Origin of the sequence: Arthrobacter sp. cf158 (genome assembly GCF_900106835.1) — a bacterium.
In the GTDB taxonomy this organism is placed as follows: domain Bacteria; phylum Actinomycetota; class Actinomycetes; order Actinomycetales; family Micrococcaceae; genus Arthrobacter.
Genome location: NZ_FNNR01000001.1, coordinates 437,796 through 495,466, shown reverse-complemented (window position 1 = coordinate 495,466; position 57,671 = coordinate 437,796). Strand labels below are relative to the sequence as shown.

Below are 57,671 nucleotides of genomic sequence, written 5' to 3'. Positions count from 1 at the left end.
TCCGCTGACGTCTTCATCGCCTCCGACGGTCCCCGCCTTAACGCCCATACTCCAACGATCTTCCTTGGCGCCCGGGGCGGCGCAAGCTTCGAGTTGACCGCCGCCCTTCGGCCTAGCTCCTATCACTCGGGAAATTGGGGCGGACTCATCAGGAACCCCGCGACCACCCTGGCCGCAGCCATTGGCACACTGGTGGACGGCCATGGGCGGATTCAGCTCCCCGGGCTACTCCCGGAGTCCCTGCCGGACTCGGTGAGGCGCGCCTTGGCCGACGTCCGGATTGTGCCCGGCCGGGAAGATCCACCCGTTGATGAGGGCTGGGGCGATGCCAGCCTTAGCCCCGCTGAGCGCGTCTACGGCTGGAACACTTTGGAAGTCCTGGCCCTCGGAGCCGCAGACGTGGACAACCCCGTCAACGCCATTCCCGGAACCGCGCGGGCAATCCTGCAACTTCGATTCGTCACCGGGACAGACACCAACAACTTGGAGAGCCGGCTTCAGGACCATTTGGATGCCATGGGATTTGGCATGGTCACAGCCCGCCTCACCACGGTTTTTCCTGCCAGCAGGTTGGATCCGGACAATCCCTGGGTTGCGTGGGCCAGCAACTCCATCGCGGAGACCACGGGCACAGCACCGGCGATCCTGCCCAACATCGGCGGCTCCCTGCCCAACCACGTGTTCGAGGACATTCTGGGGCTGCCTACCCTCTGGGTCCCGCACTCCTACCCCGGCTGCCTGCAGCACGCTCCCAACGAACACATGCTCGAATCCATCGCACGCGAAGGCTTGAAGATCGCGTGCGGGCTCTTCCACGATCTAGGCCGAGCCCAGGTTCCGGTCCCCGCACACACTCTCACAGCTGCCCACGCCTGAATGGCACTACTTACCTTAGAGGGAACACCATGACAACAACGCCCAACGCCGATCCTGCCCAGCAGCCGGCACCTGGTGCCGTCAACAACGATGTTGACCGGCAGCAGTCCAGAAAATCCACCACGAGAGGGATCGCTGCCGCGACGGTAGGCAACGCCCTGGAGTGGTTCGACATGGGTATCTATGCGCTGCTTGCCATCTACATTGGCCGCAATTTCTTTCCGGCTGACAACCCGGCAGTGGAACTGATCCAAGCCTTTGCCGTCTTTGGAGCCTCCTACCTGATCCGCCCCCTCGGCGGCCTGATCCTGGGTTCCTACGCCGACAGGAAGGGGCTGAAGAAGGGACTCATGCTGACCATCCGCCTGATGGTGATCGGCACCGCGATGATCGCCTTCATGCCCGGCTATGACCAGATCGGCATGCTCGCCCCGATCGGCATCATCCTTGCCCGCCTGGTCCAGGGTTTCTCAGCCGGCGGGGAGTTTGGGGCCGCGACATCGTTCCTCATCGCCCAGGACTCCAAGCGCAAGGGCTTTCTGGGGAGTTTCCAATTCGCCAGCCAAGGTTTGGGGTCGCTCATGGCGGCCATCTTCGTCGCCGTCCTCACCTCGTTGCTGTCCGCATCAGACATGAGTGACTGGGGCTGGCGCATCCCGTTCATTTTCGGGCTGTTGGTAGGCCCCGCAGGCTACTTCATCCGGAAACATGTGGATGAAGCACCAATCGTCCGGAGCGAGGATACCGAGGCCACAACGTCCCCCATCCTGGATGTTTTCAAGACTCAAAAGCTGGGCATCTTCATTGCCGGCGGCGCCCTTGCCATCTCCACGGCCGTGAACTTCATCCTGCAATACATGCCCACCTACGGCATCAAGCAGCTGGGGCTCGACCCGTCGGCTTCCTTCAGCTGCCTCGTCATCACAGGCGTGATCCTCACTTTCGGCACCCCCGTAGTGGGACACCTCTCGGACAAGTTTGGACGCCTGCGAATCATGATCCCCACGGTGATATTGACCGCGCTGATGGTGATACCGCTGTTCCTGTGGCTCACTGCCGGGAGGTCGTTCCTGGTGCTCGCCACCACCATGACCATCCTTGGGTGCCTGAAGGCGGCCTACTTTGGGGCGCTGCCCTCGGTCATGTCGGATGCCTTCGATGCCCGGTCCCGGGCAACGGGACTGTCCTTCAGCTACAACGCTTCCGTGGCAGCCTTCGGTGGTTTCACTCCCATGATCGCGGCCTACCTGATCGAGATCACAGGGCAGGACGTAGCCCCTGCCTACTACCTGGCCATCCTGGCTTGCCTGAGCCTGGCGGCGCTGGGAGCGGGGCTCAGGTTCAGGGGCATCCGCTAAGTCCTGGACGCAGAAACGCCCGCTTCGATGGATCGCTGCGCACCGTGCCGGGCGAACGGCATGGTGCGCAGCGAAGCCTCGAAACGGGCGTCCGTGCTGGATGGGGAAGCTACATGTGCACGTGCAGGCGCCGGGCAGCTTCGGAGATGGATCCGGTGAGCGACGGGTACACCGTGAATGCGCTGGCGACATCGTCCACGTGAAGCTTCTGGGTCACGGCCACGGAGATCGGGAAGATGAGCTCGGAGGCGTTAGGGCCAACCACCACGCCACCAATCACAGTGCCGGATCCCTTGCGGGCGATGATCTTGACGAAGCCGTCCTTGGTGTTGCGCATCTTGGCACGGGCATTGCTGAGCAGGGACAACATCACCACGTCACCCTGGTACTTGCCGGAAGCGAGATCGGCTTCGGAAACACCCACCGAGGCAATTTCCGGTGAAGTGAAGATGTTGGACGCCACCTGGTTGAGCTTGAGCGGCTTCACGCCGTCACCCATGAAGTGCGCAATCGCGATCCGTCCCTGCATGGCAGCAACGGATGCCAGGGCGAACACACCCGTGCAGTCACCTGCCGCATAGATGTTGGGGGCAGTGGTGCGCGAGACGCCGTCCACCTTGATGTGCCCGGACTCGGTGAGGGTCACGCCGGCTTCTTCGAGGCCGATGCCCGCGGTGTTGGGAATGGACCCGACACACACCAGGCAGTGCGAACCTGTCACCACCGATCCATCACCCAAGGTGACCTTGACGCTGTCGTCCGTTCGCTCGACGGCGTTGGCGCGTGACTTCGACAAGACGCGCACGCCGCGGCGTTCGAAGACGCCTTCCAGCAGCTTGGCAGCGTCCGTGTCCTCGCCGGGCAGGACTTGGTCGCGGCTGGAGATCAAGGTGACCTTGGAGCCCAGGCCGTTGTAGGCGGAGGCGAACTCGGCTCCGGTAACACCGGAACCCACCACGATCAGTTCTTCGGGAAGCTCGTCCAGGTTGTAGATCTGGGCCCAGTTGAGGATGCGTTCGCCGTCCGGCTTGGCCGTGGGCAGTTCCCGCGGGTGGGCGCCGACAGCCAGCAATATGGCATCGGCATCGATGGTGCGCGTGCCGTCGATGGTGAGGACTTCGATGGTGTTGTTGTCCAGCAGCTTGCCGGAGCCAATGACGATCTCCACGCCCAGGCGCTCAAGGCCCGCACGGATGTCCTCGGACTGTCCGTGGGCGAGGTTCAGGACGCGATCGTTGATGTGCTTGAGGTCGGCCCGGGGCTTTGACGCCGTGCCGTCGCCGTCGAACTTCACGCCCAGCTCGTCCGCCTCACCGACGCGGGTCATGAGATCGGCGGTGGCAATAAGGGTTTTGGAAGGCACGACGTCGGTCAGCACAGCTGAGCCGCCAAGGCCTGCCCGCTCGACGATGGTGACGTGCGCGCCGAGTGAGGCGGCCACCATGGCAGCTTCATATCCGCCGGGACCACCTCCCAGGATCGCGATACGGGGGGCACTGAAGTCAACTTGGGTGGTCACAATCCTCAATTCTCGCTCATTGCCACGCCGGCTGCCACTCAGCCCACCCTCACCACGCCCGGGTCCCTACCAAAGTCCGGTGGGCGCAAGGTAGCTTGTACCAGTGAGTAACACTGAGCTGATGAACACTGACCCTTTCGAAGCCGCACAGGCCGCCGCAGACTTCATTGCCGCGGAAACCGGCGTCGAGTCCCATGATGTAGCTTTGGTGCTCGGTTCCGGCTGGGCCGAGGCAGCGGACCTCATCGGAGAAACCACCGCCACGCTCAATGCGTCAGAGGTCCCCGGCTTCCACAAACCGGCAGTGGTGGGCCATGTAGGCACCATTCGCTCCGTCCTGACCAAAGAGGGCAAGCGGGCTTTGGTCCTGGGCGCCAGGACCCACTACTACGAGGGCCGCGGAGTCCGTTCGGTCGTCCACGGAGTGCGCACCGCTGCGGCCGCCGGTTGCAAGACACTGGTTCTCACCAATGGCTGCGGCGGACTCAACGAGGATTGGACCCCGGGCACTCCTGTCCTCATCAGCGACCATATTAACCTCACCGCTACCTCGCCTCTGGAAGGCGCCACGTTCGTTGACCTCACGGACCTCTACTCCTCACGGATCCGCGACCTTGCCCGCGACGTCGATTCCTCGCTGCAGGAGGGCGTGTACGCGCAGTTCACGGGCCCTCACTACGAGACGCCCGCCGAAGTCCAGTACGCCAAGCGCATAGGGGCCGACCTTGTTGGCATGTCCACTGCCTTGGAAGCGATCGCGGGCCGCCACGCGGGCATGGAAGTTTTCGGCATCTCGCTGGTGACCAACCTCGCGGCCGGCATCAGCCCGGTTCCCCTGAGCCACGCGGAGGTCCTGGAAGCCGGCCAGGCGGCGGGCAAGCGCATCTCCAAGCTCCTTGCGGAGATCATCGCCAAGCTCTAGGACATATCGCCAAACAATGCGTGGTGACCCGAGGGGGTGGCCACGCATTGTCGTTTAAGGGCACGCCTGCGGGCCCCAGGGGCACGTCAGCGTGTGCGCTAACAATCCCCAGGGAAAGTAAACGCACAGTAAATTCTCAGGATAAATCTGATTTATGGCGCAACATTTGACCCGCAGCCCCCGGAAATGCCACGCGCGCACGTTGGAAATGTAAGCGCTTGCGCATCTACCGAAGAGTAGCCCCGCAAGCCCCCGAAATGCCCTTTGATTTGCGACCTAACACGTGTCTAGCGTGGAGAGCGTTCCGGTAAGTCGACGTGCCGGAGCGCAGTGCGGTGAGTGCCTTTCCAGGACTGACCGCCACCTCGAAACGATGGCGTCCCTCGATGACGCCCCCAGCGGATCGAGCGGACGCTTGAGCAGCGAGCCCTTACCAGGGATCAGGGCATGCGCCCCACTCCACGAAGTCCAACACTCCGCGAGAAGAGCAAGCATGAACACGCACTCAACCCCTCAACGGCCACGCCGCCGTCTGCGACGGGCAGTAGCCGTCGCAGCGGCAGCCAGCGTGGCAGGCAGCATCCTGCTGGTCACGCCGGCCGCGCAGGCGAACCTGCCGGCCGACCCGCCGTCGAGCACCATGCCGGCGCCCACGCCCGGCTTCCCGCTGCCAACTACCCACACGCAGCAGGCATATGATCCCGCAGCAGATTTCACGTCCAAGTGGACGCGAGCCGATGCCAAGCAGATCATGGCCCAGAGCAACCCCAACGTTGCCCCCGGCCAGAACTCCATGAGCCCCAACGTCACCATGCCGGAAATCCCCAAGGACTTCCCGGCCATGAACGACGACGTCTGGGTCTGGGACACATGGTCACTGACCGACGAGAATGCGAACCAGATCAGCTACAAGGGCTGGGACGTCATCTTCGCCCTGGTTGCTGACCGCCACGCCGGCTACGGCTTCGACCAGCGCCACTGGAACGCCAGGATCGGCTACTTCTTCCGGAAGACCAACGCCGATCCTGCCAAAGACAAGTGGAACTACGGCGGACACCTGTTCCTGCCGAATACGTCCATCGGCAACACGGAATGGTCCGGCTCCACGCGCCTCATGCAGGGCAACAAGATCAACGTCTTCTACACGGCCACCACGTTCTACGACGTCGCCGAGCGCAACGCCGGTGGGGGTGGCATTGCCCCGGATGCAGTGATTGCCAAGGCACTGGGCACTATCCATGCCAACCAAAACGGTGTGACCTTTGACGGGTTCCAGCACACCAAACTGCTGGAGCCGGACGGAAAGCTGTACCAGAACAAGGCCCAGAACCCCGGCTTCGCGTTCCGTGACCCGTACACCTTCGCGGACCCTGCACACCCGGGCAAGACCTTCATGGTGTTCGAAGGCAACACCGGCGGCACCCGTGGTTCCTACAAGTGCAAGCAGGAAGACCTCGGCTACCAGCCGGGCGACCCCAACGCCGAAACCGTGGCCCAGGTCAACAGCACCGGCGCTTGGTACCAGACCGCCAACGTTGGCCTGGCAGTGGCGGACAACAAGGACCTCACCAAGTGGAGCTTCCTTCCGCCGATCCTGTCCGCCAACTGCGTCAATGACCAGACTGAGCGTCCGCAAATCTACATCCAGAACGAGAACGGCAAGAACAAGTACTACCTGTTCACCATCAGCCACCAGTTCACCTACGCGGACGGCATGCGCGGCCCGGACGGCGTGTACGGCTTTGTTGGCAACGGCGTCCGTTCGGACTACCAGCCGGTCAACAACAGTGGGTTGGCCCTCGGTTCCCCCACGGACCTGAACATGCCGGCCAACGCACCGGAGGGTCCGGACCCGCGCCAGAACGGCCGCCAGTTCCAGGCCTACTCGCACTACGTGCAGCCCGGCGGCCTGGTCCAGTCGTTCATCGACAACGTGGATGGCGTCCGGGGCGGCTCCCTGTCACCCACCGTGAAGATGAACTTCAAGGGCGGCGTGACCCAGGTTGACCGCAGCTTCGGCCAGAACGGCCTTGGCCCCTTCGGCTACCTGCCCACCAACGTCCGCGTTGGCGGCGAAGGCCACTACAAGTAGGCCGCAACACCCCCGGCTGTAAGGCCACGGCAAGGGTGCCGGCCCCACAAGGACCGGCACCCTTGCCACCCCCAACCCCTTCAGGATTTATCCCATGACTTTTCCCAGCCCCCATCTGTCCCGCCGCCATTTACTGGCGGCAAGTGCCGCCGTCCTGGTCGCTTTTTCTGCCGCGTCCTGCACGCCACAACCGGAAAGCCCGACGCCGGTCCCCACCCCGGGCGGCCACCGGCCGTCCCCATCGGATCCTTGGCGGCCCTCCGCACACCTGACAGCTGAGAAGAACTGGCTCAACGATCCCAACGGGCTCATCTATCACGACGGCACCTACCACGCGTTTTACCAATACAACCCGCGCGGAAACTCGTGGGGCAACATGTCCTGGGGCCATTCCACCAGCAAGGACCTGATCAACTGGGAGCAGCAGCCCGTTGCCATGGAAGCAAGCCCCGAAGAAGAGATCTTCTCCGGCTGCATCGTGATGGACAAGAACAACGCCTCCGGACTCGGTTCAGCAGAGAACCCACCCATGGTGGCCCTGTACACCAGCGCGTACGGCAAGAATGGCGCACTCCCCCAGGGCGCGCAGGCCCAGTCAGTGGCGTTCAGCCTGGACAGTGGCACCACGTGGCAGAAGTACCAAGGCAATCCCGTGCTGAACCTCGCCCCGGCCAACAACAACTTCCGCGACCCCAAGATCACCTGGTACGAGCCCGGCCGCTATTGGGTGATGACCACGGTGGTGGCGGACGCCCAGGTGGTCAAGATGTTCAAGTCCACCGACCTGCTCCGCTGGGACTACCTGAGTGATTTCTCCGGGGTCGGTGCCCAGGGAGGGCTGTGGGAAGTACCCGAACTACTCCAGATGAAGGTTGAGGGTTCCACCGCGAAGAAGTGGATCATGCTGCTGAGCATCAACCCGGGCGGCATTGCGGGCGGCTCTGGCATGCAGTATTTCGTAGGTGAATTCGACGGAACACGATTCGCCCCCGAGAATGCTGCCGCACCGGATGCACCGCTCAACGAGTCCCAGTGGCTGGATCACGGCGCCGACTACTACGCGGCGAACTCCATCTCCGGCGCGCCCGGGGATAGGCCCGTTCTGCTCGGGTGGATGGGCAACTGGGACTACGCCCAGCACGCTCCCACCACTCCGTGGCGCGGCTCCATGGCTATTCCCCGCGAACTAACGTTGGTTCGAGGTGAAAAACGGCTGGAGCTGCGATCCGGCATTGCGGGCGCGGTACGGGAGAGCTATGGACGCGCTGCCGGTGACGTCAAGGGCAAAAACCTCACCGTCAGCTCCTCAGCACAGGACCTTGGCCAGGACTTCAGCGGGCGCACGCAACTGATCGAACTGGACATGGACCTGACGTCGGCGCGCGAAGCAGGCGTTGTCCTGCGGCAGTCGTCCGGCTCCGGGCCGGGTCTGCGGATCTCCTACACCAGGGACACACACACGGTGAAGGTTGACCGGTCCCTTGCCGGGACCAACAACTTTTCGGAGAAATTCAGCCCATTCCACCAGGTCACCCTCCCTTCGTCCGGCAACGACAACACCGTCCGTCTGCACATCCTCCTGGATTCCTCGTCCGTGGAAGTCTTTGTCCAGGACGGGACGGCCGTCATCTCGGATACCTTCTTCCCTGATTGGGACGCCACGGGTTCTTCGGTGTTCAGCATGGACGGCGACACGGAGTTCCAGGTACGAAGCCAGACGTTATAGAGCCCGGCGAGGGGCGGGATCCCACCCTTTACAACCAGTCAAAAGGGCAGGATCTCACCTCTCGTTGCCCCTCGCGGGCCCAATGAGGATAGTTTTGTCCCTATGACATCCAGCGATGCCGCCTTTGAACAACTGATCACCGACGCCCGCGAGTGGGCCTCCCAAGACCCGGACCCGGTGACGTCGGCTGCCCTGCGTGAGCTCGCCGAGCTTGCCAGCGGCGGTGATGCGGGAGCAGCCCAGGAATTGGGAGACAGCTTCAACGGCACGCTGCAGTTTGGCACCGCCGGACTCCGCGCAGCCCTGGGACCCGGGCCGAACCGTATGAACCGGGTGGTGGTCCGCCGTGCGGCCGCAGGTCTGGCGGCCTTCCTCACCGAAGCCGTAGCCGCTGCTGCGCCGGGGACCCGGCCACGCGCCGTCGTCGGCTTTGATGCGCGCTACAACTCGGACATCTTTGCCGAGGAAACCGCTGCCATCTTCACGGCGGCCGGCATCGAGACGTTCCTCATGCCGGCGGCACTTCCGACGCCGTTGCTCGCCTACGCGGTCAGGTCACTGGATTGCGACGGCGGCGTGATGGTCACTGCCAGCCACAACCCGCCGCAGGACAACGGTTACAAGGTCTACCTGGGGCGGCACGCGGTGTCCGAGAGCGGCCGGGGCTCGCAGATCGTGGCCCCTTATGACGCGGAAATCGCTGCGAAGATCCAGGCTGTGGGTGCGTTGGACGCGATTCAGTTGGCCGCGGACGGATGGACGGTACTGCCACGCTCCATCGCTGCAGAGTACCAAGCTGCCATGGCCGGGCTGGTTGATCGGGAGCACTTCCCTGCACGTGACCTGAAGATCGTTTTGACCCCCATGCATGGGGTTGGCGGCGAAACGGCCGTCTCCGTCCTGAACGCTGCAGGGTTTACGGACGTCACTTTGGTTGCTGAACAGGCTCAGCCGGACCCTGACTTCCCCACCGTCGCTTTCCCCAACCCGGAAGAGCCTGGCGCGCTGGACCTGGCCCTTGCAGCCGCCGCGGACTCGGATGCGGACATCGTTCTGGCAAATGATCCCGACGCCGATCGCGCTGCGGTTGCCGCCTTGGATCCCGCAACGGGAGCCTGGCGGATGCTGCGCGGCGATGAAGTGGGAGCATTGCTGGGCGCACATGTGGTTGCCCGTTTGGCGGCCGCCGCCGGTGACGACCCACAGACCGGAGTCTTCGCCAATTCCATCGTTTCCTCACGACTGCTCTCCAGGATCGCAGCAGCAGCAGGATACTCGCATGAGGAAACGCTCACGGGCTTCAAATGGATTTCGCGCGTCCCCAACCTCACCTACGGGTACGAGGAAGCACTGGGTTACTGTGTTGCGCCGGAACTGGTGCGTGACAAGGACGGCATCTCGGCAGCCGTGCTGATTGCTGAATTGGCAGCGGCTGCCAAGGCCGAGGGCAAGACGATCTTTGACACCCTCGACGATCTGTACCTGGTGCACGGCCTGCATGCGAGCGACCAATTGAGCATCCGGGTTGCTGATCTTGGCCTGCTGGACGCCATGATGAACCGCCTGCGGGTCAACCCGCCGGAAGCGTTCGGAGGCTCCGCCGTCGAGGTCTTCACTGACCTGGCGGAAGGAAGCGAAGCCCTGCCACCCACGGACGGCCTGCTGTATTTGACCCGGGACCTCACCCGCGTGATCATCCGCCCCAGTGGCACGGAACCCAAGCTGAAGTGTTACCTGGAAGTCATCCAGGCTGTGGAGTCCGCGGCTGAACTTCCCACCGCACGACAGGCAGCGCGGACTTCCCTGGACGATGTTCTCAGGGACGTCCGCGAAGCATTGGGCTTGTAGGACTCCTTAGAGCTCAACCTCGATGAAGCCGTCCACCAAGCGGGTTGGGAAGGCTTCGAGCGTGAGTTCCGGATTGGTGAAGCATTCACCGGTTTCGAGGTCGTAGACCTCTTTGTGCAGCGGCGATGCGATGGTGGGCCGGCTTCCGCGGGATCCGATGATGCCGCGTGCCATGACGTTGGCGAGGGTCGCCGGGTCTTGCTGTGCCACAGCAAAGACCTCGGTGGGCGCGGTGCGGAAAAGCGCAACCTGACGGCCGGCGATCAGCGCAGCTTCGCCCCAGGCCACTTCAAGTTCTTCCACCGGGCAAACACGCTGCCAGGTGGCCGCGGTGGTCAAGTTCCCGGCCCCGTCAAGAATCTCCGCAGCATCCAGAATTACGGTCATTTCAGCCCCTCTCACTGTGTCCGGGTGCTGGCATTTTCGCCGTCACTCTCCCGGACCGGGCCACGCTTGCGGCCACTCCTCCACGCTAGGGCTGGGGTGTTTCAACAGGGGTGCGTGATTGTGTCCAACGCGTAAAAGAGACCTCACGCACCCGGAAATGCGTTCGTGATGCAGAAGTTAAGATCACGAAACAAAAGGGAAACTGAAGCGAAACTGCCCGTCCCTAGGCTGGAACCACAAGTTGCGGAGATCCGTCTGCAACATCTGCGAAAGGCCCACCAGTGACCGGACACACTTCAAGTACAGAGAACCCGCGCCGCATCGTCGTCGTCGGCGGCGGCCCCGCTGCCCACCGTTTCGCCGATGCCATGGTCAACCGCGGACTTGAAGGTTGGCAGGTTACGGTCCTCACTGAAGAGGCCCATCTCCCCTACGACCGCGTGGCGCTGAGCAAGGCACTCACGGAAACCGGCGTTGACCTCACTTTGGGCGAGGCTTCCATGTGGGACCACAAGGCACTCACCCTCAAGACCGGCGAGCGCGCCGTCAAAATCGATTCCGTGGCCAAGAGCGTGATCACAGCGGCCGGCAACAAGTACGAGTACGATCACTTGGTGGTTGCTTCCGGTTCGGATGCAGCCCGCCTCCCCATCCCGGGCGCCGAGCACACCCACGTTTACCGGACGCTCGAAGACGTATGGGCCATCAACAAGGCCATCGCCGAGCTGACAGAGAAGCTGGGACGCAAGGTCAACGCCGTCACCATCGGTGGTGGCCTGCTGGGGCTTGAGTCCGCAGCCGGTACCGAGCAGCTGGGCGCCACCCCGATCGTCATCAACGGCTCCCCCTGGCTCATGAACACCCAGCTGGACGAAGGCGCAGGCCAGGCCCTTGGCCGGCTGATCGAAGCCAAGGGCTTCGAAGTCCACGGTGGTGTCTTCCCGTCCGAGGTTGTTACTGACGACGACGGCAACGTCACCGGGGTCTTGATGGCTGATGGCCGCACCATCGACGCCGACCTCGTGATCGTTGCCATCGGCGTCAAGCCCCGCGACGATCTCTTCCGCGCAGCCGACGGCGAAGAGCAGCTCTTCAGCTTGGGCCAGCGTGGCGGCGTGGTCATCAACGATTTCTGCGCCACCGAAGTGGACGGCATCTGGGCCATCGGCGAGGTAGCCAACTTCGGGGGCATGTGCCTGGGCCTCGTTGCACCGGCCAACACGATGGCCGAGATCGTTGCCGATCGCCTGCACGGCGGAGCGGCAACCTTCCCCGGTTTCGATACCGCGACCAAGCTCAAGTTGTCCGGCGTGGACGTGGCCAGCTTCGGTGACGCCTTCGCCAGGACTGAGCACTCCCTCGAGATCGTCTACGCCGACCCCGCGCGCGGCGTCTACCAAAAGATTGTCACCACCGACGATGCCAAGACCCTCCTGGGCGGCATCTTCGTCGGTGATGCCTCCCCGTACATGAGTCTCCGCCCGCTCCTTGGCCGCGAGCTTTCGGCTGAGCCCGGCGCCTACCTGAGCGCTGCCGGCGGTGGCGAAGCCCCGGAGACCGAACTCCCTGATGACGCCATCCTCTGCTCCTGCAACAACGTGGCCGCCGGAACCATCCGCGACGCCATCAATGGTTGCGGCGCCTGCGAAGGCAGCGCTCCTGTACAGGAACTCGGTGAGCTGAAGGGCTGCACCCGCGCCGGTACCCAGTGTGGATCCTGCGTTCCCATGCTGAAGAAGCTGCTTGAAGGCGAACTGACCAAGTCCGGCATCGAGGTCTCCAAGGCACTTTGCGAACACATCAGCCTGTCCCGCCAGGAACTCTTCGATGCCATCCGTGTCCTGGAACTGACCTCCTTTGAGGAGATCATGGCCAAGTACGGCACGGGCGCGGGCTGCGATATCTGCAAGCCGACCATTGCCTCCATCCTTGCCAGCCAGCACTCGGCCTACGTCCTGGACGCCGGACGTGGCTCGTTGCAGGACACCAATGACCGCGCCTTGGCGAATATGCAGAAGGACGGAACGTACTCGGTGGTCCCCCGCATCGCCGGTGGCGAGATTACGCCCAAGGGTTTGGGTGTCATCGCAGCCGTTGCCGAGAAGTACAACCTGTACACCAAGATCACTGGTGGCCAGCGCATCGATATGTTCGGCGCCCGCCTTGAGCAGCTCCCGGATATTTGGAAGGAACTGGTGGATGCCGGTTTCGAGTCCGGGCAGGCCTACGGCAAGAGCCTGCGTACGGTGAAGTCCTGCGTTGGATCCACATGGTGCCGCTTTGGCGTCCAGGATTCCGTGGCCATGGCCATCGCCCTGGAGCTGCGCTACCGCGGCCTCCGCAGCCCGCACAAGTTGAAGATGGGTGTGTCCGGTTGCGCCCGTGAGTGTGCCGAGGCACGTGGCAAGGACGTGGGCGTGATTGCGACGGCCGACGGCTGGAACCTGTACGTGGGCGGTAACGGTGGCGCTACCCCTGCGCACGCCAAGCTCCTCGCCAAGGACCTGGATGACGAAACCTTGCTCAAGTACATCGACCGCTACCTGATGTACTACATCCGCACTGCTGACCGCCTGCAGCGCACCGCGCGGTGGCAGGAAGAACTCGACGGCGACATCAAGCACGTCGAGGATGTGGTGGTCCACGACTCCTTGGGCATCGCCGATGAGCTGGAAGCCGCCATGGCCAAGCACATCGACACCTACGAGGACGAGTGGGCCGAGACCCTGAAGGACCCGGAGCGCCTCCGCCGGTTCCGTTCCTTCGTCAACGCCCCCGACCAGAAGGACGAGTCCATCTCCTTCGTTCCGGAGCGTGGCCAGATCCGCCCCGCCACGAACGAAGAAAAGGGCGGCGTGCTCATTGCCTCCACCATCCCGGTCCGCAGCGAAACCGTCGACGTAGAAAACTAGGGGTTCACCATGCAGCTCACCATTGATCTGACCGGCCGCGACGTCCTTGTCACGGGATCCGAAAAGTCTGCCCGCCAAGCAGTCCGCCGTTATCAGCAAGCCGGCGCCAAGGTGTACCGGCTCAGCACCCCGGAAGGAGTACCGGGCGACGGCCAGCTGCCCGATCGTCCTTTCCTGGTAGCTGTGGTGGATGACGGCGAGGCTGGCTGGCTGCCACTGGTGGATCGCTGCCGCGAGGCCGGAATCCCGGTGGCGTTCGAGCCTGCACCAGGTGCCGACGGCCACGTGACGCTGGTGGGTGGAGGGCCAGGGGCCCTGGACCTGCTGACCGTTGGCGCCGCCGACGCCTTGCGGGATGCCGACGTCGTGTTCTATGACCGCCTGGCTCCCTACCAGGAGCTGGCCGATCTGACCTCTGCCGAGCTGGTGGATGTTGGCAAGCAGCCCGGCCTCCACAAGGTTACGCAGCGGGACATCGAAAAGCTGATGGTGGAAGCCGCGTTGCTGGGCAAGAACGTGGTCCGGCTCAAGGGCGGCGATCCTTACGTGTTTGGGCGCGGCGGCGAAGAAGTGGCTGCCTGCGTTGCTGCCGGGGTGCCGGTACGGGTCATTTCCGGTGTCACCAGCGCGATTTCTGTTCCTGCCGCGGCCGGTATCCCGGTGACGCACCGCGAAGTGAGCCACATGTTCACCGTGGTCTCCGGCCACGCGCCATTGACGGAGAAAGAACACACCCACCTTGCCGGCCTTGGCGGGACGATCGTGGTCCTCATGGGCATCGGGACCCTGCCCCAGCTGGCCGCTGGCCTGCGTAGGGCGGGGATGAAGCCGGACATGCCGATGGCTGTGGTGGAGCGGGGATACCGCCCCGGACAGCGCACCACCATCGCGGACCTCGGTACCATCGAAACTGCGGCCACCGGCTGCAGCAACCCTGCGGTGCTGGTCATCGGCGAGGTGGTGAGGGTGGCTGAAGCCAACCGGAATCACGCCGAAGCATCCGCCGAACTGAGCCGACTCGCGGCTTCGCTCCTTGAAGCCTGAAGGTAAAAACACATGACTGTTGCACGTGCCATCGAAATCCAGGACCCTACGGCCGCTCCCGAGGTATCCGAAACCGCCGAAGCGCCGCTGGACGGATTCCGCATAGGCGTCACCTCGCACCGCCGTTCCCGTGACCTCATTGAGGCACTGGAACGCCGCGGTGCAAGCGTGTTGCACGCCCCCGCCTTGAAGATCGCCCCTGTGCAGGAGGACATGGTCCTCATCGAGGACACGCGGACCATCATTGCTGCCCAGCCGGATATCTGCATTGCCACCACGGCCTACGGCATGCGCCGCTGGTGCGAAGCCGCTGATTCCTTCGGCATCGGCGAGCAGCTTCTGGAAACCCTGTCTGCCTGCCGCATGTTCGTCCGCGGCCCCAAGGCCCGCGGAGCCGTGCGCGCGGCTGGGCTTGCCGACGTCGGAATCAGCAGTGACGAAACCACCGCAACCCTGGTGGATATGCTGCTGGCTGAGGGTGTCCGAGGCAAGACCGTAGCTGTCCAGCTGCATGGGTACACCGATGTCCGCCAGCTTGAACGGCTGCGCATGTCCGGGGCCACCGTGCTCACCGTGACCCCGTACCGCTGGGTCAAGCCCGACGGCGAAGACAAGCTTCCTCGCCTGATCGAGGCTGTGGTGGGCGGAAACCTCGATGTGCTGACGTTCACCAGTGCCCCCGCGGTGGACGCCATGTGGAGCACCGCGCACGAAATGGGCTTGTACCGCCAACTCATCGAAGCACTCAAGGGACCGGTGACTGTTGCCGCCGTTGGGCCTGTTACCGCACAACCACTGGTCGACGCCGGGCTGACGCCCCTTATCCCCGACCGCTACCGGATGGGGGCCCTGATCCGTTTGGTGACGGAGCACCTCTCCCTGAACCATGTGCGACGCCTGGAGACCAAGAGCGCCACGATCGAGCTTCGGGGCCGCTGCTTGCGGATCAACGGTGAAGTGGTGGAGCTTGCGCCGGCTCCGCTGCTGCTCCTGCGTGCGCTGCTCGGCGCGGGTGGAGCTGTCCTGTCCCGCGAAGCGCTCTCTGACCTGTTGGATCTGCGCGGCTCCGTGCACGCCTTGGACATGACGGTCAGCAGGCTGCGTTCCTCGCTCCCGGACGGCAGGCTGGTGGAAACCGTGGTGAAGCGCGGTTACAGACTGCGGGCCTAGCTGCCGCGGTGCGCCATGACCCGACGCTCCGTCCTCCGCCACGCTACGCCGCCTTCACCAGGGGAAGTTCGTCCCAGTTGGTGGTGTAGCGGGGGCTGAGCATGTCACGTTTCATGGTCCAGTCCGGGCCGCCTTTGATGCCTGCGTGGCCAAGCCCGATGGAGCCGCGGCCATATCTTTTGCTGACTTGCTCCAGCAGTGGGCCAATCCCGCGCTCCTCGTGCCGGTTCTCGAAGATCTCCAGCGGTTTCTGGTTGCCGCTGGGACGGAGGTCCGTGACCATGATCCCTGCTTTGGCGTATTTCACGCCTTCCTGGATTTTGGGCACCAGTGCGTGTGCGGCTTTGGTCAGGAGCACGGGGTCCGCAGTGGGCATGGGCAGCCTGACGGTGACCGTGGGGAAGGATTTGTCATGGGGGTTGTAGACCGATGTGGCCGCAAAGGCCGTCAGCAGTTTGGCTTGAAGGCCATGCTTTGCCAGCCTGGCACTGGCCATCTGGCCATAGACGCTGAGCACCTGCCGCAACTGCTCCGTGGTGGTAATCGGCGTGGAAAACGAACGGGAGAAAATCAGCTGGTCCCGGCCGATCCTTTCTTCTTCCATGGGGATGCACGGTGTGCCCTGGAGCTCCAGGACCGTTCGCATCATGACGATGGAGAATTTGTCCCGCAAAGCGATGGGGTCGGCGCGGACCAGGTCCAGGATCGAGAAGATCCCCATGGCATTCAGCCGCTTGGTGAGCCGGGTTGCCACACCCCAGATTTCAATAACGGACAGCCGTGCCATGAGGGCTTGGCGTTCCTCTGCGGGAATGGAGTCCCAGCGGCACACACCATTGAAAACCGGGTTGTGCTTGGCCCATTTGTTGGCGAGCTTGGCCAAGGTTTTGGTGGGCGCGATTCCGACGCAGACAGGGACCCCCACATGCCGTTGGCAGGCAACCTTGATGGTGCGCCCCAGCTCCAACAGGTCTTCGGGTTTCCCTTTCACCCCAAGAAACGCTTCGTCGATGGAATACACCTCCTGCCACGCTGAGTACCGGGCCAGAAGCTCCATGACCCGGGAGCTGATATCGCCGTACAGCTCGTAGTTGCTGGAGAGCGCAATCAGCCCCCATTCCTTGGCTCGTGGAGCAAGCTTGAACCACGGCTCTCCCAACCCGATGCCCAACTTCTTGGCTTCCGGCGACCTGGTCACGGCGCAACCGTCATTGTTTGACAGCACGATAAGTGGCTTACCCTCCAGCGCAGGGTTGAAAGCCCTCTCCGCCGATGCATAGAAACAGTTGATATCCACATGGGCGATCTCCTGCATGTGATGCATGAGGGCTGGCTTGGACATCATTCTCCCTGAGTTCGTTGCTAGCACGCACACCCGCATACTCCGCGCAGGACACGCCGCTGATTCGAACATATATTCGAATGGTTCAACTGTATCGCCTACCTCCGACAACAAAGCGCCCCGTCCGCCGGAATGTGGAAAAGTCCGGAGGACGGGGCGCAGTATCGACAGAAAAGCTAGGAAACTCCAGACGATTCCTTCTTGTGCACCAGGTAGATGGCGCCCGTAGTGACATCTTCCTCAAGCGCTTCCAGGGTGCGTCCGCGGGTTTCGGGAACCTGGGTGTAGATGAAGATCAGGGCCGCGATTCCCACCACCCCGAAGAGGAAGAACGTACCGGTGATTCCCACACCGGCAACCAGCGTCGGGAAGAAGAGACCGAGCAGCGCGTTGGCGATCCAGAGGCAGAACACTGATAATCCGATGGCGAAGCCACGCACGTGCAACGGGAAAATCTCGGACAGCATCACCCACACAGCGATGTTCAGGAACGTCTGCATGGAGCCGACGAACGCGACCACCAGGAACAGGATGACGAACGGGCGCGCAGCGTTGCCCACAGGCAGGACGATCGAGGCGATGCCGATCAGGAAATGGCAAACAGTTGTCAGGGTGAACCCAAGGAGCAATGTGGTCCTGCGGTTGACCCGTTGCATGAGCGTCAGGGCAATCACGCCGCCAACCACCGCAATGACGCCGGGGGCAATATTGGCGATCAGGGCCGCGTTGGAGTCAAAACCAGCTTCGACCAGCACGGACTGGCCGTAGTACATGATCGAGTTGATACCCGTCAGCTGCTGGGCAACCCCCAGGCCGATACCCACCAGAATGATGCGCAGGATCCACTTGTCCTTCAGGGCACCCCACGAGGTGGCCTTGGAAGCGCGTTCTTCGTCGGCAAGGTGTTTTACATCAGCCATTTCAGCTTCGGCACGCTCCTCGGAACGGATGGTCTTGAGGACTACCAGCGCTTCTTCCCAACGTCCCTTGGAGATCAGCCAGCGCGGCGACTCCGGCATCCGCAGCATTCCGAAGAACAGTGCAATTGCAGGCAATGCAGCGACGGCAAGCATAATGCGCCACACTCCGCCGAACTCGCCCCAGACGTTGCCGATGATGGCATTGACCACGAACGCCGCCAGTTGGCCAATGACGATCATGAGCTCGTTCCGCCCGGCCAGTGAGCCGCGGATCTCGTAGGGTGCAAGCTCTGCAAGGAAGACGGGCACCACTGTGGCAGCTCCACCCACGGCAAGACCCAGGATGACCCGGCCCAAAACCATTACCTCAAAGTTCGGCGCAAAGACGCAGGCAAGGGTTCCGGCCAGGAACAGGACAGCGAGCAGGATGATGGTCTTCCGCCGGCCCCAGCCGTCGGACAAGCGCCCTCCCCCAACCGCCCCGGCAGCAGCTCCAAACAAGAGTGAGCTGGTGACGACTCCTTCCGTCAGGGGTGTCAGGGCGAGATCGACCGTCATGGGCCTCAGTGCGCCGTTGATGACACCAGTGTCATAACCGAACAGCAGGCCTCCAAATGTGGCCACCAGGGCAACGAGCCCCAGGCGCTTTCTGTGCGGGCCATTGGTCAGCGGAGGGAGCGAAACGCCGGGGGCGCCTCCCCGCTGCGTTTGCGTCGAAGACATCAGGACTCCTTTGTCAGTGTGGTGCGGGTCATACCCACCCGCTCTCCATAGAGACTAACGCGCGAAAGGCTTAAATGTAAGGTCAAACTGACAAATGACTTAATTTCATGATTCACCACCATGGGAAGATGAGGACATGGTTTCCGACCACCGCCATCGTTCCGCCACGCAAAGCGACGTCGCCCGCGAAGTCGGCGTCTCCCGAACACTTGTCTCTTTTGCCTTCCGCGGCGCGCCTGGGGTCAGCGGTGAAACCAAACAGGCCATCTTCGACGCCGCCAAGCGTCTGGGCTACCGACCCAACGCAGTAGCTGCCGATTTGGCTCGCAAGCACCGCTCCGCCGTCGGCCTCTACCTCATGGATATCCGCAACGAGGTCTACGCCGACATCCTCAGCGGCGTCCGCACGGCACTGCCGCAGGACCGCAACAGGCTCATCCTCAGCGTCTCGCGATCCAGCGACGGTGAGGACCAGGGCGCCCTCGAGTCGCTGATAGAGGCCCGCGTGGGAATCATCATCGCCGCGACCCTGCTGGACACCGATCATCGGGTGCAGGAGTTGGCCAGGATCGTTCCGCTGGTCAGCGTCACCCGCCCGATGGAGGGGGTGGACAGCGTCTACTCCGATGACGACGCCGGCGCCCGCGCCGCCACCGAGCACCTCATTGGCCTGGGCCACACAAGGATCGCCCACTTGGCGGGCCCGGTGTACGACGGCCACACCGCCCGCAGGCAAAGTTATGCAAAAACCATGCGCGACGCCGGACTGAAGCCGCTCACGCTGGCCGCTGCGGACTTCACCCAAGACGCCGGCAGGCGCGCGGCCGACGAACTCCTGGGCATGACCCACCGACCGACCGCGATCTTCACCCATAACGACCAACTCGCCTTGGGGGCGCGCGAGGCCGCGTACGCCAGGGGCCTCGCGGTCCCTTCCGATCTGTCGCTGGTGGGCTACGACAATTCGCGAACCTCGGGGCTCCACGGCATCGACCTCACCTCCGTTGACCTTCACGCTGTCGAGTTGGGGCAGATCGCCGGAACAGTGGCCCTGGAGCGGCTCAGCAACCCGGAAGCACCCATCGCCGACAGGCGGCTCACACCGCAACTGGTGGTCCGCAACTCGACGGCACCACCGCCGGCCAGCAGCTAAATGTGATGCAGGCACGTGGTAGCCACGCCCCAGATGGTCAGCTCTGACAGGGCGGGCACCCGAATGTCCGGATAGTTGGGATTGTCTGCCTGAAGCACCACGCCCGACGGAGTGACGCGGAGCCTCTTGATGGTCAGCTCGCCATCCAGGACGGCTACGACGACGGACCCGTCCTTGGGCTCCAGAGCCCGGTTAACGATCAACTCGTCACCGTCACTGATCCCGGCACCCTCCATGGATTGACCCGTCACCCGCACCACGAAAGTGCTGGTGACATCCTTGATCAGGTGCTCATTGAGATCGATCCGGCCATCAAAGTAATCCTGCGCGGGCGATGGGTACCCTGCCGCCACCGGAATGGGAGCCAGCAGTACCGACATCAGGGAAAAGCCCGCATCTATCACGCGGGGGCCGACGATCACGCCCACAACACACCTTTATTCGAATATATGTTCGATACTTGAGTGTACAGTGCGTGACCGACAATGTTCCTGCCCGCTGTGGACCGACCAGGACCGAATTGGGACAGTCCTGCTAGCGCAACACCCGATACCGTACGTGCGTCACCAGGCCGGTACCGCCCACGTCCGCAGGTTCAAGGCGCACACCCCTGACGCCGTCCAGCAGCCGCTCGCCGCCGCCAAGAATGATCGGTGAGATGTGGAGCCGGAGCTCGTCCATCAGCCCCGTCGAGAGGAACTGCCGCGCAGTCTCCGCTCCGCCCGCGATGGCTACGTTCTTGCTGCCGGCAGCGTCGCGGGCACGGTCCAGTGCAGCCTCGATTCCGTCCGTGACGAAATGGAACGTGGTTCCGCCTTTCATCTCCAAGGGCTCCCGAGCATGATGAGTCAGCACGAAAACCGGTGCGTGATATGGCGGCTCCTCGCCCCACCATCCACGCCAATCCGGGTCCCAAGCGTCAGGGCCCGGGCCGGCATACATATTCCTGCCCATGATGTACGCGCCGGCTTCCAAGATGCCGGCCACCTCAGTGGCATTCGCCTCAGCTTCCTCGAACTGCCAGCGGTGCAGGCTTTCGCCGCCTTCCCCCAAGGGCTGCTCAAGGGACTGGTTGGGTCCGGCAACAAAACCATCAAGGGACACGGTGAGATCGCAGGTGACCAGGCTCATGCGCCAATCCTGCCACCGGCCTTCCGGCGTGCCTAGGTGCCGACGCAACAAGCTCGACGGCGGCCCCAACGAGCGGCGCCCTCCCAACACCTGACCACAGCAACTTTCGATCGATTCTCCAAGCTCATGCTTTGCCCCTATGCTCCGGAACCGAGCAGCCCTACGCTGATCGTGTTCACATCCGCGAAGACGCGAAGAGAGGGCCGCCATGGCACAGGATCCAAGACCCACGTTGGAGCAGTTGAACATCCTCGTCGGTGAATGGGAAACGTCCATCGAGGGCCTCGAAGCCCCTGGCCGGACCACGTTCGAATGGCTGGAAAGCGGAGGCTTCCTCATCCAACGTTCCACGGTCCGACGGCCCGAGTATCCCAACGCGGTGAGCATCATCGGTGCCACCGGCTCGGACGGCACTTTCCAGCAGCACTACTTCGATTCGCGCGGCGTCGCACGGATCTATGACATGACCTTGAGAAACCGTGTGTGGACCCTTTTCCGGGACGGACCTGACTGGCCCCAGCGCTTTGTTGGCCGCTTCAGTGAGGACGGGAACACCATCAACGCCCGTCTGGAACGCGGAACCTACCCCGGCGGCCCGCTGGAACACGACTTTGACATGGTGTATACCCGCATCACCACCCACTAAGCGCCGGGCAAACCGGGTTACTCCACCTCATTTACAGATCCCCTGCCCGGTGGGAACATAAGGCCCATAGTCCGCGGAGGCATCGCCCGGCCACGCCCGGCGCCGTCGATCGCAGCTATGTTGTCAGCTCTCCTCTGAGAGGAACGGCCATGGGTCGTCTGGGGACCGGGAACAGTGGGGATGCGGGGATTGAACCCGCTCCTGATCCACTACGCCACCTGGCCGGTGGCATCGAAAAAGTAGACGCCGTGGTGGTGGGCTCGGGTTTCGGAGGATCGGTGGCTGCCCTTCGCCTGGCCGAGGCGGGACAATCCGTGGTCCTCATGGAGCGAGGCAAACCGTACCCGCCTGGCAGCTTCGCGCGCTCGCCGTCAGAGATGGGCAGGAACTTCTGGGATCCAGACCGTGGCTTGTATGGGCTCTTCGACGCCTGGACGTTCCGTGGCACTGAGGGGCTGGTGTCCAGTGGCCTCGGTGGCGGCTCCCTGATCTATGCCAACGTGCTGCTTCGCAAAGACGAAAAATGGTTCGTCAACGAGTCACCTGTCCCGGGCGGTGGTTACGAAAACTGGCCGTTCACCCGGGCCGACCTTGACCCTTTCTATGATGCCGCCGAAGCGATGCTCCAGCCGGTGCCTTACCCCTATAAGGACACCGCCAAGACCATGGCCATGGAAAAGTCCGCCGCCAACCTTGGACTCTCCATCTCCCGGCCGCCCATCGCCGTCACGTTCGCGGCGGGCCCTGGCCAGGAACCGCGCACCAACCAGGCGCTCCCCCTGCCCAGCTACGGCAGCGTCCACGGCCCCAATACCGTACGGACCACCTGCACCCTCAGCGGTGAATGCGACATCGGCTGCAACGCGGGCGCAAAGAACACCCTGGACCACAATTACGTCTCCGCCGCCGCTTTCAAAGGCGCCGATGTCCGCACCTACCATGACGTACGCGGCATCCGACCTCTCGCCAACGGGACGGACGGTGGCGGTACGGGCGGTGCAGGCTACGAGGTCCGGTATGTGGTGCACCACCCCGATAAACATGGCGAGCTGCTCACCGAGCGCATCATCCACTGCCGCACGCTCATCCTGGGCGCCGGCACATTTGGCACCAACTTCCTCCTGCTCCGCAACCGCGGCTCGCTCCCCGCCCTCAGCAATGCTCTGGGCACCCGTTTCAGCGGCAACGGCGACCTCCTGACCTTCATCATGGGCGCCAAGACTCCCCCCACCAATGGCTCACGCCCCGGCATCCGCACGCTGGCCGGCAGCAAGGGCCCGGTGATCACCACGGCGGTCCGGGTTCCGGATTCGAACGACGACGACGGCGACGGTCGCGGCTACTACGTGGAGGACGCCGGGTATCCGGCCTTCATGAACTGGCTCATCGAAACCGCCCAGCTGCGGACCACCATCAAGCGCACCGCCAAGGTCGCGGGGCAGCTCTTCAAGGACAGGCTGTTCGACGCCGGCCGGTCCAACGTCTCCGCCGACCTTGCCGCGGCCTTGGGGGACGGGCGATTGTCGTCCAGTTCAGTGCCTTTGCTCGGCATGGGCAGGGACATTCCCGACGGCGTCATGACACTTCGCGACGGACGGCTCGCCATCGCCTGGACCATGGCCACCTCAAAGGAGTATTTCGGCCGCGTCCGCGAAACCATGGAATCGATCTCCAAGGACCTGGACGGCGACTTCATCGACAACCCGCTTTGGTGGGCAAAGCGCGTCATCACCGTCCACCCGATCGGCGGGGCCCCCTCCGGCCGGCACCCCGGCGAAGCGGTCTGCGATTCGTACGGCGAGGTATTTGGATACCCGGGCATGTACGTGGTTGACGGGGCTGCGATGCCGGGGCCGGTGGGCGCAAACCCTTCACTGACCATCGCCGCTTTCGCCGAGCGCACCTGCGCGCACATCCTTGAGGCGGGCGTGCGTACCGGCCACCGGGACAACAGGCCGGAAGGAAACGCGCACAGGGAAATCAGCCCCAGCGACACGGTGACCGTTGAGCACGAGGCTGCGGGCGCCGTCGTCGACGTCGGTGCCTTGGCTCCGCGGGCACTGGCGCCGGACGCGACCAAGGGCAAAGGCGCACAGGAGGAGCAGCCTGCGAGCGCTGTGGCTGGAAGACCGTCGACGGCGAGCCGCGGCTTGGGGGCGCCCGGCGACGCAACGGGCGGTAGTGACGCCACCTCGGTGCGTTTCACCGAACAGATGCACGGTTGGTTCAGCCCCGGGGTCACTGATCCGGAGAAGGGTCGAAGCCTGGGCCGTGACCGTAGCCGGAAGATCATGTTCGAGTTGACCATCACCGCGGAGGACATTGACGCGTTCGTGGCCGATCCCAACCATCCCGCCAGGGCTGAAGGTTATGTGTTGGCGGACTACTTCGGCGGGCGGATGCCGGTGGAACGTGGCTGGTTCAACCTGTTTGTTGAGGACTCAGCCACTGCCGGCGCCCCGGCCAGACGCATGCTCTACCGGCTGTGGTTGCGGGACCCCGGGGGAACGCCCTTCACGTTCACCGGCCACAAGCTCATCCATAACGAGGCGGGCTTCGACGTCTGGCCGGATACCACTACGCTGTACGCCACGATCCTGCGCGGGCATGTGCCACCGGGTGCCGGCGGGGCGTCGGGTACCGGCGGGGCGTCGGGTGCCGGCGAAGCGTCGGGGGCCGGCGGGGAAGGCATTTTCGGAGCGGGAATCCTCTTCATCCGACCACTGGACTTCGCCAAGCAACTCACCACCTTCTGGGCAGAAGGCCCTGCACCGGCAGCCGGCCTGGCGGCGTTTGGCAAACTGTTTGCCGGCGAGCTGTGGCGGGTCTATGGCCATGCACCCAGGCATGTCCCCTTCCCACTCACGCACAAGCGATGAAAAGCCGGGAGCTCGCGCAACACCACGCCGTCCTGGGTTTCACTCCCCAGGGAGCCGTCCGTTGGCTCTCGCCGATGTCGTTGGCCAGGACTGCGTTGAAAGTTGCCGCGGCCACTGTGTTCGCCGATTTCGGCGACAAACGTGAACTTGAGGGCAGTTTCCCGGCGGACCCCTTGCGCCTGGACAAACTCCCTGTTCCGGGCCAACCGGCGCAACCCCCGGTCAGCAACCGGGGCCTTCCCTCCCCCGCTGAACTGGAGGCGGAGCGTGAACTGGAGGCGGAGCGTGAGCTGGAGGATGACCGCGCCGCCGGCGGCCCTGCCGCGGCTGAACTCTGGCTGGACTACACAGCAGACCTGGGCGATGGCTTCGACTCCACGTACACGGTGGCGTCCCTGCTGGCACAGGAGTCCCTGGCCGTGGAAGGGCATGAACTCCCCCGTGGCAAGGTACTGGTCCTGGGCGGGGACGAGGTGTACCCGGTGGCGTCACCTGCGGCGTATGAGAATCGGATGGCCGGCCCCTACCGAATGGCACTGCCCCAGGGGATCAACCCCCCTGCCATCATGCTCGCCTTACCAGGGAACCACGACTGGTACGACGGCCTTACCTCGTTCATCCGGTTGTTTACCCGGCAACGGAACATCGGCGGATGGCGGACCATCCAGACCCGCAGCTACTTCGCAGTCCGGCTCACGGGTGAATCCCCGGGTGCGGGCAGGAAGGGCACACCCGGGTGGTGGCTGCTGGGGCTGGACAGCCAGCTTGGCCAGTACATCGACGAACCACAGCTGGATTACTTCTACCGGAATGTCACCCTCCAGCTGCAACCCGGAGATGCCATTATTCTGTGCGTCGCCGCGCCCTTCTGGGTTGACGCGGCCAAGCCCGGGATCAACGAGTTCCGGCAAGTGAACTTCTTCGAGCAGGACTACCTGCGCCGTCGTTTCGATCCGCAGACCGGCCTCTTCCAAGCCACCGGAGCCAGCGTCCGGCTGTGGCTCACCGGCGATCTGCACCACTACTCCCGCTACGAACAGCGGGCGCCCGGCGAGGCCCGGAACATGCCCCCGGACCCCACCAGAACACAGATGATCACCTGCGGACTGGGCGGGGCGTACCTTTCCGATGCCCACTGGCTGCCCGAGGACCTGGTGCTGCCCGCGCCATCGGCTGCTCCTGGAGAATCTGCCGGGGTACGGGACGCCCAACAAACGCCGGCGGCGCGCCGCTTCACCCGCATGCCCGCCATCTACCCCGGCCCCTCCGACTCCCGGCTGTTGGGCCCCCGCCTGGCCAATCCCCTGTCCCCGCACTGGCTACCCGTCCGCAACCCTGGCTTCGGATTGTCGTTGGGCATCGTGCACGTCATCGCCGCTCTGACACTGTGGACAGTTTTCAGCGCCTTCCGCGGAGAATCGTTCATTGACAGTGTGCGGAGCCTGACGCACGGGAACACACCGTTGTTGCTGGGCGCCTTGGTGCTGGCCATGCCCCTGCTGCTCGCCGTCCTTGCCCTTCTTGCACGTGTGCTGGGCCTGACCACAGCAGGCATTGTGGTCTTTGCCCGCGGCGCGCTCTATCAACTGTCGGCGCTGGCGGTGAGTGCCGCCGTCGTGATCCTGATTCCATGGCCGGACGGCTGGCCGGACTTCGTGATCCTGTTCCTGGCCCTCGCGTTGGTGCATCTAGGCGGCTGGGCGCTGGGCAGCGAGGCCTTCGCCTTGTACATTCTGGCCACGCCCAGCGGCGAGGTGTCGTCCTGGAAGATGTCCGGCCAATCGATCGAGGACCACAAGGGATTCCTCCGCATCCATCTCACCCCCGACGGCAACCTCACCATCTACCCGTTGATGGTGGACACCGTCAGCCGGGACTGGCAGCTGGCAACCGACGACGACGGCGCGAGGCTGGTTCCCGTCGACGGCCTGCCCGCCGTGCGGCTGCTGGAACACCCCATCACCATCACACGGAAAGGCACCACACCATGATCATCACCCGTGCCGAGCACAGGACCGAGGTCATCCCCCTCCGTGCCCGGGACAACACACCGCTCAGCCTGGTCCACGTCACGTCGCCCGCAGAGGCCACCAAAGGGCCCGTGATCCTTGTCCACGGTTCCGGCGTCAGGGCAGAATTGTTCCGGCCGCCGGTCAGGACCACCATCGTGGATGTGCTCCTCGAAGACGGGTGGGACGTGTGGATGCTGAATTGGCGGGCTTCCATTGACCTTGATCCGCTGTCCTGGACGCTGGCCGACGCCGCCGTGTACGACCATCCTGCCGCCGTCGAGCACGTCCTGCGTGCCACCGGCGCCGACACCATGAAGGCCGTGATCCACTGCCAGGGCTCCACGTCGTTCACCATGTCCGCCGTTGCGGGGCTCTTGCCTCAGGTGGACACCATCGTTTCCAACGCCGTCTCCCTGCACCCGGTGGTTCCTGCGTTCTCACGGCTCAAGATCGACTATCTGACGCCCATAGTCAAAATGTTCACCCCGTACCTGTCGCCCTCATGGGGATACAAATCGCAGGGCTACTTCACCCGGGCCATCCGGGGCCTGGTGAAAGCCACGCACCACGAATGCGACAACACCGTCTGCAAAATGGTCAGCTTCACCTACGGCAGTGGCCGCCCGGCCCTCTGGTCCCACGAAAACCTGGACGACGCCACTCACCAATGGCTCAGCGGCGAGTTCGCCGAGGTGCCTGTGACATTCTTCGAGGAAATGGGCCGCAGCATCAAAGCCGGACACATGGTGGCCGCCGGCGACCACCCGGAACTGCCCGACAACTTTGTGGCCGAAGCTCCACAGACCGATGCCCGCTTCGCCTTCATCGCCGGCATGGACAACCTGTGCTTCCTGCCCGAAAGCCAGCAACGAACCTTCAGGTTCTTCCAGGAACACCGCCCCGGCAAGGACTCGCTCCACCTCATCCCCGGCTACGGCCATTTGGACGTCTTCTTTGGCGACCACGCCTGGCAGGACACTTTTCCGGTCATCGTGCAGGAGCTCAACGGAACCCTGCAAACCAGCCCAGCCCAAGAAGCCAGCCCACACAAGGAAACCAGCCCAGCCCAGGAGCCCAAGCCATGAAAACACTCACCGAGCTGGCCACGCCCTTGCTCAAACTCATGCCGTCTCCTGTCCCGCGACGGCAGGAGCGGCTCCGCGGCCAGCATGCCTTCGCCGACGGGATCAAGTACGTCATGCCGGTCAACTCCGACGATTCCCCCGTGCTCATGGCCGCCTTCCCCATCAACAAACGTGCTGCAGCTGCGGCATTGCCAGGTTCCGAGATGCGGCCGTTCAGCCTGGGCGGCAAAGGGCTGCTGGTGGTGACAGTGGTGAACTACAAATCCACGGACATCGGGAAGTACATCGAATACTCCCTCGCCATCGCCATCACCCACGGCAACAGGCCGGCGCCGCCCATTCTCCCGCTGATCTTCCAGAAGACGTTCAAGCTGGGCCAGTTCGTGGTGGACCTCCCCGTCAGTTCGGAAGTCTCCGTCAAGGGCGGCAAAGGAATTTGGGGCATGCCCAAGCACCAGGCAAACCTGGACTTCGTCGTGACCGACACCTCCGTGTCCGCGCAATACGACAAGGACGGACAGCTGGGTTGCTACATCGAGATCGAACGCCCCGAGCCCCTCGGACTCCCCCTCAAACTGGCCGCGTCCAACTACTGCGTGTTCCGCAACATGCTTTGGAAATCGGACATCTACTTTGAGGCCACCGGGGATATCGCCCTCGGATCCCAGGCGAAGGCGCGCCTCATCCTCGGTGACGCGCCCGGCGTCGAGCCTTTAAAGAACCTGCACGTGGAGAGCAAACCGGTATTCACCGCCTGGCTGCCGCAAGCCCACGGCGTCCTGGACGATCACTACGAAGCCTGGTTCCTCACGGCTCCCACCCAGCTGGAGGCTGTGGCCCTGCGTGGTGGGGACATGATGGACAGCGTCGTAAACCTCGGCCAAGGGCAGGAATGGCTGGCCCCGCCCGACCGCAGCCGGATACCCGGAACTGCTGATCCCGGGACGGGCACCTTCCCCGCGTCCGGCGGTGCCCAATGAACTGGCTCCTCCTCATCAACGCCCTCTACTTCCTTTTCGGAGCCACCATGTACGTGGGCACCATGTGGGTCCTCAAGTTCTTCCTCTACCCCACCTGGGAATCGCTGGCCCGCGACAACGTGGACATGCACTTTGGAATCCCCACCCGGGCCGCCACCAAGTTCTTCACCATCGTGGTCCCCATCATGTTCATCTCCGGCGGCATCCTGGTCTGGTCCGAATGGGGCACCATCCGCGTCATCCCCGCCATCATCTGCCTGGTGGGCATCATCGTCCTGACCTGGGTTGGCCAAGGCATCATCATCCCCATCAACGTCCGGATCCGGGGTGGCGACTTCGCAGACGACACCGAACTGCGCAGTTTGCTCAAACGCTGGATGATGCTCAATGACATCCGCTTCTACGTCTCCACCCTGACGTGGGCGGCCATGGTATGGCTTCTGGTGGACCGCGGACGGCTGCTGGAGTCCTTCGCATGACCGCGCACCAGCCCGCCAGACCAGGACATCCCGCCCGGGCACCGAAGACACATCCGCCCGGAACCGTGGCCTGGGCTGCAGCGGATCCGCTCCGGGCCGTCCTCGCCGTGATCGCCATCATCACCGTCCTGACCGGCGCCGTGCAGGTTCCGTTCGGCGGACCTGTCCTCCAATTGATCGGCGCCGACTCCACCCCCGAAACCCGCCAACTCTTCGGGACAGTGGGCATGTTCATGGTGGTGGTGGGTGGACTCCTCCTCCACACACTGCTCAACACCGTCCCCTCAGCCGAAGTGGTGCTCTGGTCCGGCGTGCAAAAAACCGGAGCCTTCGGGGCCGTCGGCATCGGAGTACTCAGCGGGGTCTTCTCACCCCTTGCGCTGCTGGTCGCCTTTTTCGACCTCGCGACGGCGGTCCTCCTCTTCATCTACTGGCGCCGCATCAGCGCGGTGCCGGCCGCCAACGGTCTCGCCGGATGAAACGGTCCCTGGTCCTGGCCGGCGGTGGCATGCGCGTGGCCTGGCAGGCTGGGGTGGTGAAAGCGCTCGCCGAGGAGGGCCTGGAATTCCAGCACGTGGATGGGACCTCCGGTGGGATACTGACCGCCGGAATGCTGCTCTCCGGGGCATCGCCGGAGGAGATGTGCAGCCTATGGTCCGGGGTGGACGTTAAGGATTTCGGCTCGGCGTTGCCGTTGGGCGACTACCTGAAGGGGCCATGGTCCCTTCCCGCCATCGGAGACGCCGACGGCATCCTCAACAAGGTCTTTCCCGCGCTCGGCATCGACGACGCCACCATCCGTTCCCGCGCGGCGGAACCGGGCGCCGTCGAGGGTTCCTTCAACGTGGTGGAGTTCACCGAAAAGCGCTGTCACGCACTTGACGCCACCGCAGTTGACGCCCAACTCATGGCTGCGGGCATGTCACTTCCCATCTTCCTGACGCCACTGCGCCGCGACGGAAAGATCTGGACGGACGCGGTCTGGGTCAGGGACGCCAATGTGGCCGAAGCACTGCGGCGGGGCGCCGACGAGGTGTGGCTTATCTGGTGCATCGGAAACTCTCCGTACTGGGGCGATGGTCCGCTGGAACAGTACGTCCACATGATCGAGATGAGCGCCATGGGCGCACTGCTGGCGGACTTTGAAGCGGCAGCGGCCACCGGACGTGAGTTTGTGCTGCATGTGGTGCGCCCACACCATCCGCTTCCCCTGGATCCGGAGTTCTACCTGGGCAGGGTCGACGCCGATACCCTGATCGGCATGGGCTACCGGGATGCCCGCAAATACCTCGACGCCATGGTTCCGGCTGGTGTGGCTAAGGATTCCAGCTGCACAGCGATGACCGAGCCCGCCCCGGGAGTCCGTTTTAACGACACCCTCCGCGGCGAATTGGACGGTTCACCCCTAACATTCCGTGCGGCCGTCGTGCTGCCCTCGGTGCTTGGTGCCGAATCACCCCAGCTCAGCGGCTATCTGGAACACCGCCGGTTCGGGCGCGCGTTCCTGGCCGACGGGCGGGTGGAGGCCACCGGTGACACCGTCACTTACCATGCACGGATAAGGCTCGACGGCGGGTGGCAGGACGTGGCTCTGACGCGTACCTTGCGGGACGACCCCGGACCGGACGCCTGGGCTGATTCGAGAGTTGCCCGGCTCAGCGTTGGCGGGCTGTCCGCGGACCTGACCATGAGTTTGGCCGACGCTGCCGGGCTGCTGGCCTCCGTGGAACCCGTGGGCGCCCATGGATTCGTGGACCGCGCCCAGGCCGTGGCGGGCTTCGCCGGGAATGGCTTCCGCGAACTGCTGCGCCGGTACTGAATAGGTGCTGAAACCCCGTCCTGAATCACTACCTGGCACCCGCCTCAACGCCCAGATGTGACGCACGTTATTACCGGCGGGTAAACGCCGTGCTACGGATCAGCCAAAGATGGCAACAGTGGGGAAACACCTACGAAAAACCGGCCCTTTACGCTGATGATCAACAGCACCAAGCAGGTCATCAGCGAAAGGGCCAAACATGTCCGCCACCCCGTCCGCAGTCTCCCTCCACGTAGTCATCGCAGGCGCAGGCCCCGCGGCCCAGGCTTTGGTGCGGCGGCTGGCCGGCACGTCCGACACCCGGCAGCGTGCCTTCGACGGCACCATCACTCTGCTCAGCAACCGCGATGATTGCCCGGACGCTCTCTTGGAGCTCGCTGAACTTCCCCAGGTCTCGGTCCGCTTTGGACAGGCGGCCAGCTTCATCGACGCCGACGCCAAGATCGTCACCACAGTGGACGGCATGGAGTTCGCTTACGACCAACTGGTCATCGCGACAGGCTCCGCCCCAGTCCTGCCCCCGGTGGCCGGCTCCGAATCCGGACTTAGCTACTCCACCATCGATGACGCCGCGAACATCGGCGAAGCCGTCAAGGATGTCACCCGGGTGGTAGGCCGCCGCCCGCTGGGTATCCTCGTGGGCAACGGTCCGGCTGCGGGCCAGGCTGAGGCAGTGCTCCGGGCCCGCGGAGTCCGCCCCGTCCGCACCACCCTCCGCCCGACCGCCGTCGTCCCCGCAACTGCGGGTTCTGCGCTCCCCGCCACGGGCATCCTCTTCGAGGACGGCAGCAGCATGAACGGCGACCTCGTGGTGCTGGCCGAGGAACGCACCGCCCGTAACGACCTCGCCGAGAGCGCCGGACTCCAGATAGCGTCCGACGGCGGCATCGCCGTAGGGCGCGACCTCGCCACCTCCGTCCCGGGCATCTGGGCAATCGGGGATGCTGCATCCTGCGACAACCTCCGTTTGGGTCTCCTCCTGTCTGCCGAATCGTCGGCAATGCTGTGCGCCTCCGGCATGCTGCTGGGTCCGCTCGGCGCCACCGATCAGCGGGTTCCGCTGGCTGCCTAGCCAGGCAGCTGCAAGGACTCGTCATGCTCGGTTTGAAAATGTTGAGGACGCTTTAGCCTTCAGTGGACCAACCGCCCTCGACGGACCAAGCGGCTTTGCTGGCCCAACCGCCGGAGGGTGCCCCGGCAAAGGTGGGGCTTTGGATATGTAGCTATGGCCGGTGGGTGTGCGGATTTCGAGGGTGTGCCTGCCACCGGGCATGGTCTTGGTTTTGGTGGTCCAGCCGGGGTTTTCTTTGCTGTGGTTGCAGGCTTCGCAGAGGCCGGCGCCGTTGGTCAGGGTGGTAACCCCGCCTGTGTGCCAGGGGATGATGTGGTCGATGTGGCGGATGGGCGCGTCGCAGTACGGGGTGCGGCAGGTATCGTCCCGGGTTTCAATGAAGCGTCTGAGTCGTGGTGGGAAGAGCCGGGCTTTGGAGTCCATGCTCAGCAGCTCGCCCGTTCCGGGTGCTGTGTAGAGCCGGCGCAGCCACACGGTGAACTCATCATCCTGCGCACCCGTGGCTTGAAGCCCCAGCCTTGGTTCCTGCGCACCCGTGGCTTGAAACCCAAGCCTTGGTTCCTGCACTCCCGCACGCTCCTGCCTGTTTGGGGTCTGGTTGCCGGCGCAGAGGAGTGTTCTGGCCCATTCGGCGGGGACGATTCCGTAGCCTTTGAGGCGGGCTGGTTCACTGTCGCCCTGAAACAAGGTCCGGTCGGTCATGACGAGGTCCAGGTTGATCCCGGCGATCCCGCCGGGTGTACCGATGGCGCGTTCGATGAGGGTGTCGGCCATGACCTGCCCACGGGTTCAGGGATCGCCGGTGGAGCGGGCGGTGTCGGCGGCCCGGATGAGCGCAGCATACGCGGCCACGCCTTGGGCGACGGGCAGCAGTGCCGTGAGGTAGGTCATGGTGTCCGGTGCCGGGCGCAGACTGACGGTGCGTTCGCTCGCGGCATGGCTCGCCCGCTGCGCGACGGAGCGTGGGTCGCGCCGGTACGCGGCAGCTTTCACGGCCGCGATGATGGACCGGTCGCCTTTGCCCTCGAACGTTCCGGTGTCGGGGGCGAGTTCTTCATCCACCGCGCACCGGTCCTCCACAGACAAACACGCCGTCTCTTTCACCAGCAGCGTGGCGCGCCACTCGTTGAGCTGGCCCGATTCCAGGGCGGCCAGGGTGCGGGGCATCTCCACCACCAACGCTTTCGCCAATCCCAACAGCCGGAAGCCACGGTGAGGGGACTCCCTCCGCGCCAACGCCACCTGAGCACCTACCCCCTGGCCGCGCTCAGACACAGGCACACCCGCCGCAGCGTGTTCCTGCCGTTGCGCGAGATCGAAGGCCACAGCTATCCGCGCCTGCAAACCCGTAATGGCCGACTTCAGATCCTCCAAACCTCGGAGCTGATCGATCAGTTCTCCGCTGACGGTACCGAGACGGACGGCACCCAGGAGCGCCAGGACATCCCGCACCGAAGCCCCGGCAACCACCGGGGCTGCCGCGACCGCAGTGACCGCTTGCCCCGCCCGAATCTGCTCCATACCCCAACTGTTCCAGCCCGCAGTAGGCCTCATAAGGCCCGAATCGACCTATGTGGACAACCCCCAACAGCCCTCGTCCCATGTGGCAAGATGGTCCTTTGACGGGCAGTGACAACCCTGCGGCCACCCAGGCCGGCCACGCCCTGCACGGAAGGACCCCATGAGCAACCAAGCCGGAGCTCCTGCGAATATCGCCTCCTACATCGACCACACGCTGTTGAAGCCGGAGGCCAGCGAGGCCGATGTCCTCAAGGTGTGCGCTGAAGCCGTCGAGTATAAATTCAAGTCAGTGTGCGTGAACCCGATCTGGGTCAAAACCGTCACCAAGGCCCTCAAAGGCTCCGGCGTGTTGACCTGCTCGGTCATCGGCTTCCCCCTGGGTGCCACGCCCAGCGACGTCAAGGCCTTCGAGGCTCGCGGCGCCGTGCTCGACGGTGCCGATGAAATCGACATGGTGATCAACATGGCAGCGGCCCGCGCCAACGACAAGGGCGCGTTGGTGGACGACATCAAGGCCGTGGCCGACACCGTCCACACGGGTGAGGCCATCCTGAAAGTCATCATCGAGACGTCCATGCTGAGCGATGAGCAGAAGGTCATCGCCTGCGAAGCAGCCGTAGAAGCAGGAGCGGACTTCGTCAAGACCTCCACCGGATTCAACGGTGGGGGCGCCACGGTTGAGGACGTTGCCTTGATGCGGAAGACCGTGGGACCGGACGTGGGCGTGAAAGCCTCGGGCGGAGTGCGCTCCCTGGCTGACGCACAGGCTATGATTGCTGCTGGTGCAACACGTATCGGAGCGAGTTCCGGAATTGCCATCGTCAAGGGTGAACAAGGTTCATCTGCTTACTGAGGCTTCCGCAATCGCCAAGGATTTTTGAGCCCTGCGGGGCCGAGGAGGAATGAATGTCCAAGAACGCCACAAGTGCCCCCATTGAACGAGAGAACAACCTCGGCACAAGCATTGTCCTGTTCGTGGTCATGATTGTGCTCTTCCTGGGCGCCATCTACTCGCTGTCCTTCCTCAGCCTGGAAAACCCGTGGCCGATGGCCGTTTGCCTGGGCCTCTTTGCCTTGGCTTTCTGGATTCCGCAGACCATCCTTGGCCGCTCTGACTCTGCTGGCGAAAGCTAAATCCTTCATATGTCAGGAAACGGTTCAGGCTGCCAGCCTGGGCCGCTTCTTTTTAACCCGCCGGTAACCCCCGCAGGATAGGGTGTTGCCATGAAATCGGCGGTCCCCAAGGTTGCGTTACTGGTTGTGGCACTGGCCGCGGCAGGCGTCGGCGTGGCCGTCGTCGCGGCTAAACCCGGCGCCGTCGACGCGAACCCAACGTACTGCAGTGCTCCCGGCAGCCAAGCCACGGAAGCCAGGGCGTTCACCATCAAGGGCTACTTGGACCCCGAGGATACGTCCAAGGCGCTGCAGCAATTGATTGACGCCGCCTCCCAGGACGGTGGGGGCATCGTCGAACTGCCCCAGGGCACCCTCGTTTTGGGCGGCCCCCTGATCCTCAAGAGCAATGTTGCGCTCAAAGGAACCGGCGCAGCCACCGTTCTGAAGGCCGGTCCGGGGTTCCTGGACACCAAAGGCCCCTTCGGAGGGCATCCTCTGATCACCACCAACGGCGCGCAGAACGTCACCATTTCCCACCTCACGGCGGACCAAAGCGGCGACGAGTTGAACGGCAACGCCACGGGGCGCCTGACCGAATACCTGATCGATGTCCGGCACAGCACCAATGCGTTGGTGGAAGACGTCCGCACCCGGAATCCCTTTACCTACTCCATCGCCGTGGTGGGCAGCAGTAACTTCTGCGTCCGTAACAATGACACGTTGGTAACCAGCAGCGGCAAGTACGACCAACTGGACGGCATCCACATCACCGACTCACACGGCGGCATGGTGGAAGGCAACACTGTGGATCAACGCCAAGGAGACGACGGCGACGACGGCCTCGTGGCACAAACCATCGGTTCGCCGGTCTACGACGTGATCTACCGGAACAACAAAGTCCGCGGCGGGTCCCACGGTTCCGCGATGCAGCTGGCCGTCGGAACGCATGAGATCTACAACATTGCCGTAGAGGACAACCGGTTCTGGGGCTCCCCCAACGGAGTCAAAATTGGGTACTACGACGGCACAGCGGCTGTTCACGACGTCGTGGTGAAGAACAACTCCTTCACCGATACACCAGGCCCGTGGCTGAACTTCCAAGGCGAGCTCAAGAACATCACCGTGACCGACAACGTCATTTGCCAGAGCGGGGCAATGACGCTGGGAGATGCCCCGGGCAACGTGGTGTCCAACAACAGGGACGGCTGCTAGGAACTGCGCGCTGCCGGATACTGGTCAGCAGGAACGAAGTACGTTTCTGCTGTCACAGGGATGTGGCCTGACGGAAAAAGCGCATCCGCCTGGGTGGTGTATTGACGTATCCGCGGTGGTTTGGCGATGAGGCCGTGGTCCCAAGTCCACGGTACATAGCCCCAGCGCGCCAAACGGGACGCGTCCGGTTCATGGTCGAGGTTGTAGGGGAAGTCCGAGTAGAGCACCACGTGATCCGGATGACCCAAGCCGGCCTCACGCGTGATGAGATGATCCACGTGTTTGCCCACACCCACCGGGCAGAACAACAGTTCCGCACCGGTCAACGCCAACAGTGCTGCCACGTCGTTGCGGAGCTGGCCAATCAGTGAACGGTCACCCCTGGCAATCCGACCCATTGCGATGTCGAACCTGTACGTGGGGTAACGGTGGGTCATTTCCGGAAGAAGCCTGTTCCACGCTTCGCTGCCCAGCTTGGGCGCCCGGCGTTGACGGAACAGCGCATCAACGGCACCGAGGTGTATCGATTGGACGCCCATATCCTCAAGGACTGCCTTGTCCTCCGCCTTGCGGGCATCAAACAGCTCCCCGGCATCCTTGACAGCGCATTGGCTCATGAAGGACCGTGCGGCCCTGGTGTGGGGCCCATCCGAGGCCTCTGTGAAAAGGGTTGCAACGATCACCTCACGCCCCTGGGCCTGCGCTTCGATCAGAGCTCCGCAGGACAGGACGGCGTCGTCCAAGTGCGGCGAGAGGAACAGCCACGGCGCATTTCCCGCCAGGGATCGATCGATTCTGGATTGATGAACCAAGGCCCTACCTCCTCTCTGCTGCACGGTAAGCCTCGCCCTGGAGAGCAGCCAGCCGGTCCCAGTCGTAGCCGGCGGCAAAGGCCCGCCCCTGCTGGCCTGCTACGTCAAGTCCATCCTGCGAGTAGCGCTCTGCGAGCGCCTTGGCGAGGGCGCCGACGTCGAACGCGTCAACCAGCCATCCCGCACCTCGTGGCACAATCTCCCGCAAGCAGGGAATGTCGAAAGCAATCACTGGCGTCCCGACAGCCAGTGCCTCTATGGCGACCAAACCGAAGGTCTCCTGCCGGGAAGGAACCACCACCAACCGCGCATCACGCAGGGCATTGAACTTTGCATCCCCGGAAAGCCAGCCCACCAGGCGTACCGAGCTGGAAAGCCCAGCCTCGTCAATGGCTGCCCGCAACCGGGCCTCATCAGGGCCCGTTCCGGCAATCAGCAGCCGGCCGTCGATGAGCCCGCAGCATTGGGCCCAAGCCTCCAGTAGGAGATCGAGTCCTTTGCCTGTGAACTCGAGCCGTCCGAGGCAAAGGATGTCCCGGCCAACCGTTGGCGCAGGTTTCCATGCGGCAGGATCCACCCCGTTACCGATCACGTCCACGTGGAGGTCCGGGTTCAGGGCTGTCAGGCGATCCGAAATTCCCTGCGAGACCGCGATTGCCCGCCGGTGACGCCGCACTCCAAAGCGTTCCATCCAGTGCAGAGGCAGCTTGTATTGCCGCGCCTTGTCACGGGCATGCAACCACTGCACTACGCCAAGGGTGGGTTTAGTGGTCCATAACGGCGCGGCCATGGTGGAGAAGGGGGCGAAGAAGTCCTCCACCACCAGATCGGTTGCCGCCCGGCGCTTGCGGGCTTCGAAGGGCAACCGGACCACGTATCCCAACAACCGGGTCAAGCGCGTACGGCCCTCTCCGAAGCCAACGGGTACGTAGTGAACCCCATCCTGAATCCTTTCCTGCCAGCCCGGATACCGTGTGGTCAGCACGGTGACCCTGAAACCGCTGGCGGCCAGGCGGCGATTGGTCTCGTGGGTCCGCACCGATCCCCCACCGGCGCCGGGCATACGGGGATCCTCGAAACCCAGGTGCAATATTCTCAAGGGGTTCACCGTTCTGTCTCGTACGTTTTGGAGGGAGTTCCCGTTCCGTTGGCGGCACCCATGCTGAGCTCGGCAGGTGCTACGAGCCATAGCGTGGTGGAACCGTTGGTTGGCCCCTCAGCACTGAAGACAGGCGTCGCGTATTCCTTAAGCCACGTGAGCATCTCAGGTTGTGCGTAGCCATAGCCTTGGCTGGTTGGGTGGGATTGGGTCAGGATGTAGTTTGCCCCGGCCCCCTGCATCAGGGGCGCGGAAGGCCACACGCCAAATCGCGGATCGTCGGCAAACGCGAACTCGCCGGTGCTGTTGCTGACACTCACCCGGGCCTCCTGGGGGAGGTTGTTTTTGACCCAGTCCTTGACTTGGACAAATCCGTCGTCCACCGTAAACGCCGTCCGGGCGCCCAGCACCACGGTCAAGGCGACGAAGCACAAGCTGGCGATGGCCAGGAACGTCCGGCCTTGACGGAATCCCTTACGGGATCGCTCGCTGAACCTCTCCCTCAGCTCCACTACTACCAGGACGGAGCACAACACGCCGGCAATCATGACGCCGTAGCCGTATTGCTCTTCAAAGGTGCCAAACGCGGCGCTGTAGGCACCGGCAGCGCCCAAGGCGAAACCGGCCAGCCCGATCACCCTCCGGTCTGCGCGCCGGCTGAAGCACAGCAGGGCACCGGCTACCGGGCACAGGGCCAGCAGCAGGTAGCTTGTGCCGAAGTGGCCGCTCTGCTCGATCAACCGGGTCATGATGTTCGGTGACCCTTCTGCGGTGAACCCGGTGCTCTTTTCCAGACCCGAAGCCCGCAGTATTCCGCTGGTCTTCGCCTCGATCCAGTCGGGTAGATGGGCCTGCGAGGCCGCTATGGCCAAGTAGGTGGCATACGGTACCGCGGCTGCAATGAGTACGACGGCGGCCTGCCGCCATGGCAGGGTCCGTTTCCAGATCACGGCTACCGCCACCGGACCGACAGTGCAGATGATAAAGAAATCTTTGCAGAGGACTGCGTAGCCCAGCAGGAGACCCACCGCAATGAGCCGCAGTGCTGCTGGCAGCCGCCTGTTCGGTGTCCGGGTGCCCGTCAGGACGAGGAATCCGGCCAGCACGAAGGCCATCGCCGACGTCTCCAGGAATGCGTGGCTGTTATTGCGCAGGATGAATGGTTCAAAGGCCAGGACCACCGCGGCGAGCCAGGCCGCCGTCGTGCCGGCAAGTTTCCTGACCAACAGGAACCCCAGGCCGACGGTGATGGCCCCCAGCGCGGCATTGAGCCAGCGGAGCTGCAGGACCACCTCCACGATGTCACCAGAGATGCCAAACAGCTTGATGGTGCCGGCTTCCAGGAGGAAGAAGCCTGGCGGATGGAGGAAGAACGGCCCATCCGGCAGCGTGGGAACTTGCCCTGTGGTGAGCGACTCCCCCAGGCGGACGTACAGCAGCTCATCCACCCACAGCTCAAAACCGCGCGCCAAGCCGATGGCCCGCACGCCAAACGCCGCCGCTGACACCGCGATAAAGGCCGAGACAGGGCTGGACACCACCCGAACCATGGATATCGCCAGGCGGTTGGAAGAAGGGTCCGCGGCTTTCGAACGCCGTCCGGCAGACCGCACAGGCGCGCCGAACCGTCGTCGTGCTGTCCCCCAACCGAGCGTCCGCGGCAGCAAGCCGCGTTGATGGGCCAGGACCGCGATGCCGCTGATGGCGGCCAGGACCAGCCACGCGACGGGCTGGAGTTGCGCGGCCACAGCAAGGAGCAGCAACAGGACGGAGGTGCCTGCGCTGAAACGGTAGGCCCCCTTCGCCGGGCCGACGGCGGCGAGGACCGGCCAGGAAATGAGGATCAGCACTGCCGCCGCAACCACTGCACCGATGGCCGATCCCACCGCCAGCCCGCTCACTGCGTCCAGTTGCCACCCGGTCCAGAGTCCCGCCACCACCAGAAGGCAAGCGCACGCCAGGCCGAGCTGGCAGCGACGGTAGGCCCGCAGGGCGAGCAGGATGGTGGTGAGGACGGTCAGTACGGCGTAGCCCAATCCGGCGGCCGCGAGCCACGGCAGCAGTTCCAGGGAACCGTGGTACTTCTCCGGAATGATGACACCAGCAAGAAGGTGGGGGGCAGTGGCAATGATCGCGAACGCCACCACCGCCAATTGGCTGAACGAGGCGAACGCGGCACCAAGTACCTCGCGGACATTGACCCCAGGGCGGCGGAGCAGGGGAAACGCTACCAGCGCGGTCCCGGCCGCAACGTAGACCGGCCCCTTGGCAATGGTGGCCAGAGCCTGAAATCCTGCAGCGGCGGGCCCCTCGTCCAGGAACGCCACCACCACCACATCAACGCCCACCAGAACAGAGACAACGCACAGGACCGATGCGATGTCGCTGGTCTCCGCCCACCGCCATCTCTGCCGAAGGACTCCCGGACGCCACTGGAGATCGCGGTAAAAGGACCAAGGCACCGCCACCAGGGCCAGCGCGCCGACGGCGAATCCGAGGATCGCCCCCACAGCACCCCAGGCAAGGAGAATCACCAGGACGCTGAATCCCAACCTCAACAGCACTTCGCCGATGGTGGTCATGGCGTACCACGTGAAGCGGAGTTCACCTTGCAGCCAGCCCGACGGCGCCGCCATGAGGAAGATGGCCAGCGCGCCCGTCGCTACGGCGGCGGCCAGTGGCGGCGTCGAAAAGGCCAGCGTCAAGGCCCCGGTTGTTGCTGCGGCTGCGATGCCCGCGATGCAGGAGAGGAAAACGGAGAAGGCCATGCCGTCCCGGCGCCCATCCGACCCCGCGGGGTGAACCGCCACAAAGTGGGACAACGGCAGGGGAACCAGGGCGGACGCCACGATGCCAACAACACCCAGAAGCATCGCCGCAGCCGCGAACTGTGTGTAATCCGCGGTTCCCAACATATTGGCCATAAGGAGTGAGCACGCGTAGCTGACCACACCCACCACGCCGGCAGCTACGGACAGAAAGCCGCTGTTCTCGGCCACCTTCGCCCCCACGTCCGGAGTCCCTAGTGCTGGCCGTTCCCCGGTGCTGGAGGCAGCCTCCAGGTCATGCAAAGTGTCAGTCATGATTCCCCCTCAATTTCCCCACGCTCTGATGCCGGTTACAGACCTTCAACGGCATCTGCGGGGGTGAACGTGCTTCCAGGTCCGGCCAGGAGCGTGCTGCGTCCCACCGCCCGGAGTTCGGCAGATACCACTCCGATGCGCCTCATGACAGCAAAGGCCTCAAACTCGTCCCGTCCCTTCATCAGAACCGACACACGTCCTTGGTTCTGGACCACTTCGTCTGTTGGCCGCAGGATCGAGTGCAGGTTGGCCCCCACCGGCAGGTCGAAGTGCACCAGCGTGGACATATCGGAACGGGCAACACCTGACTGGTCGCCTTCGCGTCGGAGCGCTTCCTCTTCGAGGAGGACACCAGCCAGCAACGCCGCGCTGCGGTCCCAGGTAAAGCACCGGGCCCATTCCTGGCATTGCGCAGAAATATCCCGTGCCACGTCTTGCCGGGACAGCGTCTTGAGGGCGGACACCATTGCCGTTCCGAAGTCCTTTGCAGTATCCACCAACCACCCGGTGCTGCCATCTACAACGGAGTCACGGATGCCCGGAACACGGAGGGCAAGGCAAGGAACACCCCAGGCAGCGGCTTCGATCACAGAACAACCCCATCCTTCCGACGCGGAGGTGGAGGCCGTCAGCCATGCCCGGTTCAGGAGGTTGTTGCGGACTTCGTTGGGCTGGTACCCGTGGAACGTCACGATGTCATCCAGGCCCAGGTCCATGGCGAGCTGCTGGAGCCGGCCCCGTTCCGGGCCGTCACCCACAATCTCCAGGCGCAGTTTGGGAACGCTGCGGGCCGCAACGGCGAACTGGCCCAGCAACAGGTCCAGCCGCTTGTGCGGTACCAAACGGCTGACGACCACGATGTTGGGGTCCGGATCGCGCGGGCCGACAGTTCGCGGAACCTCGATCGTTCCATTGGGCACCACGTGAATTGGGCCGGAGAAACCCAGCTTGCGAAGTTCGAACCTGGTGGACGGGGAAACTGCCGCGATGGCGCGGTTGCCGTACACAGCCTTTGCCCCGGTGCCCTCAAGAAAACGGCCCACGGCTGCCATGGGCGCGGAGAACCTGGTACGGAATTGATCCTGGTGAACATGATGGATCAATTGCACGATCGGCATTTCCCGCGGAAGGAACAGGGGCGCAAAAAACGGAATCCCATTTTGGCAATCGATCACGCCGTCAAACCAGGTCCGGGTGTGCAGCAGCTTAAGGGCGGCCTGGCCATAAAGAGCCAAAGGTCCACCTGACCGGATGATCCTGATGCCGTCCACAACGCCCTCGGCAGCCTGGTGTTCTTCCCGGCCCGTAAACCAGGTAACTTCAGCGCCGTATTCTATCCATCGCCGTGAGATTTCGTGCATGTACTGTTCTGCGCCGCCGGCCTGGGAATGCTTGATATCCCTCCAATTCAGCACCAGGATCCGCTTTCCGGCCAGTTGGGCGGGCATGTTCGCGGGAACAAAAGTGTCCGTCATGGCATCGCCTTATTGAGTTGGAGGACTGAGGCAAAACTGGCAATTCCGTCCTTGAAGGGCCTGAAGGTTGAGGCCGCACCATCCGTCCATGCGACGGGTAATTCAACGATTCTGGCCCCTTCGTGCTGTAGACGGAGCAGAAGCTCAACGTCGAAAGCAAATCCGGTGGCACGGCATTGCACCATGGCCGCAGTCAGAGCGTCACGTTCAAAGAACTTGAAACCGCATTGTGTATCAAAAATGCCCTTGACCTTGGATTTGGTCAGCACACGGAAAGCTGTTCCGCCAACGCGTCGCCCCAACTGTTGGGGCTGCACGAAGGTGGAACCGGGAGCATGACGCGAGGCAATCACCGCCGAGGCCCCTTGTTCCAGGTGCTCCATTGCCGCCACCAAGGTGTTCAAAGGCGTAGCGAGGTCGGCATCGAAGAATCCTGTGTATTTCGAGGAACCACTCAGCAATCCCCGGCGAACAGCAGCTCCTTTCCCGCGCAGGGAACAGCCCACCACGGAAATCGGGACACTGCTTCCAGTGTCCCGGGATATTTTGCGCACTATGGCGCCGGTCTCGTCCGTACTGCAGTTGTCCACCACCACAATGCGTGACGTCCATGGTTTGCCGGCCAGGAAATCGACCGTTTGGACAAGTGTGGTGGGTATTCTTGCGGCCTCGTTATATGCGGGGATGACGACTTCCAAATCAACCTGCGTGCGCCGCATTGACTCAGTATGTCGCCGTGCCTGAAGACTCCCCCTGATGCCGGTATGGATACTGTGCGGGTGGAGCAGATCCATCTGAACCTCCGATTAGTCAAACAATTTGACGTCGAGGTCCAAGCTATGTGGGGTGGCTCTCAAAGGGCACGAGTAGTCGATACTCGAAAAGTTGAACGGGATCTCTTGGTTCACCGGAGATGTACGCAGTTTTCCAACGGGAGCACTACTTGTATTGGTCTCCCGGAATTATTCCAATTGCGTTACATGACCCGCACCTTGGTGGAAGAGATACTATGCCTGCTTTGGTGTCACGGCAACTGCACCACACCGCCCAGAGCCGCCAAAATCCCGGGCCAATGCTGCTGTGCAAGCGTCCAGGCAGCAATACCCATGCCCACCATGGCATATCCACTGACAGGAATAAGGACCAACCATTCACGCCGGGAACCAGCCCGCCCCAGCAGTGGAATGGAGAAGGCGCCGTTTGCCCGCCAAATTCCACTAATGAGGGATTTCCGGAGAAACTTTGGTGGTTTTATGACAATTGGCCACAAAAGTGGCACACCACCCACAGTGATCATGTCCCCCACGATGTGCACCACAACACCGGTCAGCATGGACAACGGCAGCCATCCCCACTGATCCGGTGCGAACCATGTCACCAGCCCGGCCATCACCACAGCGAACAGCCAGTTGGTGATCCAGCCGGACTTGGGAAACAGGTTCAGAGCCTTGGCAGCCAGGTTGATCATGAACATGCACAGCAGACCTGCGCCCACCGAGAGCTTTCCCACGGGTGTCACCATCTGGAACTGTGCCGCCATCGCCGCCAGCACTACGAACGCCGAGGCGCCCAGCAATGAGTGCGTTCCCTGCCGATGCCCGCCGCTGGCTTTTTCGATGCCAACCGCAATCACGTTGGACAGCGGCGGCAGCGAGTTCGCTATGGTGCTGTGGCGGTGGTCCCAGTCGCAGACCAAGGCGGTGCCCGCCGTCGCCATGGCTCCAATCAGGATGCCGGTGGAATCCAAGGGATACCAGCCCAGGGCATACGGGCCGGTCGAGGCAATAGCTATCCACGCCGCGGCTCCCGACGCGGCGTGGTGTCCTCCCATCATCCGGCTAGCCCGCCTTTACGGGCACGTCGGTGAAGATCGCCTCGATGACGTTGTTCGCCCACTGCAGGATTTCGGCGTCCTGAAGGTCCCGACCGCCGATCCTTGCCGTCTTGGGCTTGGGGATCAGCACCGCGTCCAACGCAGGCTTCACCTGCGAACCGGGGTACATGCGGTTCAGGCGCATGGTTTTGGACTCAGGCAGTTGTGCTGGCGAGAAGCGGATGAAGTTTCCCTGAAGTGCGACGTCGGACAACCCGGCTTCGCGGGCACCCACCCGGAAGCGGGCCACGGCAATGAGGTTCTGGGCCGGCAACGGAGGCTCACCATACCGGTCCACGAGTTCTGCGAGGACCTCGTCGATGGCTTCGTAGGTGATCGCCGCAGCCAGCTTGCGGTAAGCCTCCAGGCGAAGCCTTTCCCCGGGCACGTAGTCATGCGGAAGGTGCGCATTCACCGGCAGCTCGATCTTCATCTCGGCGGCCTTCTCCTCGGCCTCGCCGCGGTATTCGGCAACAGCTTCTCCCACCAGGCGGATGTAGAGATCGAAGCCCACGCCCTGGATGTGGCCGGACTGTTCGCCACCGAGGAGGTTGCCGGCGCCACGGATTTCCAGGTCCTTCATGGCCAGCTGCATGCCGGCCCCGAGCTCGTTGTGGGCTGCCACGGCCTTCAGGCGTTCCAGCGCCACCTCACCCAGCGGCTTTTCCGACGGGTAGAGGAAGTAGGCGTACGCGCGTTCGCGGCCACGGCCAACACGTCCGCGCAGCTGATGGAGTTGGGAAAGCCCGTATTTGTCCGCTCCGTCCACAATCAAGGTGTTGGCGTTGGAAATATCCAGGCCAGTCTCAATGATGGTGGTGCACACCAGCACGTCGAAGCGCTTCTCCCAGAAGTCCACGATGATCTTCTCAAGGCGGCTCTCGGACATCTGTCCATGCGCAACTTCCACCCGGGCCTCGGGCACCAGTTCACGGATCTGTGCGGCGATGCGTTCAATGGACGAGACGCGGTTGTGGACGAAGAACACCTGGCCTTCGCGCATGAGCTCACGGCGGATCGCTGCCGACGTCTGCTTGTTGGTGTAGGGACCCACATACGTCAGGACAGGGTGCCGTTCTTCCGGAGGCGTTGCCAACGTTGAGGTCTCGCGGATTCCAGTAAGGGACATTTCCAAGGTTCGCGGAATCGGTGTAGCACTCATGGCCAGCACATCCACGTTGGTGCGCATCTTCTTGAGCGCTTCCTTGTGTTCCACACCGAAGCGCTGCTCTTCATCCACAATCACCAGGCCGAGGTCCTTGAACTCGAAGTCCTTGGACAGAAGCCGGTGCGTACCAATCACCACGTCCACGGCGCCGCTCTTGACGCCCTCAGCAGTTTCCTTGGCTTCTTTGCCGCTCTGAAAGCGGGACAGGGGCTTCACGCGCAGGGGGAAGCCGGAGAAGCGCTCCGTAAAGGTTTCGTAGTGCTGCTGGGCAAGGAGGGTGGTGGGCACCAGAACGGCCACCTGTTTGCCGTCCTGCACTGCCTTGAAGGCAGCACGCACAGCGATCTCGGTCTTTCCGTAGCCCACGTCGCCGGACACCAGGCGATCCATGGGGATCTCCCGCTCCATGTCCGCCTTGACCTCGTTGATGGTGGTCAACTGATCCGGCGTTTCAACGTACGGGAAGGCTTCTTCAAGCTCGCGCTGCCACGGGGTGTCTGCCGCAAAGGCGTGGCCACGGGATGCCATGCGCGCCGAATACAGCCGGATCAGCTCGCCGGCAATCTCCTTGACTGCCTTGCGTGCCTTGGACTTGGTGCTGGCCCAGTCGGCGCCGCCCATTTTGCTCAGTGCGGGCGCGTCCCCGCCTACGTAGCGGGTTACTTGGTCCAGCTGGTCGGTGGGGACGAAGAGCCGGTCGCCGGGAGCGCCGCGCTTGGATGGCGCGTACTCCAGCACCAGGTACTCGCGCAGCCCGGCATCCGACGATGACGTACCGGCCACCTTCCGCTGGATCAGCTCCACGAAACGGCCGATTCCATGTTGCTCATGCACCACGAAGTCGCCTGCGTGCAACTGCAGCGGGTCCACGGCGTTCCGCCGTTTGGACGGCATGCGGCGCATGTCCTTGGTGGAGCTGGCCGTAGCGCGCCCCAAGAGGTCAGCTTCGGTCAACAGGCCCAGTTTGAGCCCGTCCAGTACAAAACCACGTCCGACGGCGGCGGTGGTCACCTCGATGATTCCGGGCTGTGGCTCCTTATCCAAGGACTCAACGCGGGAACACGGGATGTCGGCATCGTGGAACAGCTCGGCCAGGCGCTGGGCAGGGCCCGGGCCATCGGTCACCACCACCACACGCCATTGCTCGCGGACACGGGAGCCGATGAACTCCAGCATCTCGGCAACTTCGCCTTGATATCCACGCGGTTCCCGGGCGCGCATGTTGAGGACATCGATGTCCAGGACCAAGTCCTCATCCGAGGCCAGGGACGTGATGGACCACCAGGACACCGCGTGCTCAAGGGCGGCCGAGCGGGTGTCGGTGAGGGAACGGAAACTGGCGGCGTGGAGGTCGGTGGAAGCCTGGGAGGACAGGTCAAGAGGCGCCGCACCGCCGTCGGACGCAGTTGACCAGGCAGCTTCCAGGAACTCTTCGTTGGTGGCTGCGAGATCGTGCGCGCGGGTGCGCACCTTCTCCGGCTCGATGACCACTGACAGAGAGCCGGCGGGGAGCTGGTCCACGAACGGGACCATGGCGTCCACCAACACGGGGGCCAGGGATTCCATGCCCTCGACGGCGATGCCGCCGGCGATCTTCTCCAGCATGTCTGCCGCGGCCGGCATGTCTGCCTTCAACTTGGAGGCACGGGACATCACCGAGGGCGTGATCAGGATTTCCCGGCACGGTGGGGCGTGCAGTTCCGTGGGGTGGTGGATCCCCGGGGCGGACAGCGAGCGCTGGTCAGCAACGGCGAACCAGCGCATCTGGTCCACCTCATCGCCGAAGAATTCCACGCGGATGGGGTGGTCTTCGGTGGGCGGGAACACGTCCAGGATGCCACCGCGGACCGCGAATTCGCCGCGGTGCGTCACCATGTCCACCCGGGCGTACGCGGCATCGGACAGGGCCCGGACCACCTCCGTGAAGGAACGCTCCTGTCCCACTGCCAGCGTCACGGGAACCAGATCTCCCAAGCCGGCAACAATTGGCTGGACCACGGCGCGAACCGGGGCCACCACAACCCGCAATGGGGCCGCCGTCGAGGTTTCAGGGTGGGTCAGGCGGCGCAGCACTGAGAGTCGGCGACCCACGGTGTCGGAGCGTGGCGAAAGCCGCTCGTGAGGGAGCGTCTCCCAACTGGGAAAGGTGGCCACAGACTCCGCGGGAAGATACGAAGCGAGCGCTGCAGTGAGGTCCTCGGCTTCGCGGCCGGTAGCGGTGACGGCGAGGACTACGGGGGCGCCGTTCTCTTCGACGCCGGCGGAAGCCAAGGCGTCGGCCATTTCAGCCAGCAGGACGGCACGCATGCCCGTGGGCGCACTGATCTGGTAGTCGGTATTGCGGTCGTTGAAGGGCCGCTGAGCTTCCGTTCGGACGCGCGCGAAAGTCTTGTCCTCCGCCAGTGCGCGGCGCAGACCGTTGAGGCTCATGGCAGAAACTCCTAGGGTGGGTCCAAGGGCAGGCAACACAAATGCCCGGAAATTCAGATGAATGCCGGGTCATTCCAGCCTACCTCTACCCCCAGCCCCAGGAGTTCCTTTGCAGCCTTCGGAAGCTACGCATTCCAATACCCCGCAGGACACCAAGACCGTGTTGGTCACCGGTGCCACCGGATACATCGGCGGCCGCCTGGTCCCCCGGCTCCTTGAAGCAGGCCACCGGGTCAAGGTCCTGGTCCGGACGCCGCAGAAGATCGCGGACGTTCCCTGGCATGACGACGTGGAGATCATCGAGAACAGCCTGTCCGACGCCGACGGACTCACCGAGGCCTTGGACGGCGTCGATGTCCTGTATTACTTGGTCCACTCAATGGCATCCGGGAGCGGATTCGAGGCCAAGGAAGAAGCGATGGCCCGTCTCGTGGCCGATGCCGCTGCAGACGCCGGTGTGGACAGGATCGTCTACCTCGGTGGATTGCACCCGTTGAACACTGAACTCTCCACGCACATGCGTTCCCGCGAAACGGTGGGCCGGGTGTTCCTGGAATCGCCGGTGGACGCTGTGGTGTTCCAGGCCGGTGTGGTGATTGGTTCGGGTTCGGCATCCTTCGAAATGATCCGGCACCTGGCCGACACACTGCCCGTCATGCCGGCACCCAGTTGGGTTAACAACCGGATCGAGGCCATCGCTGTGCGGGACGTCCTGCACTATTTGGTGGCTGCTGCAGCGCTTCCGGGAAACGTCAACCGTACGTTCGATATCGGGTCGCGGGAGGTCCTGAAGTACAAGGAGATGATGAACGAGTACGCCGTGGAGCGCGGGCTCCCCCGGCGGCTGGTCATCGCACTCCCTGTCCCGGCGCCCAAGCTGGCAGGCCTCTGGGTGGCCCTGGTGACGCCCATCCCGTTGTCAATGTCCCTGCCGTTGGTGCAGTCGCTGCAGCATGACGCTGTGTCGCGGGAGCACGACGTCGACGATTTCTTCCCGCAGCCCGACGGCGGCCTGACGCCCTACCGCCGCGCCGTCGCCTTGGCGCTCGGCAAAGAACGTGACGGTCAGGTGGAGACCACATGGGCGAACGCCGGCATTGACGCCGATCCCCTTCCGAGCGACCCCGATTGGGCCGGTTACAAGGTGTTCCTGGACGAGCGGACCTTCCACAGCGAGGCCCATCCGCGCCACGTATGGACCATCATCGAGGGCATCGGCGGCAAGAACGGCTGGTACTCGCTGCCGCTGGCATGGCGGGTCCGGGGCTGGTTGGACAAACTGCAGGGCGGCGCCGGGCTGCTGCGGGGGCGGCGACATCCCAAGACTCTGAACACCGGCGAGGTAGTGGATTGGTGGCGGGTGGAGGCGATCGACCGCGGCCACCTGCTGCGGCTCAGGGCGGAGATGCGGGCGCCCGGGGGCGCCTGGCTTGAGTTGGGCGTGGAGCCCGACGGCGGCGGGAGCCTCTACAAGCAGCGCGCCATCTTCTTCCCGCGCGGTTTGGCGGGAAGACTCTACTGGTTGGGCGTGTACCCGTTCCACGGCTTCATCTTCCCGTCGATGGCCCGGAACATTTCCGCGGCCGCCATGGCCCTTCAAGAAGCGGAACAAAAGCAGGGTTCGGGGGTGGCCACGGACAACCCGTAGGATGTTGGGAGCTAAAAGAGCTTCACCACCACCATCCACGGAGGACCCATGGCCCTGAGTGCATCCACCACCCTGCCGCACAGTGTTGACCGCGTTGCGGCCGTATTTGTCGACGAGGATTTCCTGCGTCACACGAGCGAACTGGTAGGCGGCTCCCTGGAATCGTTCACGATCGACGGCGACACTGCCGGTGCTTTCAGCACCACCACCGTCCGGACCCTGCCCACCACACGGCTGCCGGATATCGCCCGCAAGTTTGTTGGCGAGAGCCTCACCGTCACGCAGACCGAGCAGTGGGAAGCCCCGGCTGCAGATGGCTCGCGTGCCAGCAAGATCGCCCTGAAAGTTTCCGGCGCTCCGCTGGACGTGACGGCCGTTCAGCGCCTGGTTGCCGAAGGCGGAAACACGCGGATCGAGCTCGAGGGCACGGTGTCCTCCTCGGTTCCGTTCCTCGGCGGGAAGATCGCCGATGCCGCCGAGCCCATGGTTGGCAAGGCCTTGAACATCCAGTCCCAGCAGGCCCAGGCCTGGCTCGAAAGCCACTAGGGTGCAGGTTCCTGCGATCCTGGCCGTAGTTCTGATCGTTGCCGGCGCCTGGTCCTTGCTGGTGTGGCCGCAGTTCCTGAAGCGGGTCATGAAGGATCCCCGCGCCCGGGACGCGGCCGGCAAAGCCACCAAGTTCCTCACGGTCCACGTCGTGCTGGTCACCATCTCCATGGTGCTCGGACTCGCGACGGCGGCTATTGGAATCGCGGCCCTCGTCGCGTAGGTTTGACCCCACTCTGTAACAGATCAGGCCGTTTTGAGCATTCAGAACGGCCTGATCTGCTACTCAGTTGGGTAAGATGGATCTTGGTGTGCCGGGAAGTCTGGTCGGCGGTTTTTTTGCAGTACCCGCAAACGCCCGCCCACCAGTGAAGGAGCCTTCGTGGCCCAACAACTTCCCCCGTCGCCCAATACCAGCAGCCCCAGCAAAGTCTTTACCCGCTCCACGTACCCCGAGTACCGCAGAATCCTCGCCATTCTCCGCACGGAAACGGTCGGTGGCGCACTCCTCCTGGCGGCCACTGTGCTCGCCCTCGTCTGGGCCAACTCCCCTGCAGCAGACAGCTACTTCGCGCTCCGCGATCTCAAGATCGGTTATGAACCGTGGCATCTTGAGCTGAGCCTTGGCCATTGGGCCTCCGACGGCCTGCTGGCGGTGTTCTTCTTCCTGGCCGGGCTTGAGCTGAAACGCGAATTTGTGGCCGGTGAGCTACGGAAGCCGGCCCGGGCAGTCGTTCCTGTGGCCGCTGCTGTTGGCGGCGTGGTGGTCCCTGCCCTGATTTTCGTCCTCTTCAACCTTGGGTCTCCTGAGACCCTCCAGGGCTGGGCCATTCCCACAGCCACGGACATTGCCTTCGCTCTGGCCGTGCTTGCTGTTATCAACACCCATCTCCCCGCCGCACTCCGGACATTCCTCTTGACGCTGGCAGTGGTGGACGACCTCATCGCCATCGGCATCATTGCCTTCTTCTACTCCACGGGGCTCCAGCCGCTCATGCTCCTGGCTGCCCTGGTGCCGCTTGCCCTCTTCACGTTCCTGGTCCAGAAGCGAATCCGCAGCTGGTACCTGCTCCTGCCCCTCGCGTTGGCCACTTGGGGGTTCGTCCATGCCTCCGGTATCCATGCCACCGTGGCCGGCGTGTTGTTGGGCTTCGCTGTGCCGGTCTTCGCCAGCGGAAAGAAGAACGAACCGGCCGAGGGGCTGGCTGAGCATTTCGAGCACCGTCTGCGCCCGTTCTCTGCAGGATTCGCGGTGCCGGTCTTTGCGTTCTTCTCCGCCGGCGTTGCCTTGGGCGGACTCGACGGCATGGGCGCCGCGCTCACGGACCCCGTGGCCGTGGGCATCGTTGCGGCGTTGGTAGTTGGCAAGGCAGTGGGCGTTTTCGGCACAACGTTCCTGGTCACCAAGACCACCCGCGCCAGCCTCGATTCCAGCATTGCCTGGATCGACCTCTTCGGCCTGGCACTCCTGGCCGGCATCGGGTTCACCGTGTCGCTGCTGATCGGTGAGTTGAGCTTCGGTGCCGAATCGGCCCACAACGACCACGCCAAGGTGGCCATCCTGGCTGGTTCCCTGATCTCCGCGCTGCTGGCCGCCGTCGTACTTAAGGCCCGCAACCGGAGGTACCGCCAGGTCCAAGCGGATGAAGAACGGGACGACGACGGCGACGGCGTGCCTGACGTCTTTGCCCGCGCCTGACGCGGAAGTGCTTCGGGGCCGCTAGACGGTGGCTTGGTTGAGCGCGTCCTCGGCAGCCACCCAAGAGATCATGGCGCACTTAACCCGGGCTGCGTAGCGGGCAACGCCTTCAAAGGCCGCGGCATCGCCCAGAATCTCCGGGTCCGCCTGCACCTTTCCGCGGGACCGGAGAACTTCCCGGAAATTATCGATCACCGAGTGGAGTTCCTCCACGGACATGCCCTCGCCCAGTTCGCTGAGCACCGAGGCCGACGCCATGGAGATGGAGCAGCCTGCACCGTCCCAACGGATCTGCTGGACAGTGCCATCCGCCACGGCAAGCCGCAGCGTCACTTCATCTCCGCAGACCGGATTCAGCTGGTGCGATTGGCCGGTGGACGCGCCGGCGGGAGCGTCCGTTTCTGCCAGTCCGCTGCCATGCCGCTGCTTGGAATGGTCCAGGATGATCTGTTGGTACAACTGGTCAAGACTCATGGTGCTTGTTGCCTGTTCTAAAAAATCGTTGGTTGACGGCTGCGCGGCCCAGGGCCTGTGCCGAGTGTCGGGCGGTGCCGGGATCAGGCCTGGAAGTAAGCCCGCACCCCTGATACGGCGTCGAGGAAGGCATCGACGTCGTCCGTGGTGTTGTAGAGGTAGGTACTCGCCCTGGTAGTGGCCGTCAGGCCCAGACGGCGGTGCAGCGGCTGAGCGCAGTGGTGACCGACGCGGACGGCGATGCCGCGATCGTCAAGGAACTGCCCGACGTCGTGCGCGTGGACGCCGGCGACGTCGAACGCCGCAAGACCTATCCGCTCAGATCCGGAGGCCGGACCGACCACCCGGATGCCTTCGATGGTCTCAAGCCCCTTCACCAGGCGCTGACCCAGCGTCGCTTCCCACGCATGGATGCGGTCGATCCCGGTCTCGGTGAGGTAATTAACGGCGGTTGCGAGCGCCACAGCCTGTGAGATGCGCTGGGTGCCGGCCTCGAACCTTTGCGGTGCCGGCAGGTATTCCGCGCGTTCCATGGTGACGGTGGTGATCATGGAGCCGCCTGTCAGGAACGGCGGCAGGACATCCAGGAGCTCCTGCTTGCCGTAGAGCACGCCAACACCGGTTGGCGCCAGCATCTTGTGTCCGGAGAACACGGCGAAATCGACGTCCAGTTCCTTGACGTCAACGGCCATGTGCGGCACCGACTGGCAGGCGTCCAGGACCACCAAAGCTCCAACCCGGCGGGCCAGGGCCACAAGCTCCGCCACTGGGTTGATGGTGCCAAGGACATTCGAGGCGTGGGTGAAAGCCAGCAGCTTGGTCCGCTCGCCAATGAGCTCAGCCGCAGCGTCCAGCCGAAGGGTGCCATGGTCCGTTACGGGGATGTATTTGAGGGCTGCACCCGTCCGGAAAGCCAGTTCCTGCCACGGGATGAGATTGGCGTGATGTTCCATCTCGGTGACCACAATCTCGTCGCCCGGACCAATGGCCAGGTCCTTGAGCGCGGACCCGCCCCTCCCCTGTGCTGCCCACAGAGCAGCGTTGGAGAGGGCGTAGCTGATCAGGTTGAGGCCCTCGGTGGCATTGGAGGTCCACACAGTTTCCTCATACTGGGCGCCGACGAAGTCCGCCACAGTTTGGCGCGCGTCCTCGAACACCTCGGTGGCTTCCACGGCAAGGTGGTGGGCACCGCGATGAACAGCAGCATTTCGTTGCTCGTAGTACTCCTGCTCGGCTTCGATGACACTGAGCGGGTTCTGCGAGGTGGCACCGGAATCAAGGTAGATCAAGGGTTTGCCATTGACCAGCTGATCCAGCACCGGGAAGTCGTTCCGGATCCGCAACACCTCCGCGTTGTCCATGGCATGCACGGACCGCTGCAGTGAGGCGGGGGTTGATACGGCAGTCAAGGGGCGCTCCTTGGGAATCCTTCAGGGACTCCTCATTATCCCACGGAGACACCTTGCGTGCGGTGCCGCAGGTGTGCTGTACAGCACGTCAGCCGCCGGCCCTCCCGGGTACCCAACCCAGCGGCGGCACGGCCCCGCTGTCGAACGCCGCGCGCAACCGCTCAACGAGCACCGCGGCCCGACGACTCGCAGCGTTGCGGGTCTTCGCTTCGTATCCACTGGCCGCGCGTGAATAGCAAATGGCGGCATGGGCAAATTGCCGGTCCGCGGAAAGGCTCCTGCCGGCCGATTCGAGGGTCTTGGGGTCGTTGTCCAGCAAGGCCGAAGCAAACGTCCCCAATGCTGCCCCGCCGGCACCGTGAACTGCAGCGGCCAGCCCGGCCAGGCGGCGCTGGATCACAAGATCGTCGACGGCGGCGCAGCTTGGGTTGAGCGTCAGGAGCGAGACTGCCTCGGCCTCCAGCAAGGTGTGGCCCTGGGTATGGACATGTTCGGCCAGTTCCAGCAGGTGGCTGGACTTCCCGGACACCTGGTCCTGTGCTGCTGCGATGTACAGTGCGCTGAGCTGCGGCAGGAGGCCATCGGGAGGGAAGTCCTGATGTGCCAGGACAGCTGTACTCTGCTGGACGCGTTCCATCGCGCGGATGGCGTTGCCGCACAGTGCCTCTGAGTAGGCCATCATGGCCGCCGCCACGGCGAGAACGGGCGGCAGGCCGGCGTCGGGCAGTTCTGCAAGGACCGGCTCCAACGTGCCACGCGCCGCACGCGGAAGGCCTTGGCTCAGCTCGGCGTAGCCGCGGCCCACTTCCAAGCAAAGAGCCAAGTGCGTGGGGAGCACGAAAGCAGAAGGGCACTCAAGAAGCGAATCCACGTGCCCCCAGGCAAGGTTGTTCCGCAGACACATCACATGCCGGAGCACTGCGCCCGGGCGGAACACCTCCAGGGCAGGATCTGCGTTGATGGCAGCCATGGCCACCGTAGACACCTCCAACGCCTCAGGGGCAGCCCCGGAGAGGAGGAGGCGTTCGGCTTCGCGGATGTTCTGAACCAGCTGCTTGGACAGTTCCGCCCCGCTCCGGGAATCGTCCGGACTGGCAGGCCCGTCCACTGCATCACGTGGTACTGCACCCAGGAGTTCCAACGCCAGCAGACGGGACGTCGCGTCAGCTTTCACCCGCGGAGAACCTCCAACTGCCAGTTCCCGCAGTTCGGGCGCCGCTTCAGTGAGTTGGCCCTCGGCTATCAACGCCCGCGCCCTCAGCAGCCTGGCTTCGTCCTGGTGGGCCGGCATCGACACCGCAGCGGCAGCCCTCAGTGCAAGTTCTGCTGTCGATGGCCTGTCAGCGGCGGGCGCAGTGGCCAGGAGGAGCTCATCCGAGAGTGTCAGCCCGCAGTCCAGGGTCCACGTCATCCAGCGAAGCATGGTGGGGGCTGACTCCACAGTCAGGGCCGGTTCCTCGACGCCCAGCCGCAGCGCCACACTCCGCGGCATCGGCACAGACAATCGGGTACCTTCGCCACGCAACCACGAGCTGGTGCGAAGCAGCGGTGGCCGACCGGGGAGCACCCTGATGTGGTGGTTCGCCAGCAGGTCTTCCACGGCCCGCTGGCCGAAGTGGTGCTCCACCACTTCCAACGCCACAGGCTCCGCAAGCGCGATCAGCTCCAGTGCTTGACGCTCCTCCGGCGGCCGGGCCGCATTTTCGGCCTGCACCTGTGCAACAACACCGGGCCAGTCGCACTGCGCCCGCACGTCGATGGTCCAGAAGCCGTCCTTTTGCACCAGGAGGTGGGCGCGCCGGGCATCGTCCACCGCAAGGCCCAGGAGCCCCACATTGAATCCGCTCATGGCCGCCAGAAGGCTGCTGGCCCGCCGCTGGACCTTTCCCCCCAGAGCGGCCTCACACAACGCATGAGCCTCGTTGAAGGTAAACGGTGGAAGGAAATACTGCTCCAGGAAGCCGTCCTCCCACAACTGGTAGAGGTCCGGCGGGAGGGGTCTCCGGCTGTCGGCAGTGGCCACGAGCGTAGCCCCAAAACCGGGAATGAGTTGCAGCAGGACAGCCAGTGATGCCGGATCGACGTAGTGGATGTCGTCCACCAACAGCACCAGCGGCGGCCGTGACGGTTGCGCCCGACGTCTGGTTCGCCGTCGTCCCGCAGGTGGCGTGTACAGGTACTCAGCTGCACCCAAGGTGCTGGTCAAGGCCCGGAGGACGTGGAATCCCGGCGGCAAGGTCTCTTCATCGCCCGGGGCAGAGGCTGCCCCCAAGGCGGCATAGCGCGTAGTCCTGAGCTCCGGTTTTCCGGCGAAGGTCCGGACGTCCATGGTGTCCGGGAGCCCCGCTTTGACGGAGAGCAGAAGGTGGCTCTTTCCGGATCCACGGTCTCCTACCACCACGATGCCGCTGGTGGATGGAGACGGTACTGCGGAAAGGATAATGTCCAGCAAGCGGGTCCGGTCCGGGAAGTTTGATGGCCTCAGCCCGACTGTGACGGTGTCTTCGTCCAGCCAGGGATCCGGCAACATGCGCACTCCAATAGCAGCAGTCCCAGGGTCCGGGAGGTTTGATGTCCGCGAGGTGCGGAGGGCTACCTGGCCTAGAAGCCGGCGGCGGCTGGGGGGAGAGTCTCGGTCTCAGAAGACTCTGTCGCCGCCGGCTTCGTCCAGGGCCGGACCACCTTGCGGTGGCCGGTGCATCGGCTCAAAGAGACCACCGATGCGGATGATGCGACTTTCGGAATCCCGGTGATGCTTGGGGCTGAACCGTTCTTCCAAGATCAATACTGCCGGGGTGGCGGACGCCGTACACCAGTAGTTGGTACTCGATTACTTCAGGGCTTTTTGCGGCCCGGTACCTTGTTGTACTCAGTCCCCCGGAGGGGCACTACTTGGTTTGGGCGCAAAACACCCGCGTGTTACTCCATTGATTGGTGAAATTCCGCGGGAATGCCGGAACAAGTGGCTGGAGAGGGGGTTGTGAGTACTCAAAGAGACTTGCCGTCAATGACGGACGGCAGCCCCGAGATCTTCGCGCCGGCGAATGCCGAGCTTGGCGTAGCTGCGGTACAGGTGGCCTTCCACCGTCCGTACGGAGACCATCAGTTTTTCGGCGATCTGCCGGTCAGTCAGTCCGGATACTGCCAATGCCACGATGTCCTGTTCGCGCCGGGTCAACGGAACGGAGCGGTCTGCTTCGATGCTCGGATCATGGACCAGGGCGTCGCCGAGGCTGGCTTCGCTGACATCGCGAAGCACCGCGGCCTGCCGTGCCTCCGGGCGCTTTCCCTCGGCATCGAAGGACAGGGCGGCCTTATCAAATGCCACTGCGGCTGGTCCAGGCATTCCGGCGGCGGCCAGAAGATTTCCGGCGTTCACCAAAGCCTCTCCCCCTCCGCCCAGCTGCGCCGTGGCCATCGACTGCCAGCCGGCTGCCCAGGCACCGGACATGGACAATGCCGTCTGCTGGACCGATTCGCTGGCCGTGGCATCACCGAGTTCCATCCGGAGGACCAGGTTCTGCAGCAGGACTCCTGGCGATTGATGGAGCGAACCCGCCTCCGGCAAGCCCCTGAGCTGGACCAGTCCCGAACCCTTGGAGAGAAGCTCCTGCCCAGCGAGCCTGAAGACCTCCGCGAGGGCTTCCACGTAGGCTCCCCCGGCTGCGGCTGTTTCCTGTTCCTCTGCCAACCGCTGGGCGAGGGCAGTATCGCCGGACTTGCCCGCAGCATAAAAAGCCAGGGCGTTGCCCAAGCTGCGCAGCCTTTGCGGGTCCTTGATCCTGAGGGCCTCCACTGCGGGCGCCAGGAGCTCTGTGGCCTGCTCCAGGCGGCCCTGACGCAGCAATAACATGCCCTTGAGCGTCTGGATGTCTCCGCCAAAAACAATGAGGCCCATGGCCGAACTGGCAGCGTACCGGTCCAGCGCCGCAGCGGCTGCCTCCCAATCCCCGGACTCCAGGGCTGCCAAGGTGTAGCGGACCAGGACAAAGTCACTGAAGTACAGGAGGT

At 63.8% G+C, this 57,671-nt stretch carries 43 protein-coding genes and 1 pseudogene (2 of these 44 cut by a window edge); 26 read left to right on the top strand and 18 right to left on the bottom strand.

Annotated features, from left to right (window positions below; translation table 11 throughout):
* Positions 1-876, top strand: partial view of a M20 family metallopeptidase gene (locus BLW08_RS02255; protein WP_091323122.1) — the 3' portion only. It extends 540 nt beyond the left edge of the window; the window shows 876 of its 1,416 coding nt (coding positions 541-1,416); the start codon falls outside the window, past its left edge; the stop codon is at positions 874-876.
* A gap of 29 nt (positions 877-905) precedes the next feature.
* A complete protein-coding gene (locus tag BLW08_RS02250; protein WP_090819598.1) occupies positions 906-2,234 on the top strand; it encodes an MFS transporter in 1,329 nt (442 codons plus the stop codon).
* 109 nt (positions 2,235-2,343) lie between these two features.
* Here the strand turns inward: BLW08_RS02250 and BLW08_RS02245 are convergent, their stop codons facing one another.
* A complete protein-coding gene (locus BLW08_RS02245; RefSeq protein ID WP_091323312.1) occupies positions 2,344-3,753 on the bottom strand; it encodes an NAD(P)H-quinone dehydrogenase in 1,410 nt (469 codons plus the stop codon).
* Positions 3,754-3,874: 121 nt separating this feature from the next.
* Between BLW08_RS02245 and BLW08_RS02240 the strand changes: the two genes are divergently transcribed.
* The 4 genes from BLW08_RS02240 (at position 3,875) to BLW08_RS02225 (ending at position 10,341) form a co-directional block, all read left to right on the top strand.
* Positions 3,875-4,675 carry a purine-nucleoside phosphorylase gene (locus BLW08_RS02240; RefSeq protein ID WP_175538546.1) on the top strand — a complete coding sequence of 267 codons (801 nt, stop codon included), beginning with the start codon at positions 3,875-3,877 and terminating at the stop codon, positions 4,673-4,675.
* Positions 4,676-5,168: 493 nt separating this feature from the next.
* Entirely contained in the window at positions 5,169-6,767 is a 1,599-nt protein-coding gene (locus tag BLW08_RS02235) for a glycoside hydrolase family 68 protein (protein WP_091323120.1), read from the top strand.
* Positions 6,768-6,861: 94 nt separating this feature from the next.
* Positions 6,862-8,493, top strand: coding sequence for a glycoside hydrolase family 32 protein (locus BLW08_RS02230; RefSeq protein WP_091323119.1), 1,632 nt, complete (start codon positions 6,862-6,864; stop codon positions 8,491-8,493).
* Between the two features lie 102 nt (positions 8,494-8,595).
* Positions 8,596-10,341, top strand: a complete 1,746-nt coding sequence (locus tag BLW08_RS02225; RefSeq protein WP_090819610.1) for a phospho-sugar mutase — start codon at positions 8,596-8,598, stop codon at positions 10,339-10,341.
* Positions 10,342-10,347: 6 nt separating this feature from the next.
* On the opposite strand, the gene nirD is transcribed toward BLW08_RS02225, so the two are convergent.
* Positions 10,348-10,728: a nitrite reductase small subunit NirD gene (gene nirD / locus BLW08_RS02220; RefSeq protein ID WP_091323117.1), complete on the bottom strand. Its 381-nt coding sequence runs from the start codon at positions 10,726-10,728 to the stop codon at positions 10,348-10,350.
* Positions 10,729-11,009: 281 nt separating this feature from the next.
* Between nirD and nirB the strand changes: the two genes are divergently transcribed.
* The 3 genes from nirB to BLW08_RS02205 are packed head-to-tail and all read left to right on the top strand — an operon-like array spanning position 11,010 to position 15,854.
* Positions 11,010-13,640: a nitrite reductase large subunit NirB gene (gene nirB / locus BLW08_RS02215; protein ID WP_091323116.1), complete on the top strand. Its 2,631-nt coding sequence runs from the start codon at positions 11,010-11,012 to the stop codon at positions 13,638-13,640.
* A gap of 9 nt (positions 13,641-13,649) precedes the next feature.
* Positions 13,650-14,684, top strand: a complete 1,035-nt coding sequence (gene cobA, locus BLW08_RS02210; RefSeq protein ID WP_091323115.1) for a uroporphyrinogen-III C-methyltransferase — start codon at positions 13,650-13,652, stop codon at positions 14,682-14,684.
* Between the two features lie 12 nt (positions 14,685-14,696).
* Positions 14,697-15,854, top strand: coding sequence for a uroporphyrinogen-III synthase (locus BLW08_RS02205; protein ID WP_090819624.1), 1,158 nt, complete (start codon positions 14,697-14,699; stop codon positions 15,852-15,854).
* A gap of 43 nt (positions 15,855-15,897) precedes the next feature.
* On the opposite strand, the gene BLW08_RS02200 is transcribed toward BLW08_RS02205, so the two are convergent.
* Together BLW08_RS02200 and BLW08_RS02195 are read right to left on the bottom strand one after the other, a co-directional pair.
* On the bottom strand, positions 15,898-17,196 hold the full coding sequence (locus tag BLW08_RS02200; protein WP_090819627.1) for a Y-family DNA polymerase: 1,299 nt from the start codon (positions 17,194-17,196) through the stop codon (positions 15,898-15,900).
* Positions 17,197-17,372: 176 nt separating this feature from the next.
* The gene (locus BLW08_RS02195; RefSeq protein WP_091323113.1) at positions 17,373-18,839 is read right to left on the bottom strand and encodes a sugar porter family MFS transporter; all 1,467 of its coding nucleotides are present in this window, start codon (positions 18,837-18,839) and stop codon (positions 17,373-17,375) included.
* A 136-nt stretch (positions 18,840-18,975) separates the two neighbouring features.
* Between BLW08_RS02195 and BLW08_RS02190 the strand changes: the two genes are divergently transcribed.
* Entirely contained in the window at positions 18,976-19,992 is a 1,017-nt protein-coding gene (locus tag BLW08_RS02190) for a LacI family DNA-binding transcriptional regulator (RefSeq protein ID WP_091323111.1), read from the top strand.
* Here BLW08_RS02190 and BLW08_RS02185 read toward each other — a convergent pair.
* On the bottom strand, positions 19,989-20,420 hold the full coding sequence (locus BLW08_RS02185) for a LexA family protein (RefSeq protein WP_090819633.1): 432 nt from the start codon (positions 20,418-20,420) through the stop codon (positions 19,989-19,991). The two genes, BLW08_RS02190 and BLW08_RS02185, sit on opposite strands and share 4 nt — an antisense overlap.
* Before the next feature lie 106 nt (positions 20,421-20,526).
* Complete coding sequence (locus tag BLW08_RS02180) at positions 20,527-21,123, bottom strand: dihydrofolate reductase family protein (protein WP_091323109.1); 597 nt, start codon at positions 21,121-21,123, stop codon at positions 20,527-20,529.
* 208 nt (positions 21,124-21,331) lie between these two features.
* Here BLW08_RS02180 and BLW08_RS02175 point away from each other — a divergent pair, with 208 nt between their 5' ends.
* The 9 genes from BLW08_RS02175 (at position 21,332) to BLW08_RS02135 (ending at position 32,095) form a co-directional block, all read left to right on the top strand.
* Positions 21,332-21,769 (top strand): hypothetical protein, encoded by a 438-nt coding sequence (locus tag BLW08_RS02175; protein ID WP_091323107.1) that lies wholly within the window; start codon positions 21,332-21,334, stop codon positions 21,767-21,769.
* A gap of 149 nt (positions 21,770-21,918) precedes the next feature.
* Positions 21,919-24,648 (top strand): GMC family oxidoreductase, encoded by a 2,730-nt coding sequence (locus BLW08_RS02170; RefSeq protein ID WP_091323105.1) that lies wholly within the window; start codon positions 21,919-21,921, stop codon positions 24,646-24,648.
* Positions 24,645-26,639 carry a hypothetical protein gene (locus BLW08_RS02165; RefSeq protein ID WP_091323104.1) on the top strand — a complete coding sequence of 665 codons (1,995 nt, stop codon included), beginning with the start codon at positions 24,645-24,647 and terminating at the stop codon, positions 26,637-26,639. The genes BLW08_RS02170 and BLW08_RS02165 overlap by 4 nt, the downstream gene beginning before the upstream one ends.
* A complete protein-coding gene (locus tag BLW08_RS02160) occupies positions 26,636-27,745 on the top strand; it encodes an alpha/beta hydrolase (RefSeq protein WP_254779628.1) in 1,110 nt (369 codons plus the stop codon). Before BLW08_RS02165 ends, BLW08_RS02160 begins: the two co-directional genes overlap by 4 nt.
* Positions 27,742-28,725, top strand: a complete 984-nt coding sequence (locus BLW08_RS02155) for an acetoacetate decarboxylase family protein (RefSeq protein WP_090819646.1) — start codon at positions 27,742-27,744, stop codon at positions 28,723-28,725. Before BLW08_RS02160 ends, BLW08_RS02155 begins: the two co-directional genes overlap by 4 nt.
* Positions 28,722-29,204 (top strand): DUF1772 domain-containing protein, encoded by a 483-nt coding sequence (locus BLW08_RS02150; RefSeq protein ID WP_091323101.1) that lies wholly within the window; start codon positions 28,722-28,724, stop codon positions 29,202-29,204. The genes BLW08_RS02155 and BLW08_RS02150 overlap by 4 nt, the downstream gene beginning before the upstream one ends.
* The gene (locus tag BLW08_RS02145; protein ID WP_254779626.1) at positions 29,201-29,683 is read left to right on the top strand and encodes a hypothetical protein; all 483 of its coding nucleotides are present in this window, start codon (positions 29,201-29,203) and stop codon (positions 29,681-29,683) included. The genes BLW08_RS02150 and BLW08_RS02145 overlap by 4 nt, the downstream gene beginning before the upstream one ends.
* The gene (locus BLW08_RS02140) at positions 29,680-31,023 is read left to right on the top strand and encodes a patatin-like phospholipase family protein (protein ID WP_091323099.1); all 1,344 of its coding nucleotides are present in this window, start codon (positions 29,680-29,682) and stop codon (positions 31,021-31,023) included. The genes BLW08_RS02145 and BLW08_RS02140 overlap by 4 nt, the downstream gene beginning before the upstream one ends.
* A gap of 199 nt (positions 31,024-31,222) precedes the next feature.
* On the top strand, positions 31,223-32,095 hold the full coding sequence (locus tag BLW08_RS02135; protein WP_090819655.1) for an FAD-dependent oxidoreductase: 873 nt from the start codon (positions 31,223-31,225) through the stop codon (positions 32,093-32,095).
* Between the two features lie 21 nt (positions 32,096-32,116).
* On the opposite strand, the pseudogene BLW08_RS02130 reads toward BLW08_RS02135, so the two are convergent.
* Positions 32,117-33,616, bottom strand: a pseudogene (locus BLW08_RS02130) (HNH endonuclease).
* A gap of 160 nt (positions 33,617-33,776) precedes the next feature.
* On the opposite strand from BLW08_RS02130, the gene deoC reads away from it, so the two are divergent.
* The 3 genes from deoC (at position 33,777) to BLW08_RS02115 (ending at position 35,944) form a co-directional block, all read left to right on the top strand.
* On the top strand, positions 33,777-34,469 hold the full coding sequence (deoC, locus tag BLW08_RS02125) for a deoxyribose-phosphate aldolase (protein ID WP_091323098.1): 693 nt from the start codon (positions 33,777-33,779) through the stop codon (positions 34,467-34,469).
* Positions 34,470-34,522: 53 nt separating this feature from the next.
* Entirely contained in the window at positions 34,523-34,750 is a 228-nt protein-coding gene (locus BLW08_RS02120) for a hypothetical protein (RefSeq protein WP_090819661.1), read from the top strand.
* 90 nt (positions 34,751-34,840) lie between these two features.
* Positions 34,841-35,944 (top strand): right-handed parallel beta-helix repeat-containing protein, encoded by a 1,104-nt coding sequence (locus tag BLW08_RS02115; RefSeq protein ID WP_090819664.1) that lies wholly within the window; start codon positions 34,841-34,843, stop codon positions 35,942-35,944.
* On the opposite strand, the gene BLW08_RS02110 is transcribed toward BLW08_RS02115, so the two are convergent.
* The 7 genes from BLW08_RS02110 to mfd all read right to left on the bottom strand — a co-directional run bounded on the left by BLW08_RS02110 (position 35,941) and on the right by mfd (position 47,884).
* Complete coding sequence (locus BLW08_RS02110; protein ID WP_254779624.1) at positions 35,941-36,756, bottom strand: PIG-L deacetylase family protein; 816 nt, start codon at positions 36,754-36,756, stop codon at positions 35,941-35,943. The genes BLW08_RS02115 and BLW08_RS02110 overlap by 4 nt on opposite strands.
* 4 nt (positions 36,757-36,760) lie before the next feature.
* Positions 36,761-37,855, bottom strand: coding sequence for a glycosyltransferase family 4 protein (locus BLW08_RS02105; protein WP_254779623.1), 1,095 nt, complete (start codon positions 37,853-37,855; stop codon positions 36,761-36,763).
* 5 nt (positions 37,856-37,860) lie between these two features.
* Positions 37,861-40,938 (bottom strand): polysaccharide biosynthesis protein, encoded by a 3,078-nt coding sequence (locus tag BLW08_RS02100; RefSeq protein WP_091323093.1) that lies wholly within the window; start codon positions 40,936-40,938, stop codon positions 37,861-37,863.
* A 35-nt stretch (positions 40,939-40,973) separates the two neighbouring features.
* Positions 40,974-42,413 carry a glycosyltransferase family 4 protein gene (locus BLW08_RS02095; RefSeq protein WP_090819672.1) on the bottom strand — a complete coding sequence of 480 codons (1,440 nt, stop codon included), beginning with the start codon at positions 42,411-42,413 and terminating at the stop codon, positions 40,974-40,976.
* The gene (locus BLW08_RS02090; RefSeq protein ID WP_254779622.1) at positions 42,410-43,132 is read right to left on the bottom strand and encodes a glycosyltransferase; all 723 of its coding nucleotides are present in this window, start codon (positions 43,130-43,132) and stop codon (positions 42,410-42,412) included. Before BLW08_RS02090 ends, BLW08_RS02095 begins: the two co-directional genes overlap by 4 nt.
* 305 nt (positions 43,133-43,437) lie before the next feature.
* Positions 43,438-44,247 carry a metal-dependent hydrolase gene (locus BLW08_RS02085; RefSeq protein WP_090819678.1) on the bottom strand — a complete coding sequence of 270 codons (810 nt, stop codon included), beginning with the start codon at positions 44,245-44,247 and terminating at the stop codon, positions 43,438-43,440.
* A 4-nt stretch (positions 44,248-44,251) separates the two neighbouring features.
* Positions 44,252-47,884, bottom strand: a complete 3,633-nt coding sequence (mfd, locus tag BLW08_RS02080) for a transcription-repair coupling factor (protein ID WP_091323090.1) — start codon at positions 47,882-47,884, stop codon at positions 44,252-44,254.
* 109 nt (positions 47,885-47,993) lie between these two features.
* Here mfd and BLW08_RS02075 point away from each other — a divergent pair, with 109 nt between their 5' ends.
* From BLW08_RS02075 to nhaA, 4 genes are all read left to right on the top strand, one after another.
* Entirely contained in the window at positions 47,994-49,532 is a 1,539-nt protein-coding gene (locus tag BLW08_RS02075; protein ID WP_091323088.1) for an SDR family oxidoreductase, read from the top strand.
* A 48-nt stretch (positions 49,533-49,580) separates the two neighbouring features.
* Positions 49,581-50,078 carry a DUF2505 domain-containing protein gene (locus BLW08_RS02070; protein ID WP_090819686.1) on the top strand — a complete coding sequence of 166 codons (498 nt, stop codon included), beginning with the start codon at positions 49,581-49,583 and terminating at the stop codon, positions 50,076-50,078.
* Position 50,079: 1 nt separating this feature from the next.
* Positions 50,080-50,301, top strand: a complete 222-nt coding sequence (locus BLW08_RS02065; protein ID WP_090819689.1) for an SCO4848 family membrane protein — start codon at positions 50,080-50,082, stop codon at positions 50,299-50,301.
* A gap of 159 nt (positions 50,302-50,460) precedes the next feature.
* Positions 50,461-51,777, top strand: a complete 1,317-nt coding sequence (gene nhaA, locus BLW08_RS02060) for a Na+/H+ antiporter NhaA (RefSeq protein WP_091323084.1) — start codon at positions 50,461-50,463, stop codon at positions 51,775-51,777.
* Between the two features lie 21 nt (positions 51,778-51,798).
* On the opposite strand, the gene sufU is transcribed toward nhaA, so the two are convergent.
* The 4 genes from sufU to BLW08_RS02040 all read right to left on the bottom strand — a co-directional run.
* Positions 51,799-52,251: a Fe-S cluster assembly sulfur transfer protein SufU gene (gene sufU, locus BLW08_RS02055; RefSeq protein ID WP_091323082.1), complete on the bottom strand. Its 453-nt coding sequence runs from the start codon at positions 52,249-52,251 to the stop codon at positions 51,799-51,801.
* Positions 52,252-52,334: 83 nt separating this feature from the next.
* Complete coding sequence (locus BLW08_RS02050) at positions 52,335-53,660, bottom strand: cysteine desulfurase (protein WP_091323080.1); 1,326 nt, start codon at positions 53,658-53,660, stop codon at positions 52,335-52,337.
* A gap of 88 nt (positions 53,661-53,748) precedes the next feature.
* The gene (locus BLW08_RS02045) at positions 53,749-56,190 is read right to left on the bottom strand and encodes an ATP-binding protein (protein ID WP_091323078.1); all 2,442 of its coding nucleotides are present in this window, start codon (positions 56,188-56,190) and stop codon (positions 53,749-53,751) included.
* 474 nt (positions 56,191-56,664) lie between these two features.
* On the bottom strand, positions 56,665-57,671 hold the 3' portion of the coding sequence (locus BLW08_RS02040) for a helix-turn-helix transcriptional regulator (RefSeq protein ID WP_091323076.1). It continues 1,654 nt past the right edge of the window; only the last 1,007 of its 2,661 coding nucleotides appear in the window; its start codon lies off the right edge, out of view; it ends in the stop codon at positions 56,665-56,667.

Bases quoted from the DNA above. Each gene is read 5' to 3' on its own strand.
- BLW08_RS02140 (WP_091323099.1), top strand. From the start codon at position 29,680: ATGAAACGGTCCCTGGTCCTGGCCGGCGGTGGCATGCGCGTGGCCTGG.
- BLW08_RS02205 (WP_090819624.1), top strand. From the start codon at position 14,697: ATGACTGTTGCACGTGCCATCGAAATCCAGGACCCTACGGCCGCTCCC.
- BLW08_RS02195 (WP_091323113.1), bottom strand. From the start codon at position 18,839: ATGTCTTCGACGCAAACGCAGCGGGGAGGCGCCCCCGGCGTTTCGCTC.
- BLW08_RS02170 (WP_091323105.1), top strand. From the start codon at position 21,919: ATGGGTCGTCTGGGGACCGGGAACAGTGGGGATGCGGGGATTGAACCC.
- BLW08_RS02085 (WP_090819678.1), bottom strand. From the start codon at position 44,247: ATGATGGGAGGACACCACGCCGCGTCGGGAGCCGCGGCGTGGATAGCT.
- BLW08_RS02090 (WP_254779622.1), bottom strand. From the start codon at position 43,132: ATGCGGCGCACGCAGGTTGATTTGGAAGTCGTCATCCCCGCATATAAC.
- sufU (WP_091323082.1), bottom strand. From the start codon at position 52,251: ATGAGTCTTGACCAGTTGTACCAACAGATCATCCTGGACCATTCCAAG.
- BLW08_RS02240 (WP_175538546.1), top strand. From the start codon at position 3,875: ATGAACACTGACCCTTTCGAAGCCGCACAGGCCGCCGCAGACTTCATT.
- BLW08_RS02155 (WP_090819646.1), top strand. From the start codon at position 27,742: ATGAAAACACTCACCGAGCTGGCCACGCCCTTGCTCAAACTCATGCCG.
- BLW08_RS02045 (WP_091323078.1), bottom strand. From the start codon at position 56,190: ATGTTGCCGGATCCCTGGCTGGACGAAGACACCGTCACAGTCGGGCTG.
- cobA (WP_091323115.1), top strand. From the start codon at position 13,650: ATGCAGCTCACCATTGATCTGACCGGCCGCGACGTCCTTGTCACGGGA.
- BLW08_RS02070 (WP_090819686.1), top strand. From the start codon at position 49,581: ATGGCCCTGAGTGCATCCACCACCCTGCCGCACAGTGTTGACCGCGTT.
- nirD (WP_091323117.1), bottom strand. From the start codon at position 10,728: ATGACCGTAATTCTGGATGCTGCGGAGATTCTTGACGGGGCCGGGAAC.
- BLW08_RS02225 (WP_090819610.1), top strand. From the start codon at position 8,596: ATGACATCCAGCGATGCCGCCTTTGAACAACTGATCACCGACGCCCGC.
- BLW08_RS02235 (WP_091323120.1), top strand. From the start codon at position 5,169: ATGAACACGCACTCAACCCCTCAACGGCCACGCCGCCGTCTGCGACGG.
- BLW08_RS02230 (WP_091323119.1), top strand. From the start codon at position 6,862: ATGACTTTTCCCAGCCCCCATCTGTCCCGCCGCCATTTACTGGCGGCA.
- deoC (WP_091323098.1), top strand. From the start codon at position 33,777: ATGAGCAACCAAGCCGGAGCTCCTGCGAATATCGCCTCCTACATCGAC.
- BLW08_RS02175 (WP_091323107.1), top strand. From the start codon at position 21,332: ATGGCACAGGATCCAAGACCCACGTTGGAGCAGTTGAACATCCTCGTC.
- BLW08_RS02200 (WP_090819627.1), bottom strand. From the start codon at position 17,196: ATGTCCAAGCCAGCCCTCATGCATCACATGCAGGAGATCGCCCATGTG.
- BLW08_RS02120 (WP_090819661.1), top strand. From the start codon at position 34,523: ATGTCCAAGAACGCCACAAGTGCCCCCATTGAACGAGAGAACAACCTC.
- BLW08_RS02135 (WP_090819655.1), top strand. From the start codon at position 31,223: ATGTCCGCCACCCCGTCCGCAGTCTCCCTCCACGTAGTCATCGCAGGC.
- BLW08_RS02145 (WP_254779626.1), top strand. From the start codon at position 29,201: ATGACCGCGCACCAGCCCGCCAGACCAGGACATCCCGCCCGGGCACCG.
- BLW08_RS02190 (WP_091323111.1), top strand. From the start codon at position 18,976: ATGGTTTCCGACCACCGCCATCGTTCCGCCACGCAAAGCGACGTCGCC.
- BLW08_RS02180 (WP_091323109.1), bottom strand. From the start codon at position 21,123: ATGAGCCTGGTCACCTGCGATCTCACCGTGTCCCTTGATGGTTTTGTT.
- BLW08_RS02150 (WP_091323101.1), top strand. From the start codon at position 28,722: ATGAACTGGCTCCTCCTCATCAACGCCCTCTACTTCCTTTTCGGAGCC.
- BLW08_RS02250 (WP_090819598.1), top strand. From the start codon at position 906: ATGACAACAACGCCCAACGCCGATCCTGCCCAGCAGCCGGCACCTGGT.
- BLW08_RS02095 (WP_090819672.1), bottom strand. From the start codon at position 42,413: ATGACGGACACTTTTGTTCCCGCGAACATGCCCGCCCAACTGGCCGGA.
- BLW08_RS02100 (WP_091323093.1), bottom strand. From the start codon at position 40,938: ATGACTGACACTTTGCATGACCTGGAGGCTGCCTCCAGCACCGGGGAA.
- BLW08_RS02165 (WP_091323104.1), top strand. From the start codon at position 24,645: ATGAAAAGCCGGGAGCTCGCGCAACACCACGCCGTCCTGGGTTTCACT.
- BLW08_RS02115 (WP_090819664.1), top strand. From the start codon at position 34,841: ATGAAATCGGCGGTCCCCAAGGTTGCGTTACTGGTTGTGGCACTGGCC.
- mfd (WP_091323090.1), bottom strand. From the start codon at position 47,884: ATGAGCCTCAACGGTCTGCGCCGCGCACTGGCGGAGGACAAGACTTTC.
- BLW08_RS02160 (WP_254779628.1), top strand. From the start codon at position 26,636: ATGATCATCACCCGTGCCGAGCACAGGACCGAGGTCATCCCCCTCCGT.